Here is a 56,656-nt window from a genome sequence, read left to right as displayed (position 1 = left end):
ATCTTCTCCGAAAACCGGCTCCCACTTTTCGGGATCATGCTTAGGTTTCGTCGTCGTCTGTGGCCGGCTCGATCGGAACCTCGGCCTCCACCGCATCGGCTTCCGGTGCGTCGGGAATGCGCACGTCGATGATCTTGGCGCCGGGAAAACGCGCCAGGATGGCGGCGACGGTCGGGTCGCTCCTGGCATCGAGGAGCGCGTTTTCGCGTTTGGTCGATTCCATCTCGGCCAGCGTCTGGCCGCCCTCTTCCTTTGACAGCGAGACCAGCCAGCTGCGGCCGGTCCAGGCGCGCAATTTGGCGGTCAGATCGTTGAGCAGCATCTTCGGCGCGTCATCGGTCAAGCTGACGTCGATGCGGCCCGGCTCGATGCGCACCAGGCGCACGCAGCGCTTCACCAGCACCTTGAAGGCCATGTCGCGCTGGGCGTCGGCAAGGGCGACGATGTCAGCCAGCGACTTCACCGGCACCGGCACCGGCGCATCCGCGACCGGCTCCGGCGCCGGAACGAAAGCCGCAGGCATCGGCTCGGGTTCGACCAGCCGCATCGTCTGCGCGCCGCCATTGGCCGTTGACATCCGCGTCTGCGCCACGGCGCTGGCGCCGCCGTTGCTGGGATTTGCGGGGCCAGAATTTGCTGGGCCGGGACTTGCCGGTCCAGAGCTTGCCGGCGCACCATTCAAGCGTGGCGCTCCACCCGGCATCGACGCTCCGCCCTCCAGCGATTTCAGCGCCTCGTCCAGTGTCGGCAGGCCGGCGGCATGCGCCAGCCGGATCAGCACCATTTCGGCGGCACTGACCGGCCGGTTGGAGGACTGCACCTCGGGAATGCCTTTCAACAGCATCTGCCAGGTCCGCGACAGCACCCTGACCGACAGCGCCTTGGCGAAATCGGCGCCGCGTCGTCGCTCGTCCTCGGACAGCGAGGCGTCCTCGAGCGCGGTCGGCACGAAGCGCAACCGGGTGACGAGGTGGTTGAACTCGGCAAGGTCGGTCAGCACCGCGGCCGGATCGGCGCCGGTGTCGTACTGGTTGCGGAATTCGGCCAGTGCGGCCGCCACGTCGCCCTTCATCACATATTCGAACAGGTCGACGATGCGGGCGCGGTCGGCGAGCCCGAGCATGGCGCGCACCGCTTCGGCGCTGACCGCGCCGCTGCCATGGGCGATCACCTGGTCGAGAATGGACAGCGAATCGCGCGCCGAGCCTTCGGCCGCGCGGGCGATCATGGCCAGCGCGTCGTCGTCGACGGCAATGCCTTCCCTAGCGGCGATCGAGGAGAGATGCGCGACCAGCGTGCCGGCATCGATACGCCTGAGGTCGAAGCGCTGGCAGCGCGACAAAACGGTGATCGGAACTTTGCGGATTTCGGTGGTGGCGAAGATGAATTTGACGTGTGGCGGCGGCTCCTCCAGCGTCTTCAGCAGGCCGTTGAAGGCCTGGGTCGAGAGCATGTGCACTTCGTCGATGATGTAGACCTTGTAGCGCGCAGATACCGGCGCGTAACGCACGCGCTCGATGATGTCTCTGATGTCGTCGATGCCAGTGTGCGAGGCGGCGTCCATCTCAATGACATCGACATGGCGGCCTTCCATGATCGCCTGGCAATGCTCGCCCAGCACCGCAAGATCGACCGAAGGCTGGTCGACGGCAGCGGTCCTGTAGTTGAGCGCCCGCGCCAGGATGCGCGCCGTCGTCGTCTTGCCGACACCGCGCACGCCGGTCAGCATCCAGGCCTGGGCTATCCGGCCGGTGGCGAAGGCGTTGGTGAGGGTGCGGACCATCGGCTCCTGGCCGATCAGTTCGGAGAAATTTGCAGGACGGTATTTGCGCGCCAGAACGCGATAGGCGGCGGTCTTTTCCGTTCCCGAATTTCCGGCTTCGCTCATTCGCCCGTAAAGCTCCAAGGGCCGCGCCTGCAGGCGGCCGATTCCTGCGCATAGTTTCGCCCGCAGGGCTTAGCGCCGTCAATGTCGCGGGAGAAAGGCGAAGAGGTGGGAGGCTGGAACAATGACCCGTTCCGGGCTCGTTAGGGCTGCTTCCTTCCGGACCTGACCCGGTTGGCGAGTGGACCGTCCACCACCAACCTCCCGCTTTCCATATCGGCAATTCGGCGATGAAATGCAAGGGCGCAGGATCAATCAGCCGGGAGTGGCGTCGAAAGCTGAAACAAAAAAACCCGCCTCGGGGCGGGTTATTGGCGCAAATCAGCACCATGCCCAAACCAGTAGCATAACTGCCGTCACAAAGCAACGATTCGCTTGCCGCCTCTTGCGGGCCACCGGCAGCCGCTCTAGCGTTCAAAAGTCTAAAAAACACGACAAAAGTGAAGGAAACGCCGATGTCGCCGGGCCTCGAGGCCGGATTCACGCTGGATGCTCGTCTGGAGGCGGACAGCGAGCAGTTGATGTGGCTCGGCTTGTGCGAGTTGCGGGTGATGAACGACCGCCGCTGGCCGTGGCTGCTCCTGGTGCCGCAGCGGCCGGGCGCGGAGGAAATCCATGATTTGACGCCGCTCGACCAGGCGATGCTGACCTTCGAGACCAACATGGTGGCGCAGGCGCTGAAAAGCGTGACCGGCTGCACCAAGATAAACAGCGGCGCACTTGGCAACATCGTCCGCCAGTTGCATGTCCATGTCATCGCGCGCTCGGAGGGGGATCCCGGCTGGCCGGGCCCGGTGTGGGGGCACGGCATGCGCGAGCCCTACCAGCGGTCGGACCTTCGCCGGTTTGCGCAACAGATAAAGGCGGCGCTATAAGCCTGTCCCGTGTCCATCCTGAAGTTGAGTCCCCATGAGCTTCCGCCTGTTTGACGCGCCCTTGCGTGAGCCGAGCCAATTCGTCGGCTTCGCCGGCAACATGATCGACCGGCAATCGGAAAACCGCGCCGACGATTCCGTCGAAAAGGCCCTCGCCGATCCCTCGGCCAGGCTTTTGCTGATGCATTGCGGGCGGCTCTACCTGAAGCTCAGGGATGGTGACTTCGACCCCTGGTTCGGCGCCGAGGAAAGCCGGCCGCTCCGGGCGTCGCTCGACCATGGCGTCCTGCTCGGTTTTTCCGACAGCGGCCCGGTGCTCGCGGTGCCGGCCGGGCTCGATCCCGAACAACTGCCGGAGACGATCAAGGCCATCGACTATCGCTCGGTCTATATACAGGGGCTGATCGACGAGGCGGCCGCCGGCGCGATGGCGCAAGGCGCTGCATTGCTCGCCTGGCATGCCAGCCACCGCTTCTGCAGCAAATGCGGCGCTGAAGCCGAGATGCGGGCCGGCGGCTATAAGCGGCTGTGCCCGGCCTGCGCCACCGAGCATTTTCCGCGCACCGACCCGGTGGCGATCATGCTGACCGCAACGCGTGAAAAATGCCTGCTTGGCCGCGGCCGGCATTTCGCGCCGGGCATGTATTCGGCACTTGCCGGCTTCATCGAACCCGGCGAGACGATCGAGGCGGCGGTGCGCCGTGAAACGCTGGAGGAAGCCGGCATCCGGCTTGGCCGCGTTGTCTACCATGCCAGCCAGCCCTGGCCGTTTCCCTATTCGCTGATGATCGGCTGCTTCGGCGAACCGCTCAATGACGACATCCAGGCCGACCTCAACGAGCTGGAGGACTGCCGCTGGTTCTTTCGCGACGAGGTGCTGTCGATGCTGGCCCGCGAGCATCCGGGCGGCCTGGTCACGCCGCCGAAGGGGGCGATCGCCTACAACCTCATCCGCGCCTGGGCAGACAGCGCATAGCCTTGCAGAGGGAAGCAAAATGATCCGTCATACAGTGGTGTTCAGGCTGAAGCACAAGGACAGCTCAGTCGAGGAGAAGAAATTCCTTGCCGACGCGAAAATATTGGCGGCGATACCGGGCGTCGAAAAGTTCGAGCAGCTGCGTCAGGTCAGCCCGAAGAACGATTTTCGTTTCGGCTTCTCGATGGAGTTCGCCGACCAGGCCGCCTATGCAGGCTATAACGACCATTCCGACCATGTCGCCTTCGTCCGCGACCGCTGGATCCCAGAGGTCGAGGCGTTTTTGGAGATCGACTACGCGCCGCTGAGCTAGCATCAATCATTCGAGCAAGTTCGACCGAGAGCAGCCCTCATCAGCCGGTCGGTGACTTGCCAGTGAAAATCGCCAGTTGAGCGGCGAAAGCACGCTTGTAGGCGGACCGGGCTTCGCCGCGGGCGACATAGGCGGAGAGGTTCGGATATTCGTCGAGTGTACCCGACACGCTCAACCTTAGCAGCACGTGCACCATCATCAGGTCCCCGGCGCTGAACGCACCATCGAGCCAGTCGGCATCGCCAAGGCGACCGGAAAGCTCGCCCAGCCGGTCACGGATGCGATCCTCGACGACAGGCAGGCGCTGTTCGTGCCAGGTCTCGCCGCGCTCCAAGAGCACGGCGGTTTGGCGTTCAAGGATCGGCGGCTCGACGGTGTTTAGCGCGGCAAACATCCATGAGATTGCGCGCGCCCGGGCATTCGCATCGTCTGGCAGCAGGCCACCATGGCGCTCGGCGATATGGAACACGATCGCCCCCGACTCGAACAGGGCGAGATCGCCTTCGTCATAGGTCGGAATCTGCCCGAAAGGATGAAGCGCGAGATGCGCGGGTTCCTTCATCTCGCTGAACGAAACAAGACGAACCTGGTAAGGCTGGCCCACTTCTTCAAGCGCCCAGCGAACACGCATGTCGCGCGCCAGTCCCCTGCCGCGATCGGGCGACTGCTCAAAGGCGGTGATGGTGGGGATCATTGGAAGGCTCCGGATGATTGCATGACGCCATCGTGCGTCACATCGTCGATTGAGATCAGTTTCCTCATCTCGTCGTCTCCCTTCGTCGATTGTGGCAACCAAAGGACGAATGTCGAGCCGGAATTCCGACATCTGGATGATAAAATCGAGGCCTGACGTCTGCCTGAACTACTGCTCGTCAATCGCGCGTGACCGCCGCAACGGAGGCGCGTAGCGCTCCGGCGAAGTCGGGATGGCCATAGAGGTCGTTGTGGCCAGCCGCTATGGCGATGTGGCTGCGCAGGTCACGGGCGGCCGCGCGCAGAGGTGCCGAACGTGCCGCAGGAACGATGGTGTCGTTCTCGGCGACGATGACGGCCGTGGGCACATCGAGGTCGCGCAGCGTTTCTGCCGTCTCCATGCGGTGCCGCAGCAAGAGGCGCACCGGCAGCCAGGGATAGTGGTGAGCGGCGAGTTCTTTCAGCGAATCGAAGGGAGTAACTATGACGATGCCGCGCAGAGGCCGGGCCGTCGCCAGATCGACCGCGACCGCAGCGCCGACGCTAAGGCCGATGGCGGCGATGCCGGCTTTGGCACCGGTGGCCAAGTGGTCATGGGCGCGTCGGGCGTCCTCGAACAGGGCGGCGGCCGACGGGCTTCCGCTGCTCGGCGCGTAGCCGCGGTAGTGCAGCGCAGCGATCTCGTGTTCGGGAAATAGCTGGTGCAGCAACAAGGCAAGTGCGTCGGCATTCCAGGCATTTCCGGCGAATCCCAGCAGGAGCGGGCGTGGCTCGACCGGCGCCTGCCTCGCCGCCAGCCGTACCAGAACGACGCGCTCGCCATCCTCCGTCGCCAGCTCGACATGGCGGGCCCCGGCCGGCAGATCGGGTCCGAACGCCGCAAGGCCGGCCGGAAAGATCAGCCAGGACTGAAGCACATACACGACGGCGACAAAAACCGCATACAATCCAGCGACTGCGAGCGTCAGTTTCAGGAGCCACATTGCAGCAATGTCGCCCGGCGCCCGTCACCTGGCAAGGCGCTGAGTTAGTCCGCCACCTTCCATTGCTCGCGCGACTGGCTGGCCGGATAGACGCCCAGAATCCGCATTTCGCGCGAGAAGAAGGCAAGCTCGTCGAGCGCCAGTTTTACCAGCGGATCGTCGGGATGGCCCTCGATATCGGCGTAGAACAGGGTCGCCGTGAATGCGCCGAGCTGATAGCTCTCCAGCTTGGTCATGTTGATGCCGTTGGTGGCAAAACCGCCCATCGCCTTGTAGAGCGCGGCCGGCACGTTGCGGACGCGGAAGATGAACGTCGTCATCATCCTGGCGTCGGCGGAAGGGCGTTCTGCCCACTGCCTGTTCCTGGTCAGCACGACGAAGCGGGTGACGTTGCTGTCGGTATCCTCGACATTCTCCTCGATGATGTCGAGCCCGTAGAGCGTCGAGGCCAGCGCCGGCGCCAGCGCCGCCATGGTGCGGTCCTTCAGCTCGGCGACTAGCTTGGCGGCGCCCGCCGTGTCGCCGGCGACCACCGGCTTCCAGCCGTTCTTGCGGATATATTTGCGGCACTGGCCGAGCGCATGGATGTGACTGTGCACGGTCCTGACCTCGTCGCGCCTGACGCCGGGCAGAACCATCAGCTGGAAATGGATCGGCAGGAAATATTCGCCGACGATGTGCAGCTTCGATTCCGGCAGGAGGTGGTGGATGTCGGCGACGCGCCCGGCAATCGTGTTCTCGATCGGGATCATGGCGAGGTCGGCCTTGCCGGTCTCGACCGCATTGAAAGCATCCTCGAAGGTCGGGCACGGCAACGGCTCCATATCAGGGAACATGTTGCGGCAGGCGGTGTCGGAATTGGCGCCCGGCTCGCCCTGGAAGGCTATTCTGTTGGTTTTTTCAGGCATGCCAAATGTCTCAGGTTGACCAGATGTCTCAGGTTGAAAGGATGGTTCTGGCGCGTTCGAGATCGTCCGGCGTGTCGACGCCGAACGGCGCCGACTGCACGATCTCGGCATCGATGCGCATGCCGGCCTCCAGCGCCCGCAACTGCTCGAGCTTCTCGCGCCGTTCCAGCGGCGACGGCTTCAGCGCGACGAAGCGCTCGAGCGCTGAGCGGCGATAGGCATAGAGGCCGATGTGATGATAGAGCGGCCCCTCGCCCCAGGGCGCGGTGGCGCGGGTGAAGTAGAGCGCCCGCAGCCGTGTCTCAGACAGCGGCGAGCCGACGATCTTGACGACATTCGGATTGGTTTTTTCCTCGTCGCGGACGATCTCGATGCCGAGCGTGGCGATGTCGACTGTCGCATCCTCAAAAGGCCTCAGCGCGGCATTGATGATGGCCGGATCGATGGTGGGCAGGTCGCCTTGCACGTTGACGATCGTTTCGACCTTGCGCCCGGGATCCAGCGTGGCCAGCGCCTCGAAGATGCGGTCTGAGCCCGATTCGTGGCCCACCCGCGTCATCACCGCCTCGAACCCGTGCGCGCGCACCGCCTCCGCCACGCTTTCAGTATCGGTGGCGACCACCACCCGGCCGAGCCCGGCTTCGGCGGCGCGGCGGGCGACATGGACAATCATCGGGACGCCGGCGATGTCGGCCAGCGGCTTGCCCGGCAGGCGGGTCGAGGCCATGCGGGCCGGGATGAGAATGAGCGTGGACATCGGGTGATGAAGCGTCCGAAAAAGAGGAAGGGAAAAGTGGCAAAAGGTCTCACTGGCAGCGCCCTTATAGGTGTTGCAACGCCAGAGCAAAAGACCTAGTTTCCGCCCGATTTGACCGCCCCGCGGGGTGGTTCACGATTACCGACGGACAGAGTGGACAGATCGGTCCGCCGGAAAAGGGAGCCTGGGGCGTATGGACTCTTTCGAAATCAACAAGCTGATCGGCGGCCTGCTCGGAACCGTGTTCGTCGTCTTCTCGATCGGCATCATATCCGATGCGCTGTTCGCCTCCCCCACACCGGAAAAACCCGGCTTTGCCATCGAGGCGACCGAGGAGCCTGCCGAGGGCGGCCCGGCAGCCCCCGCTGCAGAAGCCAAGCCGATCGCCGACCTTCTGGCCAACGCCAATGTCGAGGCGGGCGCCGCCGTGTTCAAGAAGTGCCAGGCCTGCCACACCGGCGAAAAGGGCGGACCGAACAAGGTCGGCCCCGACCTCTGGGATCTCATCGACCGTCCCGTCGCCGAGCATGCGGGCTTCGCCTATTCGGCCGGCATGAAGGAGTTTTCCAAGGGCGGCGCCGAGAAGTGGACCTACGACAACATCAATCACTTCCTCCTCTCGCCGAAGAAGTTCGTGAAGGGCACGGCGATGGGCTTCGCCGGCCTGCCGAAGGACGAGGACCGCGCCAACGTCATCGCCTATCTGCGCACGCTGTCGGACAGTCCGAAGCCGCTGCCGACGGCTGGCGCTTCAGCAGCCGCACCGGCCGAAGGCGCGGCGCCGGCCAAGCCGGCAGAGGGTGAAGCACCGGCCGCCCCTGCGGCGCCTGCTGCTCCCGCACCAGCTCCGGCGCAATAACGCAATTGTAATCGAAACATTCCTTGAAAAAGCCGGGTTCAGCCCGGCTTTTTCAAGGGGAAAATCGCATGCGCGGCGACAAAGCCGGGCTGTCGCGGTTTTCATGAGCGTCAAATGAACTAGATTGTCCGCTAACAGCTATCGCGCAGAGGAGAAGGCATGACGGTTGGCCGAACGTTTCTCAGATCGATGCTGGTTGTGGCGGCTTTTGCCGGCGGCCTGCAAGCAGCCTTCGCGGACGAATGGCGCACCACCTCGTCGCTGATCGGCGAATCCAAATATGGCAATAACTTCCAGCACTACGACTACGTCAATCCGAACGCGCCGAAGGGCGGCACGCTGAATTCGGTGGTGCTCGGCACGTTCGACAGCTTCAATCCCTATATCGTCCAGGGTTCGCCGGCAGCCGGTTTTGCCCAATTCGGCGGCGGCTTGCTCTACGACACGCTGATGGAGCAGGCGACCGACGAAGGCAGCGTCAGCCATCCGCTGATCGCCGACGCCTACAAACATCCGGACGACTATTCCTCTGCGACCTACCGTCTTGATCCGCGGGCCAAATGGCATGACGGCAAGCCGATCGCCACCGACGACGTGATCTGGTCGTTTCAGGTGCTGAAGGCCAACAGCCCGATGTACAGCCGCTATTTCGAGAATGTCACCGAGGCGATTGCGGTTTCCGACCGCGAGGTGGAATTCCATTTCGACCAGAAGGGCAACCGGGAGTTGCCGAAAATTCTCGGCGATCTCGTCGTGCTGCCGAAGCACTGGTGGGAAGGCACCGACGCCACCGGCAAGAAGCGCGACATCACCAGACCGACCTTGGAGCCGCCGCTCGGCTCGGCCGCCCACAAGATCGCCAGCTTCAAGCCTGGCTCTGAAATCATCTGGCAGAGGGTTCCGGACTACTGGGCTGCCAAACTGCCGGTGAAGATCGGCCGCGAGAATTTCGACAGGCAGCGTTTCAGCTATTTTCTCGACGACAATGCGGCCTGGCAAGCCTTCACCAAGGGCGGACTGCATGACATCAGGCCGGAAAACAGTTCGAGGCGCTGGAACACGGCCTATAATTTCCCGGCAGTCCAGGCCGGCGACGTCATCAAGCAGGAATTCAAGACCGCCTCACCCGAGCCGATGCAGGCCTTCATGCTCAACACGAGGCGTCCGCTGTTTGGGGATCGCCTGGTGCGCGCCGCGCTGACTTACCCGCTCGACTTCGAGACCATGAATCGTACCCTGTTCTTCGGTTCCAACACCCGTACCAGCAGTTACTTCCAAGGCACCGAACTGGCATCGAGCGGCCTGCCGCAAGGCAAGGAGCTGGAGATCCTCGAGCAATATCGCGACAAGCTGCCGCCCGAAGTCTTCACCCAGGAATTCAAGCTGCCGGTCTACGATTCGCCACAGGCGGAGCGCAAGTATCTCAAGACTGCGGTCGATCTCTTCGCCAAGGCGGGCTGGGTGATCAAGGGCGGCAAGATGGTCAATGCCAAGACGGGCGAGCCCTTCAAGTTCGAAATCCTCGGCTGGAACGACACCGACCAGGTCCTTTCCAGTCCCTACATCGCCAATCTGCGCAAGATCGGCGTCGACGCCACGCTGCGGCTGATCGACCAGACCCAATACATCAACCGCATCAACAATTTCGACTTCGACGTCACCATATCGCAGTTGGGACAGTCGGATTCGCCGGGCAACGAGCAGCGTGATTTCTGGAGCTCCAAGGCCGCTGACACGCCTGGATCGCGCAACTACGCCGGCATCAAGAATCCGGTCGTCGATGCGCTGGTCGACCGCGTCATCTTTGCCACCGACCGCGACGATCTGGTTGCTGCCACCCATGCGCTCGACCGGGTGCTGCTGTGGAATTACTATGTCGTGCCGCAACACCATCGGTCGGCGGTCTGGATAGCCTACTGGAACAAGTTCGGCATCCCCGAGAAGCAACCGGCCTATAGCGGCGTCGACCAGAATTCCTGGTGGATCGATCCGGATAAGGAAAAGGCGCTGGCGGCAAAATACAAGACCGGCAATTGATGGCGGCGCTCCCCCGCCGCGCCGCTCTGGCCCGCCGCGACTTTCTGGCCCTGGGCGCCGCTGCCACGGCGGCAGCTTTGCTGCCCGGCCGGGCCTTCGCCGCCGTCGCGACCGGCGTAAAGCTGCACGGCCTGTCGGCCTTCGGCGACCTCAAATATTCCCCAGGTTTCAGGCATTTCGCCTATGTCAATCCGGACGCGGCCAAGGGCGGCCAGATGAATTTCGCACCGCCGAACTCCACCTTCAATCAGAGCTTCCTGACGTTCAACACGTTGAATTCGCTTGTGTTGAGGGGGGAATCGCCGCCGCGCACCGAACTCTGCTTCGATTCGCTGATGGCAAGCGCTCTCGATGAGCCGGATGCGGTCTATGGCCGGCTTGCCGAGTCCGTTACCTTGTCGCCGGACCGCAATGGCTTCCGCTTCAGCCTGCGACCGCAGGCGCGCTTCCACGACGGCTCGCCACTGACAGCGGAGGACGTCGCCTTCGCATTGAAGCTTTACAAGGACAAGGGCCATCCGAACCTCTCCCAGGCGTTGCGTCATATGACGGAGGCGGTCGCAGTCGATCCGGCAACCGTCGACCTCACCTTCAACGGCAAACAGTCGGCGCAGAATATCCTTGCGGTCGTCGCCATGCCGATCGTGTCCAAAGCCTTTTATACGGTCAATGATTTCGATGCCTCGACGATGAAACCGCCGCTCGGCTCCGGACCTTACAAAATAGGGCGCGTGGCCGCGGGACAGACCGTCGAATATGAGCGTGTCGCCGACTATTGGGGCAGGGATTTGGCCGTGAACCGCGGCCTCTACAATTTCGACCGCATCCGCATCGATTTTTACATCAATCGCCAGGCTGCGTTTGAAGCCCTGAAAAAGGGGGACACGCATTTTCGCGAGGAATTTACCTCGCGGGTGTGGGCGACCGGTTACGACTTTCCGGCGCTGAAGGACGGCAGGGTCGTCAAACGCGAATTTCCCGGAGAGAAAACGCCATCCATGCAGGCTGTCGCGCTGAACCAGCGTCGTCCGCAATTCCGCGATGTGCGCGTCAGACGAGCGATCGCCAATTGCTTCGATTTCGAATGGACCAAGCGGGTTCTGTTTTACGGCGCCTACGAGCGCTCGCAATCGAACTTCGAGCGGTCGGATTACAAGGCCGAGGGCCTGCCCTCGCCCGAGGAATTGGCCCTGCTGGAGCCGTTCCGAGCCGAGTTGCCGCCGGAAACCTTCGGCGAAGCGGTGATGCAGCCTGTCTCCGACGGTTCGGGCCACGACCGCAAGCTGCTGCGCGCGGCTTCGAGACTGCTTGCCGAAGCCGGCTGGAAGCGAGCCGGCAATTTCGTCGTCAATGAAAAGGGTGAGCGGCTGCGGGTGGAAATGCTGGCTGAGGACGATGGCATCGTTCGGCTTTTCACCCCGTGGTCCGAGAACATGAAAACGATCGGAATCGACGCTTCGATCCGGCAGGTCGATTCGACGCAATATGAACAGCGGCAGAGCAATTTCGACTTCGATTTCAACCTGCTCGCATGGTCGATCGGGGCGACGCCGACTGCCGACGGCCTGGAAATCCTCTATGATTCGCGGATGGCGAAAACGCCGGGAATGCGCAATTATCCCGGTACGGAAAGCAAAGCCGTCGACGCGCTGATCGAGGCAGCCGGCAGGGCGCAGAGCCGGATAGAACTGGTCACGGCGCTCAAAGCGCTCGATCGGGTCTTGCGCGCGCGGCTAGACTGGATTCCAACATATTATCTCGCGAATCACCGAGTGGCCTATTGGGACATGTTCGGCTTTCCCGAGCAGAAGCCCGATTTCGGCTTTCCGGTCGAGGCGCTGTGGTGGTTCGACAAGGACAAGGCGGCAAAGATTGGCAAAGCCTGAGATTTTCGCTCAAGCAAGGCAGAGAGCCTGATGGGCGCCTATATCCTGCGCCGCATCCTGCTGATGATCCCGACCCTGTTCGGCATCATGGCGGTGTCCTTCGCCGTCATCCAGTTTGCACCGGGCGGGCCGGTCGAGCAGGTCATCGCCAGGCTGACCAACCAGGGCGGCAGCGATCGGCTTGGCGGCGGCGGTGGTGACGCCGGCGCCACCAATGTCGACGTGGCCGGCGACGTCGGTTCGAAATATCGCGGCGCGCAAGGGCTCGACCCCGAATTCATCGCCAAGCTGGAAAAGCAGTTCGGCTTCGACAAGCCACCGCTCGAGCGCTTCGGCATGATGCTGTGGAATTATTTCCGGTTCGATTTCGGCGACAGCTATTTCCGTGACATCTCGGTGATCGAGCTGATCCTGGAGAAGATGCCGGTGTCGATCTCGATCGGACTGTGGATCACGCTGCTGTCCTACCTGATCTCGATCCCGCTCGGCATCCGCAAGGCAGTCAAGGACGGCTCGGCATTCGACGTATGGACCAGCGGCGTCGTCATCGTCGGCTACGCCATTCCGGGCTTCCTGTTCGGCATCCTGCTGATGGTGCTGTTTGCCGGCGGATCCTTCTACGACTGGTTCCCGCTGCGCGGCATCACCTCCGACAATTGGGACCAGCTGTCCTGGCCGGCGCGGATCGTCGACTATCTCTGGCACATGACCTTGCCGCTGACGGCGCTGGTGCTGTCGGCCTTCGCCACCACGACGCTGCTGACCAAGAATTCGTTCCTCGAGGAAATCCGCAAACAGTATGTGGTGACCGCGCGCGCCAAGGGCCTGTCGGAACGGCAGGTTCTCTACGGGCATGTCTTCCGCAACGCCATGCTGATCGTCGTCGCCGGCTTTCCGGGCGCCTTCATCTCGGCCTTCTTCACCGGCTCGCTGCTGATCGAGAACATCTTTTCGCTCGACGGCCTCGGCCTGCTCGGTTTCAGGTCGGTGGTCGAGCGCGACTACCCGGTGGTCTTCGCCAATCTTTACATCTTCTCGCTGCTTGGGCTGATTGTCGGGCTCCTGTCGGACCTGATCTATACATGGGTCGACCCGCGCATAGACTTCGAGCGGAGAGACATCTGATGGCCGGGGCCGCAGCCGAAACGGCGCCGGGCCGGATTGCCCGACCCTGGCTGTCGCCGCTCAACCAGCGGCGCCTGCAGAATTTTAGGGCCAACCGGCGCGGCTATTGGTCGTTGTGGATCTTCCTCGTGCTTTTCGTGTTGTCGCTGTTTTCCGAATGGATCGCCAACGACAAGCCGGTGCTCGTCTCCTACAAGGGCGAGATCCTTTTTCCGGTCGTGGTCGCTTATCCCGAGGAGAAGTTCGGCGGCTTTTATGCGGTCACCGACTATCGCGACCCGGTCATCCAGGACGAGATCAATGCCCATGGCTGGATGATCTGGCCGCCGGTTCGCTACTCCTACCGGACCGTCAACAACGCCATCCCCGAGGCGGCGCCCACCAAGCCGTCCTGGCTCTATGACGCCAAGACACGTTGCAACCAGTATCCGCAAGGTGCGGCCGACCCCAATTGCGTCGTCGGCAACTGGAATTGGCTGGGCACCGACGACCAGGCGCGCGACGTGCTGGCGCGCGTTATTTACGGATTCAGGGTCTCGGTGCTGTTCGGCCTGATCCTCACCGCCGGCTCGGCGGTGATCGGCGTGACGGCCGGTGCATTGCAGGGCTATTTCGGCGGCTGGACCGACCTTCTGTTCCAGCGCTTCATAGAAATCTGGTCGGCGATCCCGGTGCTTTATCTCTTGCTGATCGTCGCCGCCATCCTGCCGCCCGGCTTCTTCATCCTGCTCGGGCTGATGCTGCTGTTCTCCTGGGTGGCGCTGGTCGGCGTGGTGCGAGCCGAGTTCCTGCGCGCCCGCAACTTCGAATATGTCAACGCCGCGCGCGCGCTCGGCGTGCCCAACGGCACCATCATGTTCCGGCATCTGTTGCCAAACGCCATGGTGGCGACGCTGACCTTCCTGCCGTTTCTGCTCAGCGGCTCGATCTCGACGCTGACCTCGCTCGACTACCTTGGCTTCGGCCTGCCGCCCGGCTCGGCCTCGCTGGGCGAGCTCCTCAAGCAGGCGCAGCGCAACCTCAACGCGCCATGGCTGGGTATTTCCGGCTTCGTCGTCATCTCGCTGATGCTGTCGCTGCTGGTCTTCGTCGGCGAGGCGACCCGCGACGCCTTCGATCCGCGCAAGACGTTCAGATGAGCGAAGCCCCTCTCCTCTCCGTGCGCAACCTCAGCGTCGCCTTCGCGCAGGAAGGCCGCCAGTCGATGGCCGTCGACCACATCTCCTTCGACATCGCCAAGGGCGAGACGGTGGCGCTGGTCGGCGAATCCGGCTCCGGCAAGTCGGTCACGGCGCTGTCGGTGCTGAAGCTGCTGCCCTATCCGGCCGCCAGCCATCCGTCGGGAAAGATCCTGTTCCAGGGCGCCGACCTGCTCGCCACCGACGAGAAGGCATTGCGCCGCGTGCGCGGCAACAAGATCACCATGATCTTCCAGGAGCCGATGACCTCGCTCAACCCGCTGCACACGATCGAGCAGCAGATCGTCGAGGTGCTGACATTGCACCAGGGGCTGGGGGACCGCCAAGCCAAGGCGCGCACCCTGGAGCTGCTCAACGAGGTCGGCATCCGCGAGCCGGAGAAGCGGCTCGACGCCTACCCGCACCAGCTTTCCGGCGGCCAGCGCCAGCGCGTCATGATCGCCATGGCGCTGGCCAACGAGCCGGAACTGCTGATCGCCGACGAGCCGACGACGGCACTCGATGTCACCGTGCAGGCGCAGATCCTCGAACTGCTTGCGGAGCTGAAGAGCCGCAAGGGCATGTCGATGCTGTTCATCACCCATGATCTCGGCATCGTCAGAAAGATCGCCGACCGGGTCTGCGTGATGACCAAGGGCAAGATCGTCGAGACCGGGCCGACGAAAGAAATCTTCGCCAAGCCGCAGCACAGCTATACGCGGCATCTGCTTGCTGCCGAACCGAAGGGCAAGCCGCCCGCCGCCAACGCTGCCGCCAAGCCGGTCATGACCGGCCAGGACGTCAAAGTCTGGTTTCCGATCAAGAAAGGCTTTTTCCGGCGCACCGTCGACAATGTAAAGGCGGTCGACGGCATCGACGTCACCGTGCGCGCCGGCCAGACGCTCGGCGTCGTCGGCGAATCCGGCTCTGGCAAGACGACGCTCGGCCTGGCGCTGGCCAGGATGATCTCGTCGACCGGGACCATTCAGTTCAACGGGCGTGATATCAACGAGCTGAGTTTCAATGCCATGCGGCCGCTGCGGCGCGAGCTGCAGATCGTCTTCCAGGATCCGTTCGGATCCTTGAGCCCGCGCATGTCGGTCTCCGAGATCATCGAGGAAGGATTGAAGATCCACGAGCCGAAACTGTCGCCCGATGAACGCGACAAGCGCATCGTCGAGGTGCTCGGGGAAGTCGGGCTCGAACCCGCCACGCGCAATCGCTATCCGCACGAGTTTTCCGGTGGCCAGCGCCAGCGCATCGCCATCGCCCGCGCCATGGTGCTCAACCCGCGCTTCGTCATGCTGGACGAGCCGACCTCGGCGCTCGACATGAGCGTGCAGGCGCAGGTGGTCGACCTTCTGCGCAGCCTGCAGGCGAAGCACGACCTCGCCTATCTGTTCATCAGCCACGATCTGAAGGTCATCCGTGCGCTTGCCAACGACGTCATCGTCATGCGCAATGGCAGGATCGTCGAAGCCGGCCCGTCCGAACAGATTTTCGAACGGCCGCAGACCGACTATACCAAGGCACTGATCTCGGCCGCGTTCAGGATCGAGACGGCGCCGGTCGGCATCGTCAGCGAGTAAGGCCGTACCGCATAGAGGAAAAAAGAATCCGCAATGGAAAAAGGCCGTGTCCTGCTTGCCCTCACCGGTATCCATCCACGCCGTTGGCGCGAACTCTTGTCGGCCGAACGCGAGGTGGTGCTCGAGCCGGACGGCGCCAGCGATCCTTCGATCACCTATGCGGTGGTTTGGAAGCAGCGGCCGAACCTTCTGTCGTCGCTGCCCAATCTGCGCGCTGTCTTTTCGATCGGCGCCGGCGTCGACCACATCTTCGCCGATCCCACTTTGCCCGACGTTCCGATCGTCAAGGTCGTGGCCGACAACCTGACCCAATACATGACCGAATATGTCGTCTGGCGGGTGCTCGATCACCATCGCCAGGGCATGCTCTACCGGTCGCAGCAGCAAAAGAAGATCTGGCACGAGCCGCCGCAGCGGCCGGCCGGCGACATCTCCGTCGGCATCATGGGGCTCGGCACGCTTGGCCGCGCAGCGGCGTCGGTGCTTTTGTCGCTCGGCTTTGCGGTCAATGGCTGGTCGCGCAGCGAGCGGCCGATGGAAGGCGTTTCGACCTATGCCGGCGAGGCAGGGTTGATCCCCTTCCTCAACGCCACCGACATTCTGGTGGTGCTTTTGCCGCTCACGCCGCAGACGCAAGGCATCATCAATTACGGCGTGCTGAAGGAGTTGAGGAAACGCAACGGCCTCGGCGGCTCGGTGCTGATCAATGCCGGACGCGGCAAGTTGCAGAAAGACGCCGACATTCTGCGTGCGCTGGAGGGCGGCACGCTCAAGGAAGCGAGCCTCGACGTGTTCGAGGTCGAGCCGCTGCCGAAGACCAGCCGGCTGTGGAGCCACCCGAAAGTGTTCGTGACGCCGCATGCGGCGGCGACCTCCGATCCCGTGCATCTGGTGCCGATCATGCTGCGCCAGATGGCCGCCTTCGAGCGCGGCGAGAAGCTTGAGAATGTCGTGGATCGCAACGCGGGATATTAACCCGGCTTGCCACATTCGCGGCGGGCGATCGACCGGTTCATGGCGTCGATCCGGCCGCTGGCCTGTTCGAGATCGCGCTGGGCCTTGGAACGGGCGTCCGGCGTGAACGGGCCGAGGCCCACCCCGGGATCGGAGAAAGACGGCTTGGCATCCTGCGGAAGGCGGTATTGCTGCGCCAGCCGGTTGCGTTGCGCCAGCAATTGATTGCAAGGCACGCTATCATATTGCAGCGAGGACTGGACATTCGCGTCCTGCCGCTCGGCAATCGAGGTGCCAACGCAGCCGGCCAGTGCCAGGCAAGGTGCCAAGACCACCAAGTTCCAGCGCATGCAAGGTCCTCCGTGTTGGTGTCCTGCCCTTTCGGGCATGTGAATCCAGGCTTTTTCGCAGCCGCCGCCAGGTGTGGCGCAGATGAACGAAAAGCGTCGCCGGACGAGGCCTGATGCGGTTTCGTGATGGAGATCCCGCCGGCAGTTGCCTGTATGCCGAGTCAGCAGTCACTTGCAACAGGCTTCCCGCGCCGGAATTAGCAACTATCTTGGAGCCATGCGCGCCAGCGACCTGCTTCACCCCCGGCCCGAGGGCCTCTATTGCCCACCCGGCGATTTCTTCATCGATCCGGTGCGGCCGGTCAACCGGGCACTGATCACGCACGGCCATTCCGACCATGCCCGTTCCGGCCACCGTTCGGTATTGGCCACACAACAGACGCTTGACATTATGGGGCTGCGCTACGGCGAGGGCTTTGCCGGGACCACGCAAGCGGCAGCACTTGGCGAGACGATTGCGCTGAACGGCGTCGCCGTAACCTTCCATCCGGCCGGCCATGTGCTCGGCTCGGCACAGATCGAGGTTGTGCATCAGGGCTCATGCATCGTCGCTTCGGGCGACTACAAGCGCCAGAGGGACGCGACTTGCGAGCCGTTCGAACCGGTCAAGTGCGACGTGTTCATCACCGAGGCGACCTTCGGCCTGCCGGTGTTCCGCCATCCGCCCGATACCGAAGAGATTGCCCGCCTGCTGAAATCGACGGCGCAGTTTCCCGAACGCGCGCATCTGGTCGGCGCCTATGCGCTCGGCAAGGCGCAGCGCGTCATGCGGTTGCTGCGCGATGCCGGCTACGACAGGCCGATCTACATCCATGGCGCGCTGGCCAGGCTCAGCGACTATTACCAGAGCCAGGGCATCGACCTCGGGACGTTGGAGCCGGCGACCGTCGAAAGCGGTGGCAAGGACGATTTCTCCGGCGCCATCGTCGTCGGCCCGCCACAGGCCTTCGCCGACCGCTGGGCACGACGCTTTCCCGATCCGATCTCGTGTTTTGCGTCCGGCTGGATGCGCATCCGCCAGCGCGCCAAGCAGGGCGGCGTCGAGCTGCCACTGATCATTTCCGACCATGCCGACTGGGACGAGCTGACCGCCACGATCAGGGAAACTGGCGCCGGGGAAATCTGGGTGACGCATGGTCGCGAGGAAGCGCTGGTGCGCTGGTGCGAACTCGAAGGCATCGCCGCCAGGCCGCTGCATCTCGTCGGCTACGAGGATGAGGGCGATTGATGGTGCTCACGGCCGACGTAGCGCTCTTTGGCACCCCCCTCTGGCCTGCCGGCCATCTCCCCCACTTGGGGGGAGATCGGATGTTGCGCCGGCTTTCGCCAATCGCTGACGTTGTAAGACGGGCGGCAAGAACGAAACTGCCAATCTCCCCCCTTGTGGGGGAGATGTCCGGCAGGACAGAGGGGGGCGCGACAGAACGCGACGCTCGGCCATGGTTCTCCTCATGAACCGCTTCGCCGAACTCCTCGATCGCCTCGTGCTGACGCCGTCGCGCAACGGCAAGCTGACGCTGCTGAGCGATTATTTCCGCAGCGTCGAGGATCCGGATCGCGGCCTGGCGCTGGCCGCTATTACTGGCGACCTGACCATCGCGGCGGTCAAGCCGGCGATGCTGCGCATGCTGGTCATGGAACGCATGGACCCGGTGCTGTTCGGCTATTCCTACGACTATGTCGGCGACCTGGCGGAGACGGTGTCGCTGGTCTGGCCGCAATCGCCCGCGGATATCGCCAACCGTGAGCCGACGCTCGCCGAGGTCGTCGCGAAATTACAGGCGGCGAGCCGTTCCGACGGGCCGAAGGTGCTGGCCCGGCTGCTCGACAGCGCCAGCATCTCGGCTCGCTTCGCCATCATAAAGCTGGTCACCGGCGGCCTGCGCATCGGCGTCTCGGCGCGGCTGGCCAAGCAGGCGCTGGCCGATCTCGGCAAGGTCGACGTCGCCGAGATCGAAGAACTCTGGCATGGGCTGACGCCGCCCTATGCCGAGCTCTTCGCCTGGCTGGAAGGCAAGGCAGAAAAACCCAAAAAGACAGCGCTGGCGCTGTTCCGGCCGGTGATGCTATCGAACCCGATCGGTGACGGCGACCTCGAAAAGCTCGACCCGGCCGACTATGCCGCCGAGTGGAAATGGGACGGCATCCGCGTCCAGGCCGTATCGGAAGGCGGCATTCGCCGGCTCTATTCGCGCACGGGCGACGACGTCTCCGGGGCTTTTCCGGATCTCGCAGAGGCGATGGATTTTTCCGCCACCCTCGACGGCGAGCTTCTGGTCGGCGATCCCTTGCAGGCGACCGGCACGTTCTCGGACCTGCAGCAGCGGCTGAATCGCAAGAGCGTGACACCGAAGATCCAGCAGCAATACCCGGCCTTCATGCGCTGCTACGACGTGCTTCAGATCGGCGACGAGGACTTGCGCGCGCGCTCTTTCCGCGAGCGGCGCGGCCGCCTCGAAGCCTTCGTGCAGACGCTCGATCCGAGCCGCTTCGATCTGTCGCCCCTGGTCGAATTCACCGACTGGCAGGCGCTGGAGGAATTGCGCCGCAAGCCGCTGCATCCGGTCATTGAAGGCGTAATGCTGAAGCGCTGGGATTCGCCCTATCTCACCGGCCGGCCGAGAGGCCCATGGTTCAAATGGAAGCGCGATCCGCACACGGTCGACGCCGTGCTGATGTATGCCCAGCGCGGCCACGGCAAGCGTTCGAGTTTTTATTCCGACTACACGTTTGGCGTGTGGTCCGGCCGGGAAGGATCGGAGGAACTGGTGCCGGTGGGGAAAGCCTATTTCGGCTTCACCGACGAGGAACTGAGGCAGATCGACAGATATGTCCGCGACAATACGATCGAGCGCTTTGGCCCGGTCCGCTCGGTACGAGCCGACCGCAAGAACGGTCTCGTGCTGGAGGTGGCGTTCGAAGGGCTCAACCGCTCGACACGGCACAAATCCGGCGTCGCCATGCGCTTTCCGCGCATTTCACGGCTGCGCTGGGACAAGCCGGCGGCCGAAGCCGACCGCATCGAGACGTTGCAGGCGCTGCTCGATTAGGACGGATGAGGGAAGGCAAAAGGGTGCGGGGTCAACGTGCTGCTCTGCCATTCATCACTGCGAGGCTCGAAGACCACGGCATGGATGATCCATGCCGTAACAGTGGTTACGGAGTGCAGCGGTCCAGCGGTTTCGCTCCAGAAATCAAGGGACAATCGAGACGCGGATCTCGTAGATGTCGACCGACTTGCCCTGTTTGTCGAAGTCGGAATTGATGGCGATGGTGCCGGCAGCACCCGGACGCTTGTCGGGAAACCGCACGTCGAACAGATATTCGTTGCGCTCGTGGCCGACCGCGTAGCGCTTGCGGCCGCAGTCGCCGAGTTCGCCGAAATTGCAGTCGACGGAGATCTGCGTCTCCTGGCCCTCCTCGGAGCGGGCGATGATGTCGAACGTGGCATGCTTGCCGGCGAGTTTTTCCAAGACGCCTTGCCCGACGTCGAAGCTGATCGCCGAACCGGATGCGCCCGACCGGATGCGCAGGAAGGAACCGCTGTCGTCCTGCATGACTTCGGCCTTGGCATCCGAAGGCGCGCTGACAAGCGCCGGGTCGCTCGGCGAAAACACATTGATCCAGTCGCGCTCCGCCTCGCCGGCGTTCAGCGGCGAGGCGGTGTCGCTTGGCGGCGTAAAATCATCGTCCTCCACCGTCGGTTCCGTCTGCGGCGGGGCGGTGTCGAGTTCGGCCGCCGACTTGAAGACGCCGGTCTGCGCAGCGAAATAGAGGCCGATACCGACAGCTGCGAGCAGCGTCACGCCGAGGAAGATCGCGGTGAGAGGCAGGCGGGGGCCTCTCACCCGCCTGTCGTCGCGGTCGGGCATCACCTCTGCGTCGTCGTCTCCGGTCGATGGGCGGGACGACAATTCGATCTCCGGCGCACCGGGAAAACCCGCTTCCGGCATGATATCGGGAACGACGGGCAAGACGCGCGAGCGCGGCGCGTCGGATGCAGGGGGCTTCACCGGACCGTCGACAACGACGTCAGGCGGCGGCGCGGGTTCGGCGACGGGTTCGGCATCGGCTTCGGCTTCGGCGGCGCTGTCAGCCGGCTGCTCCACCGCCGGTGCTGCAGCGTCATCATCGGTCTGTGGGCCGACGCCGGGAACCGCCGGCAGGAATTCGGATTCGATTTCGGTGATCTTGGCCTGCACCGCCTTGCGGCGCTTGATGGCGAGTTCCACCGTCACGCCCGGGTTGGCCTGCAGTGCACGGTCAAGTGCGGCGAAGGCCGATCGATAGACCCGCTCGCGAAACGCGCGGTCTTCGGCATTGCCTTTCTCGAAGGCATTCCGGATCGCTTTTTCGATCGCGTCCAAGCTGGATCCCTCTGCACCTACGGTCACATGTCATGATCGTTAGCCGCAGGCGATCAATCAATCAACGGGCCAGCGGCCGCATTCTGTCTTCGTGACGCATCCAAAGCTCATTTCGGCGGTTTTCGGTAAAGGAATCAACATTTTTCGCCGATTTCCCGATGCAGCGCCAACGCGACGTCGCGCAACCTGCCGGAGTGGTTTTCGCACAGCCGCATGGCCGATCGGTGCGGCGGTCGCTAATAGGCCCGGCACGGGCCCCACACGAAATGCCAAGTCCCATCTTGAATTTGTGGCGGGTTGCGTCTATCACCCAGCGCATCTTGGAGGCCCCGGCTTCCCGGGCCGCTTTAGCTCAGTTGGTAGAGCACATCATTCGTAATGATGGGGTCGCGTGTTCGAGTCACGCAAGCGGCACCAATCTTTCCAAGGGTTGCGGGCCCAAAGCGCTCCTCACCACACCGCAAATTCGAGATCAGGACACATTTCGGGACACAAAACCGAGCGTCGGTGGTGCGTGGGGCGGCCAATGGGAGGTCTCGAACGTTCGCAACTGCCTTACATCGAAAAGTAGAACGGGCCTGCCACTCTAGCTTCGCGTCCCCCCAGTTCCGCACTGCAGTCGGACTTGATGTTCGAATTGCCGCTCATCTTGATCGTGTCGGCAACGATGCGCAGGCAGGTGCTGCTAGTTCCGTTGTTACCATTGTAGGTCAGGTCGCCATAGGGGAAGTATAGGACGCCGTTCAGATCAGTGGCGCCATTCCCATTGAACAGGTGGGACGATGTGTTCGCTCGTGCCGACATCATCAGCATGCCGGCATAGTCGCCTGTCTGCGGCGCGCTCAATGACAACGAGCCGTTGCCGTTCACTGTTATGCCGCCATCAGCCATGAAGATGGTCACGCCGGCGCCGGTCACTGTGCCTTTGACGGAAAGAGAACCTTCGACATAATAGAGGCCCGGCTCCAGGGTTTTGTCGCCGCTCAGATCGAGATTTCGATACCGCCCTGGACTGACTGTCAAGTCGCCAGCTTTCGGATTAGGATACAAGATTGGTGGTACCGGTTCCACCAGGTTACCCCATGGGTCAGGCAGTCGCCACGCATTGACGCGATTTTGCTCACAATCGGTGATCAGTCCGCTGGTCGCCACTATTCCGCCAGATGATTGAATGCAGTCCGCCTCAAGGGACGCGTCGCCGCCAACATAGATGGAATCCGGAGCCGACGAATTGGAAGCGATAACGCAGCCATCCATGATGACTGTGGTGCTCCCGGCCGCCTCGAAGGCGCGCGGCGCGGCCCGGTTGAGGGCATAGACGCACGCAGTATCACCATTGTTGGACGTTATGCGGGACCGGACGAGAATGTTGGTCGATGACGGTCCATCGCCGCCGATTGAGCGCGGAATAAGATAGGTGTAGTTGAGGCTGGATTCAGTCCTGAGGCTCTGGCTTCCGTCGTTTTCCGTCGCCAGACCGTGATAGACGAGCGAGGGTATGTTATCCGCGCTTGCATCGACCGATGCCAAGTTGGCTTTGAGTAGCTTGTCGCCAAGCGCCTGTAGCTCACCGTCGCTCAGGCCCGAGTTGACCTTAACGGCGATCTCCATGCTTGCTGCATCCAGAGCCGATTGAAGCCTGCTCCGCTCGCGGTTCATGTTCGCGAGATCCACCGCGGCGCCGACTGCTGCAATCATAGGAAGCAGCATGACAACGAGACCGGTCGCAAAGTTACCGCGGCTGTCTCGAAAGAACCGTTTCAAAAGCAGAATTTGGTGCATCATGCCGGCAAAATGCATCCCTGCGGCAAAGAAGTTGTTTCATTGATCACTAAACTCTTAAGTAGGACGGAATTCGTCCTCACAGAAAAGCTGCCGGACGGTCAAACCGCTGTCCGGATGGAGGATGCCGCCGTTCCGTGGCCGCGAATGCAGAGCGCTCTCAGCGAGCGGATGCAGGTATCGCTCGACTGTACACAGCGCGGAACGGTTACCCGTCGCTAATTCTATTGAAAAATAAACATTCGAAATGGGTGATCGCCAGCACCACTCGTGACCAATTCCAGTTTAGAAGGGTAAGTTCTGGCGCTGAACAACATGCCAGATCCGTTCTACGCCACCATTTCGCTCCAGAACCGATCTAGCCAGGCTTCTACAATTATTCACGGTGGACCCCGCGGCGGTCTGTAAGCCAACTGCAATTCGTTGGATCCGGCGACGGTTCGAACGCTGCTACGGCTTGTTCATCAGTGCGAGGTTGGCATCGACCAACGAGGTATCGGTCATTCCTGCCTTGGCCTCCAGAAGCAATTCGCGGGCTTTTTTCTTGTTGCCGCGCAACAATTGCGAATACCCCATATTGTTGACGATATGGGCCCGGCGGCCGGCAACCACAACAAGCTGATCGTAAGCGCGGTCGGCAAAATCGAAGCGGCCGAGCTGGTCGTAGGAGGCGGCAAGTCCCAGCCATGCCTCGGCATTGTCGGACCGAAGTTCCACCGCCTTGCGGAAGTGCTTTTCCGCCAACCCATAATTGGCTTCGCGGAACTGCGTCTTGCCAGATACGAGATCAGCCCTGCTGATGTCGGTCGTCGCCGGAGCGATCGACGTGGTCTCGGTGACGTCGACGCTGCTCGTCGTGCATCCCGTCACAATCGTCACGACTGCGACCGCAGCCAACGCGGCGAATTTCGATTGCCCCATAATCTGCCCCATCCGGCCGCTTGGCGGGCCGTCTCATCAAGCATAATAGCGGGCTCGGCTTAAGCTTCGGTGGCGGGTTTCGAGCAAATATTAGGAAAGCCGAACATATTGGATTAACTATCGACTGGAGCGGATCAGTCGCCTGCCGTCATTTTCACGATGATCGGGATGATGGCGATCATCAGCACGACTGGCAGGATGCAGACCGTAACCGGCACCGACATCTTTGCCGGCAGCGCGTGCGCCTTTTCCTCAGCTATCGACATGCGCTTGTGACGCATTTCGTCCGAATAAACCCGAAGCGCGCCCGAAAGGCTGGTGCCAAGCTCCTTCGATTGCTGAAGCAGCGTGGCGAAGGAGCGTACCTCGTCGAGGCTCAGGCGATCAGCCAACGATTTCAGCGCATCGTCAAGGCTGCGCCCCGCCCTGAGTTCGAGCGAGACAAGCTGAAGGTTCTGGCTGAGCGAGGGATAAGTGATAAAGAGCTCTTTCGACACCCGCTCGATCCCGGCCTCCATGCTCATGCCGGCGTCCGCGCAGACGATCATCAGGTCCATGAAATCGGGAAAGCCATTGCGGTATTCCCGCATTTTCGTACGGACCTGCGAGGTCAATACAAGACCCGGCAGAAAATAACCGGCGCCACCGGACATGATGATAAAAGTCCAGCGGCTCGGAACTGCCGATTCACCGCCAAACCAGCGGACGACCAGAAACGCAACAACGGCTCCAGCCAGGAAGCCGACAAAGCGGATGACAAAAAAACTGCCGACCGCGCCTGGATCCATGTGACCAGCCTGGATGAGTTTCATCCGCAGCCGCGCAACGTTTTCCGGATCGCTTTTGGCGTAGAATTCATGGGCGGTTTTCATCGCCTTGTCGCGGACGGCGCTGGCGTTCCGTTTCGGCGCGGCGGTCGGCTTGGGTGCCTCCGCAACCTCTGAGACTTCGACCTTGAGCCGGCGCTTCAAGTCGCCGCGTCCTCCACGCGCGGTACTCCATTGCCAGAGGATCGCTCCTCCTCCCACGGCGAGCAGCAAAAGCGCCAGCGACGTCGGGCGAAGGGAGGCAAGGAGACCGATCAGGGTTTCCATGTCAGAATTTGAAGTTCGACATCTTGAACATCATGGCGTTGCCCAGCATTAGCCATGAGATCGAGCCGCCCAACAGATACCAAGTCATCGGCTCGCCCCAGACGCTCTCGTAGAATTGCGGCATCATGATCATGATGCCGACCATCAGCAGCGCCGGTACGGCGGTCAGGATGTAGGCCGACATGCGGCCCTCGGTCGAGATTGCTCGCACTTTGCGCCGCAGCTTTCCGCGCTCGCGGATGATCGACGACAGACCATCCAGGATTTCGCGCAGATTGCCGCCTGAGCTGCTCTGGATCGACACAGCGGTGACGAACAGCGGCAGGTCCTCGTGTCCGACGCGCTCGAACAGCGAATGCAGCGCGGAAACCAGGTCGGAGCCATAGGTCACTTCGTCGGCGATCACGCCGAATTCGGTGCCGATCGGATCGGCCATTTCACGCGCCACCATCGAGATCGCCACCGGAACCGGATGCCCTGCCTTGAGGCTTCGCGTGATGAGTTCCAGAGCTTCTGGAAGCTGCATTCCGAAGATCTTGTGCCGCCGCTTGCGCAGGAACCGCAGGGTCATGATCGGAAAGACCAAACACATGACCGGAAGCACTGCCAGTGCAATGATCAGCGGCAGGCCGTAGGAAACGGCAAACAGGCAGAGGCCAAGCGCCAGACCCGACGTGATCAGCAGAAATTTCGGCAGTGGTAGGACCATGCCGGACTGGATCCGCAGCTCCCGAATCCGGTCGAGCGAAAGCATCGAAGCACCTCCTTCCATCCCACGCTCTTTGCGCAGTTGGATCAGCACCTGCTCTTGGCTGAGCTTTTTCTCCTGCAGCTTCATTCGCCGATTGATCGCCATGCGGCGATCCCGGTGCCCGGCGTAAAGCAGGTAAAACGCTTCGGCGATCATGATGCCGGTCAGACCGGCGCCGGCATAAATCACATAGATGGCGCTGAATCCCTCGAGCATTGATTATTCCTGCTGTCTGCCAGGCTCGAAATATCGCCCAGGAAATTCGATGCCCATCGCCTTCAGGTCTTCGAGGAAGCGCGGGCGCAGGCCCGTCGCCTCGAAGTGGCCAAGGATCGTCCCGTCCGCTTCCATGCCGGTGCGCACGAAGCGAAATATCTCCTGCATCTGGATCACGTCGCCTTCCATGCCGGTCACTTCGGCGACGCTCGTGACCTTGCGCTTGCCGTCGGAAAGCCGGGTAAGCTGCACGATGATGTCGAGCGCGCTTGCGATCTGGCTGCGGATCGACTGCACGGTCATCGGCATTCCGGTCATGCCGAGCATCTGTTCGAGACGGGAAATCGCGTCGCGCGGCGTGTTGGCATGAATGGTCGCCATCGAGCCTTCGTGGCCGGTGTTCATCGCCTGAAGCATGTCGAAGGCTTCCTCGCCGCGGCACTCGCCGAGGATGACGCGGTCCGGCCGCATGCGCAGCGCGTTTTTGACCAGATCGCGCTGCTTGAGTTCGCCGTGACCTTCGATATTGGCCGGCCTCGTCTCCATGCGCGCCACATGCGGCTGCTGCAATTGCAGTTCGGCCGCGTCTTCGATGGTGATCAGGCGCTCGTCTTCGGGGATGAAGGCCGACAGGGCGTTCAGCATCGTCGTCTTGCCGGTGCCGGTGCCGCCGGAAATAATCGTCGTCTTGCGGGCATGGACTGCGGCGGCAAGGACTTCGGCCATGTTCTGCGTGACCGCACCGAATTCAACGAGCTTATGCAGACCGAGCTTATTCTTGGAGAATTTGCGGATGGATACCAGCGGCCCGTCGACACCGACCGGTCGGATGGCGGCATTGAAGCGTGAGCCGTCGAGCATGCGCGCGTCGACCATCGGCTGGGATTCATCGACGCGGCGGCCGACGGCCGCAACGATCTTGTTGATGATGCGTATGAGGTGAGCTTCGTCCTTGAACGGAATATGCACCTGCTCGAGCTTGCCATGCCGCTCGACGAAGCAACTGCGATGGCCGTTGATCAGGATGTCGTTGATGGTTGGGTCTTTCAGCAACGGCTCGAGCGGGCCGAGGCCGACCATTTCGTCGACAATGTCATCCACCAGCGCGTCGAGTTCGGCGACATTGACCGCAAGCCGTTCGCCGCGCGCCTTCTCGGAGACGAAATCATGCACCTGCCGCCGCATCTCGTCGCGCGGCAGGCGCTCGAGCGCTACGAGGTTGATCTCTTCGATCAGCATGCGGTGAATGCGCATTCTGGCGTCGAGGACCTTCGTGGGCTTTGCCGGTCCCACCTCGGGTTTCGGCGGGGCCGGCTTGCGTGTCGTCGGGATGACGACCGGCCGATGCTGGATTGGCGCCTGCTCCTGCCGGCTTTCCGGCGTGGCATCGCGTTTCTGGAGCGTCGAAAATCGGCTGATCACCCGGCTCTCCTCAAAAGACTTTTGCCGAGCCCGAACAGTGAACGCTTTTTCCGCGTTTCCGCCACGACTTCATCAGGCAGGACTATTCGCCTGAGATCGTTGACGACATTCGCGTTGGGGTCGATCTCGTGCAGCGGAACGCCGCGATCGACGGCCTCGCGCACCAGCTTGTAATTGTTCGAGATGCCGCCGACGAAATGCTCGCCGAGGAATGCCTGGGCGTCGGCCCGCTTGATCCCGCTTTCGAACAGGCGTTGTTCGAAGCGGTTGACGATGACGTTTGGCTTCACCTCCTTGCCCACCGTCTCATAAACGGCCTGGATCAGCCGCTGCGTATGGCGCAGGCACGGCACGGTCATTTCGGCGACGATGTAGAGCTTGTTTGAGCCCAACAGCACGGTCTCCGTCCAGGGAAACCACGTGCGCGGCATGTCGATGACGACATTGTCGAAATAGGCGGAGACGAGGTCCAGCATGCGGACAACCACGTCGGCGTTGAACGTGCGCATCTCCGCTGGCCGCGCAGGCGCAGCCAGCACGCAGAGACCGCTCGCATGTTTCGAGAGCATCACGTCAAGAAGCTGGCGGTCAAGGCGTTCCGGCTGATTCTCGATTTCGTTGATGTCGAAGCGTGGCTCGAGGTCGAGATATTCGGCGCATGAGCCTTGCTGGAAATTGAGATCGACTACGCAGGTCGACGATCCGCGCGTTACCGAATGGTGGAGCTGGAACGCGGTTTGCAGCGTCAGCGTGGTGGTGCCTACCCCCCCGGCGGCGGGCATGAACGTGTAGATTTGCGACTCGGTGTTCTCTTCGCGCCCCGGTCCCTCAAGTGCGCGAACGCAGGAGCGAACAAGATCGGCGGTGGTCAGCGGCTTGACCAGAAAATCGGCGACCTGAAGCTGAACCAGGATGCGCGCGGCGGACGCATTGAATTCCTGAGTCACAACGATGATTGCAGCGCGCCTCTCGAGCCGCCGCGTAATGCGCTGCAACGCCTCGATCTCGTTGAGCTTGGCCGCATCCATGTCGACGATCACCGCGCTGCAATCAGCCTCCTGGATTTCGCCGCGTAACTCGGTGACGTTCTTCTCGACCGTAACAAGCGCAATCCCCTCCGACGAGGCGAACGCCGTCCTCGTTTTCTGCACAAAGCTCTTGTCGGTGGAAACAAGCACGATCCGCTTGGTTTTTCCGGGATTTGCCATTCTTCTCGCCCGCGCGTTTGGTGGCCTGATCAGTAACCGGCCGTGGGTTGCGATGCTTTTTCCTCGGCCGCTTTCGCGGTCGCGCTTGGCTGGGCGCCGCGGTTTGCTGGCACCCGAAGCCGGGTGCGTTCGACGCCCTCAGGCCACGGATCGACCATCTGCATCACGGTGTTGGCCGCCATCGCATTGCCCGCGCCTTGGGTCAGCCCGTCGAGACGCATCGTCTCCTCGGTGGCACAACCGCTGGCAGAGGCAATCATTGCGACGGCGCCGATCATTGAAAGCGTTCGCATGCTCATTCCCTTGGGAGATCGAGGAAGTGGCCGACTTTTGTGGCTGGAGCGGCAGCGTCGGTTGCGGTCCCGCCATTGTGGGCGACGTCGGCGGTTTTCACCTCCTCCACATTGCCCAGAAAATAATCGACATTGCTTGCCGGCAAGGTGCCGTCAGCCGGCGTCAGCGGCTTCTTCGATGGGTCCATCGGCTTAACGAGGTACGGCGTGACGATGATGACCAGGTCCGTTTCGCGCCGCTGATACGCTCTGGAACTGAACAGCGGGCCGAGCACCGGCAACTTGCCCAGACCTGGAACGCGCTGCTGAACCATGTCGTTCTCGCTTTGCAGCAAGCCCGCCATCATGAAACTCTGACCGCTTTTCAGATCGATCGACGTGTGCGCGCGCCGCACCACGAAACCCGGGATGGAGATGTTGCCGATATTGTAGGAAGCCGATCTATCGATCGAGGAGACCTCCGGCTCGATGTCGAGAGCGATCAGGCCGTCGCTGAGCACGGTCGGTGTGAAGTCCAGACTGACGCCGAACTTTTTGTATTCGACTGAGATATTGCCGTCCTCTTCCGAGACTGGGATCGGAAACTCGCCGCCCGCCAGGAAGCTCGCTTTTTCACCCGAGCGCGCAATCAGGTTCGGTTCGGCAAGACGTCGCGCGACACCGCGGTCTTCCAGAGCCTTGATGGCGACATCGATTGACACGCCGTTGGAGAGAAGGCCGCCGATGAGCTGTGCCGCGGGAGCCGCCTTAGAAACCGAAGGAGTGGAGTTGAATGAGACGCCGCCATTGCTGCCGATGTATGTCACGCCGATTTTGGTGCCGAGTTCCTGTCCCACCTGCCGATTGATTTCGACGAAGCGCACATTCAGCTGAACCTGCTGCGACGAGGAAATATTGACCGAGTTGATGACCGTTTCTTCGCCCGAAAAATTGGTGGCGATCCGAGTCGCCTTATCAACCGCCAACGCATCTTCGGCTGAGCCAGACAGAACAAGCCGGCCATTCGCCGAGCTAACCTTTATGTTGGCCCCCGGCACGCTGTCGCGGATGGTGCTGGCCAAACGGTCGGTGTCGAGCGTCACCTCGATGTCCATCGTACCGACCAGTTTCTTGTTTTCGTCGAAGAGAGCGATGCCCGTGGTGCCGAGATTACTGCCGAGCAGGTAGAAGGAGCGGTCCGTCAGCGGCTTGACGTTGGCGATCTCTGGATCGCCGATGACGATCTCGTAGAACGGCACATCGGTCTTGATCGTTTTGGGCTTTCCCCTGGCGAGCTTGATCGACATGTTTTTGGTCGAAGTAATGTAAACCACGCCGTTGCCGGCCTCAGCGTTTCCAACGCCAACCAGAACGGGTCCCGCCGCAAACGAGATCGCCAGCAAGGCTATTCCGGCAGCATGCGCGCCGCTCCGACACAAATTGCCCACCCACCCAAACATTGCCTGTCCCCAAAAATCCGGCACCCCTGCCGGTGTCGTGTCACTTGTCCGGCGCAACAACCTGATAGGATTGCGGGTTGGTGCCGCGCGTCACGATCACGGTCTTGAATTTTTGCGCTTCCGGCCCCTCTGCGGCGATCGCCTCGATGACTGCGCCCGCAGCATCCGACGCGCCGGCCGCCACCGAGCCGCCGAATGAAGAGATGGTCGTCAAACCGTCTGTCGAACCACCGCCTTCGCTTGAGGCGCGCAGCGACAGCGACAGCGTGCCCACCGTGCGGGCCAGCGCCACCTTCTGCGCGCCCTCGGCATTGACCTCGATGGTCACAGAATTAGCGATCTGCGGAGTGATCTGCCGCTCGTCGGCGCCCTGTCCGACGGTCAGCACCTTGGCGCTCTCGACCACGATCTCGCTGGTCAGCGTCGAACCGGCCGCGCCTTCGGCATTTTTCGCGACTTCGGTGATGGCGCCGGCGTCGCGCGTCAGCACCACGTCGACATGGTCGCCGGGCATAACGAAGCCGCCGACGCCGGCTATTTCGTCGGTGCGGATTGTCACTGCCCGCATGCCGGGCGAAAGCAGGTTCGACAGCGTCGCGCGCCCATTGGGACCCGACAGTTTTGCAAGCAAAAGCGGCTCGTTGATCTCTAGGGGTGAAAGCACGACACGACTTCCCTCGGCCAAAGCTTCGTTGATCGTCGTGAAGGCGCCCTGCGGAAGCGAATCCTGCGGCCACGGAATTTCCGCCAGTTGCGTCCGCTCTAGCGCCATGCCGAAGCGCAGCGGCGCCCTGGCGACGACGATCGTCTGAAACTGCATCGCCGGCGGCGCGGGCGTCGGAACTGCGAGCGAAATCTCTCCGGCACGAGCCTTTGCTTCGCTCTTAATCCAGAGATCGGCGGCAAAGATCGAGGCCGCGCCGAACACCGCGGCGATGCCGATCATTGTAATGGCTTTGCCCTTCACGCCCGATACCCCAAAATGCACCCTTCTTGTCTTTTGTCTTTGGCCGGACGCTACCGGGCGATTCTGAACAATTAGAAACTTCGCTTATTCGAATTTGTGCTATCGTTGCGTCTGGTTACCGAACCCTTGGACCTTTTTCCGCAATTTGAGTGAGCGCCATTTGCTTTTGGGTCGAACTTCACTTGGCTTCGACGTTTCCGGCACGCCGTCACGTTGTTGGTTACCCCACACGGTCAATGCGGCCAGAAGCAATCGACAGTTCTCATCAGGCCTCTGTGAAATGGTTCGCCATCTAATCTCCGATGGCGTCGCTACCGTGAGCGCCCTGGTCCCCGTTCGGTGATCGGCCTCGTCAAGACCCAGCGCGCCGGCACCGGTGTCTACATCACGGCCGGTGGCAGGACTTTCTGGCGTTTTATCTCGGCGTGCAGGCTGTTTCGACTACACGGAACATGCAGTTGGATATCCGGGCTGACCCATGGCGAAACCGATCTTGTACAGTGACGGTGATAAATTAGAGCGCACGCTTTCCGTCGCCATTTTCTTAATTGTATTTACGTGCGCGATCGTCATCTTATTTTTTAACTTGGACTCTATTAGAACGAAAATATCGTATTCAAAATTGTTTTCGGACGAGACAAGACTGACGATAGCATCGGACCCTTTTCTAGCTGTACTAGGATTCTTTTCGCTATTCTCTGTTTCCGTGCTCTCGATGGTAATGATTTTGCTTTTAATTTGGCGCTGCTCTACGAAAGTTGCCCGCGTCGTGTCTGAAGTATTCCGTGACGACCGTCCTTAACTCGATCACTTAGATAGAGCCGGCCTCCAAGACTTTGGATGTCACAGCGCGATCAGCCCCAACGTTTCAGAAAATCACGTCTGTCGCGCGGCATGGGGTCACTGCGACGCTGCCGGTGACAGTCGCAATATTCTTCCGGCTGGCTCGTCGGTCAACGCCATCACCGCGCCGTCGGGAGCCTGCACCACGTCTCGGATACGCCTGCCGAGAGCGAGGACTTCCTCGCCGGCGACCTGCTTTCCGTCAATCCTGACGCGAACGATGCCTTCCGCCGACAGTCCTCCAATCAGCAGGTCGCCTTGCCAATCGGCAAACATGTCGCCGGTGTAGAAGGTCATGCCGGAAGGCGAGATGACGGGCGTCCAGCTATGGATGGAGTCGGCAAACTCCGGCCTCGTCGACGGATCGGGGATGCGTTCGCCCGAATAGTGCCGGCCCCAGCTGACCACGGGCCAGCCGTAATTCCTGCCCGCTTCCGGAATGTTCAGCTCGTCGCCGCCGAGCGGTCCCATTTCCGCCGTCCAGAGCACGCCGGTTTCGGGATGGAGCGCAGCACTTTGCACATTGCGGTGGCCGTAGGACCAGATCTCGTCGGCGCCGTCCTTGCCGACGAAGGGATTGTCGTCAGGCACAGAACCATCGGGATTGATGCGGACGATCGTCCCGAGATGATTGTTCGGGTCCTGCGCCTGCCGCATCTTGAAGCGCTCGCCGAGCGTGACGAAGAGCTTGCCGTCCGGCGCGAATACCAGGCGGGAGCCGTAGTGGTTCCGGCCGGAGACGGCCGGTTCCTGCCGGAAGATCACTTCGAAGTTCGAGAGAGCGCTGCCGTTCTCGTCCAGGCGTCCACGGCCGACGGACGTGGCCGCGCCGCCGCCGCGTTCCTCCGAGTAGGAGAGATAAACCGTCCGGTTGTTGGCAAAGTCCGGATCGAGCGCCACATCCAGCAGGCCGCCTTGTCCGCCGGCGAGGACGTCCGGCACACCGTCGATCGGATCGGAAACGGCCCCGTCGGTCGAGACGAGCCGCAGGCGCCCCGGACGCTCGGTGACCAGCAACGCGCCGTCGGGCAGGTAGGTCGCGCCCCAGGGATGTTCGAGCCCTTCGGCAAAGGTCTCGACCGCAATGCGGCCTGTTTCGCTCTCGACGCTGCTGTCCTGCGCGAGCGAGGGCGCACCGAAGGCAAGAAGAACAGACGAAGCAATGAGTATCCGCAGCATGATTTCTCCATCCGAAGGGAGGTATAGGGAGGAGCCGCCGGCTCCCCGATATAATGACCAACTGCCGATGCGGTTCCAAGCTGGCGAGGCGCGCCCATGTTTTCAGCTATGACCATGTCCTTGCCGACGAGATGAGCCCGGCGCATGTGACACCCTCAGCACGCATCTACAGAATAAGAAGCCAAATGAACGCGAACTGAAACTAATTGAGACACAACTGAAACACATCTACGCGCAGGCGACATGCACGCGAAACGCTTTGGGGCGATGGTTCACCCCAAGCCAGGAACGCAGGAGCGTCGCCGATGACACCCGACCAGATCAGACTTGTCCAGGACAGTTTTCGCGAGGTCGTCCCGATCCGCGTGGCCGCCGCGGCGTTGTTCTATGAACGCCTGTTCGCGATCGACGCAGACCTTCGCGCGCTGTTTCCGGTGAGAGACATGAGCAAGCAGGGCGCCAAGCTGATGGCGAGCCTGGGCTTCGTCGTGCACGGGCTGGACCGTGCCGACACCATCCTCCCGACGGTGCGCGTGCTCGCCAAGCGTCACGTGACCTACGGCGTCGAGGAGCGTCATTACCCGATCGTCGGGCAAGCGCTCATCGAGACGCTGGCGGCCGGCCTCGGCACGGCATTTACGCCAGCTGTCCGCGAGGCTTGGGAGGCAGCCTACGGGTTGCTCGCAAGTGTGATGATCGCGGCTGCTCGTGAGGATCAGCTTGCCGCGTGATTTTTTGGGATGCAGCCGCAGGCGACCATCCACCCGAACGACAATTCCAAATGGAGAGAAGCACCATGTTCAGATACACAGCTCTTGCAGCGCTTTGCGTCGTGGCAAGTTCCGCTTCCGCCGGCGAACTCACCGCCCGTCAGGGTGGGACCGTCGATCTCGGCAACTTTCACGGGGTCGTCTACTACACGGAGGCGGATGACGGCTACCGGGTGGTCACCACGATGGCGGCGGGCGAAGAAAGTTTGCCCGTACGCTTCGTCGCGACGCTCACCGAGGGCCAGGCGATGGTGATCTCGGTCCCGGGCGCGTTGGCAGGGGCCGGCCAGGCACTCGAAATCTCGCGCGCTAAAGGCAAGCTGGTTGTCGCGGAGGTGGAGTCCACCCAGTAAACGGGTTGAAAGTTGACGTTGCGACGCAACCGGATAGTCTGCGCCTGCTTCCGCGCCTTCCACAGCGCGATGAGACAAATCGGCACCGTCATTGGGATGGCTATCGTCCCAACCTCGGAGAAACGAGATGCTCAAGGTGCAAAGTGCGGAAGTTCGATTTCGACTTTTTGAGTGTGGACAATTTTTCCTGATCCTGATGGGCGCTGGTCTACTTGCGTCGGCCGCTTTTGCCGATGTCGTCGAGCCAGCGACCCTCGCCGTCGCGGATTTCGAGTTCAGGGATACGTCAGGCGAAGTCAGGGACCAGACCGCCGAACACGAAGCGCGACTGAAGGCATTTGGGGTAGCGTTGCAGGATGGCCTTTCGGAGAAGATCAAGCTCGTCGCGCTACCCTGTCAGGCAGAACAGTGCACCATCAAGGACCCCGGCCTTGTCGATCTTTCGAAACAGGCAAGAACAGCCAGCGCGAAATATCTCCTGATCGGTCAGATGCACAAGATGAGCACGCTGGTCGGCTGGGTGAAGTTTGCAGTGCTGGATTTGAGCAACAACAAACCTGTCTGCGATCGATACCTGACTTACCGGGGAGATACCGACGAAGCGTGGCGACGAGCAGCAGAGTTCACGGCACGTGACGTCGAGAAGCACTGCATTCCGTAGGTATCGCGAAAAGCCCGGCGACCGAAACGGATAGCCGACAGCAACGCAATGCAAATGGCTTCGGTGATCAGACCGGCAGGAATGCGACGCCGTCGCGTGTTCGAGTCACGCAAGCGGCACCAATATTTTCAGCGCGTGCCGTCGAGCATGTCGCCCCCTCTCGTGTTCAACGCCGCTACGCGCACGCGCCTGATCCAGTCGGCGGCATCCTCCCGGCCCTTGCGGCCCTTGAGCAGATCGAGCGCCGACAGCACGCGAAGGAACTTGGATTGGGCGCGGGCATGGATGTCGCTGTAGCCTTTGATCAGCCGGCGCCCTGAACCCAGCATGGACTGGGTACCGCAATTGCGGCGTCAGGCGGCCTTCTTCTTCGCCAGCCTCGCCTTGATGCTGGCGACGTCGGCGCGCGGCGTCGCCGCAAACAGCGTCTTGGTGTAGCTGTGCTTGGGGTCGGCAAATACCTCGTCGCGCGAACCATATTCGACGGCCTCGCCGTAATACATAACCATCACGTCGTCGGCGATGTAGCGCACCACCGACAGGTCGTGGCTGATGAAGACATAGGTCAGCTTGAACTCGTCCTGCAGGTCGGCAAGCAGGTTGAGCACCTGCGCCTGCACCGACAGATCGAGCGCAGAGACCGGCTCGTCGAGCACCAAAAGGCTCGGATTGAGCATCAGAGCCCTGGCAATGGCGATGCGCTGGCGCTGGCCGCCCGAGAACATGTGCGGGTAACGGTTGTAATGCTCCGGTCCAAGGCCGACCTTCTTCAGCATCTTCATGGCGAGATCGCGCCGTTCGTCGGCCGGTGTGTCGGTGTTGATGAGCAGCGGCTCGCCCAGCACATCGCCGATCTTCTGGCGCGGATTGAGCGAACCATAGGGGTTCTGGAAGACGATCTGCACCTTGCGGCGCATCTCCTTCGTCAGCCCATCCCTGGCGATGTCGACCTTGTTGCCGTCGATGAAGAGCTCGCCTGCTGTCGCGGGATCGATCAGGGTGATGATACGTGCGAGCGTTGACTTGCCGCAGCCGCTTTCGCCGACGATGGCCAGCGTCTTGCCCTTGTCGACGCTGAAGGAAACGCCCTTGACCGCGTGCACCGTGCGTGAGGGACGAAACAGACCGCCGCCGACATGGTAGTCGCGCACGATGTTCTTGCCTTCGAGAACCGTGGCACTCATGGCGCGGCTCCCGTTGCCGGCTGGGTTGCCGCGGCGGGCCCGTCTCCCGCAGCAGAGGGGGCCGGTTCGAACAGCATGTCGGAAATGGTCGGCAGCCGATCGCCGACGGCGTTTTCCGGCAGCGCCGACAGAAGCGCGCGCGTGTAGTTGCTCTTCGGCTGCTCGAACAGCGACAGAACGTCGGCCTCCTCCATCTTGCGGCCCTTGTACTGGACGATGACGCGGTCGGCGGTCTCGGCCACGACGCCCATATTGTGGGTGATCATGATCAGGCCCATGCCGTATTTGGCCTGCAGGCCGACCAAAAGATCGAGGATCTGCTTCTGGATGGTGACGTCGAGCGCGGTGGTCGGCTCGTCGGCGATCAGCAGCTTCGGATTGCAGGCGATGGCGATGGCGATCATGACGCGCTGGCACTGGCCGCCCGACATCTGGTGCGGGAACGAGTTCAGCCGCTCTTCCGGATCGGCAATGCCGACCAGCTTCATCAGCTCGATGGCACGGGCCCGACGCTGGGCGCGGTCCATGCCCATATGGAAGCGCAGCACCTCCTCGATCTGGAAGCCGGCGGTGAAGCACGGATTGAGGCTGGCGATCGGTTCCTGGAAGATCATTGAGATGTCCTTGCCGACGATCTTGCGGCGCTCGGACGGACTGAGCTCGAGCAGATCGACGCCGTCGAAGGCCATGCGGTCGGCCTTCACCGTCGCCGTGTTCGGCAAAAGCCCCATCACCGCCAGCATCGCCACCGATTTGCCGGAGCCGGATTCGCCGACGATCGCCAGCACCTGGCGCGGCTCGATCGACAGGTCGATGCCTTGCACCGCCATGAACGGTCCGGCGGCGGTATCGAAGGACACGGTAAGGTTCTTGATTTCGAGAAGAGGCATGGTCACGACCTCTTCAGCTTGGGATCGAAGGCATCGCGCAGCCCATCGCCGATCAGGTTGATCGCAAGCACAGTGATCAGGATGGCAAGGCCGGGGAAGGTCACCACCCATGGCGCGCGCAGGATGAACTCGCGTGCCGTGGCCAGCATCGTGCCCCATTCCGGCGTTGGCGGCTGCGCGCCGACGCCGAGGAAGCCGAGAGCCGCGGCCTCGAGAATGGCGTTGGAGAAGGACAGCGTCGCCTGCACGATCAGCGGCGCCATGCAGTTCGGCAAGATCGTCTTCACCATCAGCCTGAGATGACTGGCACCGGCCACCTTGGCGGAGATCACATATTCGCGGTTCTTTTCGGCCATCACTGCCGCGCGTGTGAGCCGCGCGAAATGCGGCTGCAGCACCAGTGCAATCGCCAGCATGGCGTTGAACAGGCCGGGTCCGAGGATCGCCACCAGAACCAGGGCAAGGAGCAGCGACGGGAAGGCCAGGATGACGTCCATGATACGCATGATCAGCGTATCGACCCAGCCGCGGAAATAGCCGGCGAGCACGCCGAGGATGATGCCGCTGGTCAGCGAGAAAACGACGACGACCAGACCGATGAACAGCGAGAACCGCGCCCCGAAAATCAGCCGCGAAAGCATGTCGCGGCCGACCGCATCGGTGCCGAGCAGGAACATCGACCTGCCGCCCTCCTGCCAGGCCGGCGGCGTCAGCAGCGCATCGCGAAACTGTTCGTCAGGCGAATGCGGCGCGACCAGTGGCGCGAGAATCGCCACCAGCACCAGGGCCGAGAACACGACCAGGCCGATGACGGCGCCGGTGTTCATCGAGTAGTAATGCCAGAACTCGGTGAAGGCGCGTTGCCGGCCGCCGGGCGGAATGGAGGCGGCGGTGGCTTCTGCCGTGGTTTGGTCGGTCATCTCACTGCACCCGGATACGTGGGTTGATAACGGCGTAGAGCACGTCGACGATCAGGTTCACCGCCATGACGATCAGCGCGATGATCAGCAAGCCGCTCTGGACGACGACATAGTCGCGCTTGGCGATCGCGTCGATCATCCACTTGCCGATACCGGGCCAGGAAAAGATCGTTTCGGTCAGGATGGCGCCCGCCATCAGCGTGCCGACCTGGAGGCCGATGGTGGTGACGACGGGGATCAGCGCATTGCGAAAAGCGTGAAGCCCGATGACACGGCGCGGCGCCAGGCCCTTGGCGCGGGCGGTGCGGACGTAGTCCTCGCCCAGCACCTCCAACATCGCCGACCGCGTCTGGCGCGCTATGACGGCAAGCGGAATCGTCGCCAGCACGATCGCCGGCAGGACCAGATGACTGGCGGCGGACCTGAAAGCGCCGCTCTTGCCGGAGATCAGGCTGTCGATCAGCATGAACCCCGTCGTCGGCTTGAAGAAATACTGAAGGCCGATGCGGCCGGAAACCGGCGTCCAACCGAGATAGCCGGAGAAGAAGATGATGAGCAGCAGCCCCCACCAGAAGATCGGCATCGAATAGCCGGTCAGCGCCACACCCATCGTCGCCTGGTCAAACCATGATCCGCGCTTGACCGCGGCGAAGATGCCGGCGGGAATGCCGATGAGTACGGCGATGATCAGCGCGATCGTCGCCAGTTCCAGCGTGGCCGGAAACAGCGCCTGGAATTCACCGAGCACAGGCCGCTTGGTGGCGATCGATATGCCGAAGTCGCCGGTCAGGACTCTGCCGATATACTCGAGATACTGGACGACATAAGGCCGGTTGTAGCCAAACCGCTCGATAAGCTCCGCGTAGCGTTCGGGGCTGACGCCGCGCTCGCCGGCCAGGGCCAGGATCGGGTCGCCCGGCAGAAGCCGGACGAAAGCGAACGCCGCCAGCGATATGCCGAACACGGTCGGGATGATCAAGGCGAGCTTGTGGAGGAGATAGCGGAGCATCTTACTTCATAGAACGGCGGCGCCGGAAGTCCAGCGCCGCCGTCCAATTTCTCAGGAGTTATTCGGTGACGTCGACGCCGTCAAACCGATGAATGCCGAGCGGATCCATGACGAAGCCCGAAACCTTCTTGTTCATCGGCATGAAGACCTTGGAATGGGCGATGGTCAGCCACGGGGCCTCACGCTTGAACACGACCTGAGCTTCCTCGTAGATCTTGGTGCGCTCAGCGACATCAGTGGTCGCCTTGCCCTTCTGCAACAAGGCTTCGAACTCCTGGTTGCACCAGATCGCATAGTTGGACTGGCCAATGGCATCGCAGCCGAGCAGGAACAGGAAGTTGTCTGGATCGCCATTGTCGCCGGTCCAGCCGAGCTGGAAGGCGCCGTCACGATCCTTCTGCTTGCCGCGTTCGCGATACTCGGTCCATTCGTAGCTGACGATCTCGGCCTTCACGCCGATCTTGGCATAGTCGGCCTGGATCAGTTCCGCGACTCTTTTGGCGTTCGGATTGTACGGGCGGCTGACCGGCATTGCCCAGATCTTCATCGACAGGTCCTTGACGCCGGCGTCGGCCAGCATCTTTTTGGCCGCGTCCGGATCGTATGGATCGTCCTTGATGTCCTTGTTGTAGGACCACATCGTCGGCGGGATCGGGTTTATGGCCGCCTGGCCAGCGCCCTGATAGACCGCATCGAGAATGGCCTGCTTGTTGACGGCCATGTTGAGCGCCTTGCGGACCTCGACCTTGTCGAAGGGCGGTTGCGTCGTGTTGTAGGCCATGTAGCCGATGTTCAGGCCTTCCTGCTCGTCGACCTTGAGGTTTGGGTCAGCCTGCAGGCCGGCGATGTCGGCCGGCGCCGGGTACGACATGATATCGCACTCGCCTGCCTTCAGCTTCTGCGCGCGCACGGCCGGATCGGTCGTGATGGCGAAGATCAGATCGTCGATCTTCTGGCGGCCGCCATAGTAGCCGTCCCATGCCGCATAGCGGATGACCGCATCGACCTGGTAGTCGACGAACTGGAACGGACCGGTGCCGATCGGCTTCTGGGTGAATTGCTGCCTGGTGCCGGCCTTGTCGAGCTGATCGGCATATTCCTTGGAGACGATCGAAGCGAAATCCATCCCGAGGTCCGGCAGAAAAGCGACTTCAGGCTTGTTCAGCACGAATTTCACCGTCAGGTCGTCGACCTTGACGATTTCCTTGAGAAGATCCGGGAAGCCCATGCCGGCAAAATATTCCCAGCCGGTGCCTGCCAGATAATCGAACCACGGGTTTTCCTTCTTCCACTGGCGTTCGAAGGAGAAGATCACGTCGTCGGCGTTGAGATCGCGCGTCGGCGTGAAGTAGTCCGTGGTCTGGAACTTCACACCCGGCCGAAGCTTGAACGTGTATTCGAGACCGTCGTCGGAAACCGTCCAGCTCTCGGCGAGGCCAGGCGTGATGGTGGTCTTGCCGTGTTCGAACTCGACCAGGCGCGAATAGATGGTGCGCGACGACGCGTCGAAGTCGTTGCCACCGCTCCACGGCGATGGGTCGAAGCCGGCCGGCGACGCCTCCGAGCAGTAGACCAGCTGTTTCGCATTGGCCATGCCGCCGAGGACGCTTGCGGCCAGCAACGCGGCCGCAAAAGTCAGTTTCTTTTTCATGGAGGACTCCCTGATGTTCTTCCAAGCCCCTCTATCAGGCTCGCGAAGCGCGCATATAAGCACCGTTTTTCCGGCTTTGGAACACCCCGTTTGCCTACCCCATGGGAAGCAGAATTTATTTCTGTGCACACGCCAAAAAGGAGAAGGAAATGTCAATTACTGCCTATCACGGTATTGTTAACGACTGCATTTTTTTATTGATCTTCAACCCGGCGTTGGTGAGGAACTGCGACCTTCGGCTGGTCGTTGGCGCGGAAGGTTTTGTTCCCGTCTTGCCGCAGGGCGAGACTTGCACGGCTGCCGATAGTCGCAATACATAGTTGGCACGCTGGTTTTCCTGGGTGCCCGGCAGCAGCGGAGGACGTCTCTGGCATTCGGAGGCAACGCGGCGGGCAAGCAGAGACAATAAGAACAACCGAGGAGGGACAGGTGGCAAAAGCACCAAGGACGACGGCCCCAGCGAAAGCGAAGGCCAAAACTGCCGCAAAACCGGCCAGCTCCGACAAGCCAAAGGCGCCGACGGCCAACGCCGTTGCCAAGCCGAAAGCGGCCCCGACAACGGCTTCATCGGCGTCGAAGCCGGGCCCGGCCACGAGATTGCCGAAAGCGGTTGCGCCGGAAAAGCCTTGGCTCAAGAGCTATCCGAAGGTCGTTCCGGCCGAGATCGGCGCCCTGCCCTTCGGCTCCATCGGCGATCTGCTCGCCGACGCCTGCAAGCAGTATGCCAGCCGGCCTGCCTTCACCTGCATGGGCAAGACCATCACCTATGCGGAAGTCGAGCGGCAATCGGCCGCCTTCGGCGCCTATCTGCAGTCGACGGGACTGCAGAAGGGCGCACGCGTGGCGCTGATGATGCCGAACGTGCTGCAATATCCGGTGGCGATGATGGCAGTGCTGCGCGCCGGCTATATCGTGGTCAACATCAACCCGCTCTACACGCCGCGCGAGTTGGAACATCAGCTCAAGGATTCAGGTGCGCAAGCCATCGTCATTCTCGAGAATTTCGCCAACACCTTGCAGGCGGTGATCGCCAAGACGGCGATCAAGCATATCGTGGTCGCGGCGATGGGCGACATGCTTGGCAGCCTGAAAGGGACGATCGTCAATCTCGTCGTGCGCCGCGTGAAGAAGATGGTGCCGGCCTGGTCGCTGCCGGGCCATGTCAAGTTCAACGCCGCGTTGATGGCAGGCGCCGGCATGAATTTCAAGCCAGTGCATGTCGCTGCCGACGACGTCGCCTTCCTGCAATATACCGGCGGCACCACCGGCATCTCGAAGGGCGCGGTGCTGCTGCACAGCAACGTGCTGGCCAACGTGGCGCAGAACGCGCTCTGGATCGAGGACGCCTTCACGGTCAAGCCGAAGCCGGCGCATCTCAACTTCATCTGTGCGCTGCCGCTCTATCATATCTTCGCGCTGACGGTGAACGCACTGATGGGCATGCAGTTGGGTGGCCAGAACATACTCATTCCCAATCCGCGCGACATTCCCGGCTTCGTCAAACAACTCGGCAAATACCCGATCCACATCTTTCCGGGCCTCAACACGCTGTTCAACGCGCTGCTCAACAATGAGGATTTCCGCAAGCTCGACTTCAAGCCGCTGATCCTGACGCTGGGTGGCGGCATGGCGGTGCAGAGGGGTGTCGCCGAACGCTGGAAGGCGTTGACCGGCTGCCCGGTCACCGAGGGCTACGGGCTTTCGGAAACCTCGCCGGTGGCCACCGCCAACACATTCAGCAATGGCAACTTCACCGGCACGATCGGCCTGCCGCTGCCCTCGACCGCGATCGCCATCCGCGACGACGACGGCAATGATTTGCCGCCCGGCGAAGTCGGCGAGATCTGCATCCGCGGACCGCAGGTGATGGCCGGTTACTGGAGCCGGCCGGACGAGACCGCCAAGGTGATGACCAAGGACGGTTTCTTCAAGTCGGGCGACATGGGCTTCATGGACGAGCGCGGCTACACCAAGATCGTTGACCGCAAGAAGGACATGATCCTTGTGTCCGGCTTCAACGTCTATCCGAACGAACTCGAGGAAGTGGTGGCCCTGCATCCGGGCGTGCTCGAAGTGGCGGCGATCGGCGTGCCGGACGAGCATTCAGGCGAAGTGCCGAAGCTGTTCGTCGTCAAGAAGGACCCGTTGCTGACCGCTGAGGTGCTGACTGTCTATTGCCGCGAGAACCTGACCGGCTACAAGCGGCCAAAATACATCGAGTTTCGGACCGAACTGCCGAAGACGCCGGTGGGCAAGATCCTGCGGCGGGCGTTACGGGGATAGTATAATTTTGGGCGATTGCCTTACTGTCGACAACGCGGCGGATACGCTTTCCCGTCCCGATCCACTGACATTCATCAAGGCGAACATGCGGATCGCCCCTGTTCCCGCGCTGCCCGAAATCCGGCTTTACGCAGCCCATCCAGCGAGCGGTCTGTGGCGGCTCACGCATCAAGATGGACAAGCAGCCGAGCCGGAAGAAGAAGGAACCGAAGCCGACGAGTACGGGCCCGACCCGCAGCCACCTTACTGGGCCTATGCCTGGGCCGGCGGCGCGGTGCTTGCCCGCTACATTCTCGATCGGCCGGAGACCGTGGCCGGGCTTCGCGTGCTCGACCTCGGCGCCGGGTCGGGCCTCGTCGGCATCGCCGCGGCAAAGGCCGGCGCCAGCCAAGTGATCGCGTCCGAGATCGACCGCAACGGGGTCGCCACGCTCGGTCTCAATGCGGTGGCGAACGGTGTTACGATCACGGTGGTCGGCGAGGATATCACCGCTGGTCCGCCGCCATCGGTGGATGTCGTGGCGGCCGGCGACTTGTTTTACCGGCAAGATCTCGCCGACCGGGTCGTACCCTTCCTCGACCGCTGCCTGGCCGCCGGCATCAATGTGCTGATCGGCGACCCGGGCCGCGCCTACTTGCCCCGCTCGCGGCTTCGCCTGCTGGCCGAATACCAGGTACCGGATGTCGGCGAGGCAAAAGATGCGGCAACGAAGCCGAGCGGCGTGTTCTCGTTCGAGCCGGAGCAGCCCTGCGAGTTCAGGTCGTCTCCTTGACTCTTGCCGAAAGAAAGTCGGGCAGGTCGGCAACCGAATCCAGAATGACGTCGGCGATCTGCGACAGCGATTCCCGCGTGCCGGTGCCGGAGAGCACGCCGATCGCCAGACCGCAGCCGCCGGCCCGCGCCATCTCCAGATCGTGGCGATTGTCGCCGACCATGGCGATCGCGGCCGGCCTCAGGCCGGTCAGGTCCGAGAAGGCGAGGATCGTATCGGGCGCCGGTTTCGGATTGGCCACCGCGTCGTAACCAAAGGCGGCGTCGAACAGCTGCGCGACACCCAGCGTCAGCAATGTCTTTTCCGCGCCAGTGGTCGAATCGTTGGTGGCGACGCCGAGCCGGTAGGATTTCCTGTGAAGAACGCCAAGCGTCTCGACAATGCCCGGCAGCGCCACCGCCATCGACGAGCCCTGCACCGACGTGATCTCGTTGAAGCGAGCGACGGCAAGCATCTGGTCTTCGTCGGACAGTCGCGGAAACCAAAGCTCGACGACATCCATGTTGGTGCCGGAGGCAAAGATGGAATCGGGCTTGAAGCGTTTGGTGGCGAAATCGTAGCCCGCCGCCGCTAGCAGCCTGTCGGCCTTCCAGCGGTCGCCCTCCGACGCATCCATCGCCATGAAATCGGCAACGCCGAGCCATGTCGCATTGAAGTCGACAAGCGTGCCGTCCTTGTCGAACAATATTCCCTTGATCTCGGCCAAGCCGCTTACTCCGATCCGCGCAATCGGTGGATGTGTCCCACCAGTCCGGCGGTCGAAGCGTCCCGCTTTGCGGCATTCTCCTTGCCCTCCACGACAGGCAGCAGGCCGGTCGCCAGTTCCTTGCCGAGCTCGACGCCCCACTGGTCGAAGGAATTGATGTTGAAGAGCGTGCCTTCGACGAAGACGCGGTGCTCATAGAGCGCGATCAGCCGTCCGAACGTATGCGGATCGAGTTGTCTGTAGAGGATCGTCACTGAGGGCCGGTTGCCGGAGAAGACGCGGTGCGGGGCGATCCTGTCGACTTCGGCGGGCGCCATGCCCTTTGCCAGCATCTGCGCGCGCGCTTCCTCCAGCGTGCGGCCCTTCATGAAGGCCTCCGACTGCGCCAGGCAGTTGGCGAGCAGCAGATCGTGGTGATGCTTGAGATCCGGCTCATGGCCGATGGCCGCGGCGAGGAATTCGACTGGAATGAAATCGGTGCCCTGGTGGAGCAGCTGGAAGAAGGCGTGCTGGCCATTGGTGCCGGGCTCGCCCCAGACCAGTGGGCCGGTCGGCGTGGTCACAGTGCCGCCGTCGAGGGTTACGCTCTTGCCGTTCGATTCCATGTCGAGCTGCTGCAGATAGGCCGGCAGCCTGGACAGGCGCTGATCATAGGGAATGACGGCGCGGGCGGGGTATTGGCAGATCACCCGATGCCACCAGCCGATCAATCCCATCAGCGCCGGCAGGTTCCTGGCCAGCGGCGCCGTCTGGAAATGTTCGTCCATCGCGTGCGCGCCATCGAGAAAGGCGCGAAAATTCTTCGGGCCGACGGCGATCATCACCGGCAGGCCGATCGCGCCCCAGACTGAGTAGCGTCCACCGACCCAGTCCCAGAAGCCGAAGACGCGGTCGGACGCGATGCCGAATTTGGCCACCAGGTCCAGCGCCGTCGAGACGGCGGCGAAATGCTTACCGACCGCTTCCTTGCCCAGCGCCTTCCGCACCCATTCGCGCGCCGTCTCGGCATTGGTCATCGTCTCGATGGTGGTGAAGGTCTTCGAGGCGACGATGAACAGTGTGGTTTCGGCGGAAAGGCCCTTCAGCGTGTCGTGGATATGGGCGCCGTCGATGTTGGACACGTAATGCGTGCGCGGCCCGTCGTGATAGGGCGCCAGCGCCAGCGTCGCCATGGCCGGGCCAAGGTCGGATCCGCCGATGCCGATGTTGACGATGTCGGTGATCTTCTTGCCGGTGGCGCCGGCGGCCTTGCCAGAGCGCACGGCATCGGCGAAGGCGCCCATCGCATCGAGCACGGCGACAACCTCCGCCTTCACGTCCTGGCCGTCGAGCACGATGCCCTTGCCGTTCAGGTTGCGCAGCGCGGTGTGCAGCACGGCGCGGCCTTCGGTGACGTTGATCCTCTTGCCCGAGAACATCGCGGCGCGCCGGCCTTCGAGATCGGCGGCTCCCGCCAGCTTCTCCAGCAGATCCATCGTCTGCGCATCGACCGCGCATTTCGACCAGTCGAGCAGCAGGTCGCCGTCGGCGGCTGAGAATTTTTCGAAGCGCTGCGGATCAGCAGCAAAAGCCTCGCGCATGCTGCCCGATTTTGCCGCACGGTGATCGCGCAGGGCGTCGAGCTGTTTTTGAAAGGACGATTGATCCACTGCCTCACTCCGAGCTTGAGATGCCAACATAACAGACCGGATGTTTCCGGCGCGTGTCGTCGCGTCCAAACTATCTAGCCGAAATCCACTGGTTTCAATGCGCAGCGATGACGCACTGCGTCAGGCAGCGATGACGCGTTGCGTCACGCTGGGATGATGCACGGCGTCAGGCAGCGATGACGCGTTGCGTCACGCGGGGGAAGGATCACTGGCGTAAATCCCAGCGATCAGAAAAATTGATTGGCGCAACAGCTTGTGCCACCGGTACATTCGACTGGTCCAGCCAAGTGAAAAAAGCTGGCCATCGAGGAACACCTTCCATGCCACAGCGAAACGACACGGCCATATGGTCCGGCCTGTTCCGGATTTCGGCGGAATCCGGCCAGACCCTGCAGGCGCAGATCCGTCAAGCGATCGTCGCCGCCATCCTCGACCGGCAGATCGCCGCCTCGATGCCGCTTCCGTCCTGCCGGATCCTGGCCGAGAAACTCGGCGTGGCGCGCGGCACCGTGGTGCTGGCCTTCCAGCAGCTCGTCGACCAGGGTTTCCTGGTGGCGCGCGAACGGCGCGGCCATTTCGTCAATCCCGACGTGCTGGCGACGCCGGCCAAACCGCATCAGAAGGCGCCCGACCAGGCCAACGAGATCGACTGGAAGGCGCGTCGGCAGATCGCGGCCAGTGACATGCCGCCGCCGGCCAAGCACGACAACTGGATCAAGTCGTCCTACCCCTTCGTCTATGGTCAGTTCGATCCGGCGCTGTTCCCGACCGCCGAGTGGCGCGAGTGCAACCGCATGGCCCTCGCCGTGCTCGAGATCCGCAACTGGGCGTCCGACATGGTCGACCGCGACGACCCGCTGCTGATCGAGCAGATCCAGGCGCGGCTGTTGCCGCGGCGCGGCATCTTCGCCAATCCCGATGAAATCATCGTCACGCTCGGCGCGCAGAACGCGCTCTACATGCTGGCGACGCTGCTGATGACCAAGGGCTCCAAGGTGGCCATGGAAGACCCCGGCTATCCCGACGCACGCTCGATCTTCCGGTTGGCGGGTGCCGACGTCACGCCGGTTCCGGTCGACCATTCCGGCATTGTAACCGCTTCTATTCCCAACGATTCCGGCTTCGTCTTCGTGACGCCCAGCCACCATTGCCCGACCATGGTGCCGCTATCGGCGGAGCGCCGGCAGGATTTGCTGGCGCGCGCCAATCGCCACAACCAGATCATCATCGAGGACGGCTATGACAGCCAGCTTCTGGACGAGGCGCCGCAGCAGGCGCTGAAGAGCCTCGACCGTTCCGGCCGCGTCATCTATGTCGGCTCGATGTCGAAGACGCTGGCTCCGGGTCTGCGGCTCGGCTACATCGTCGCCTCGGCCGGGCTGATCTCCGAGCTTCGCGCGCTGCGCCGCTTCATGCTGCGTCATCCGCCGGCCAACAACCAGCGCGCAGTCGCGCTGTTCCTGTCGCTTGGCCATCACGAGGCGCTGGTGCGGCGGCTGTCGAGCGCCTTCGACGAACGGCGCAAGCGTCTGATCCATGCCATTTCCGCCTTCCTGCCTGAGTGGCGCTCGACCGATTCCGCCGGTGGCGCGTCGCTCTGGCTCGAAGGGCCTCGCGGCACCGATTCGCGCGGGCTGGCCGAGGCCGCCGCCTCGCGCAGCGTCATCATCGAGCCCGGCGACCGCTTCTTCGACCGCACCGAAAAGCCGTCACGCTTTATGCGGCTGGGCATCTCCTCGATCGCGCTGCAGCACATCGAGCCCGGCATCCGAGAACTGGCGACGGCGGCCGGGCGCAGACCGGCGGCGGCTTGATGCCTGGACCGGACCGGGACCGGCCACCGTTCTTTAGCGCCCTGGCATATGCGACGGGACCGTCTGGCTCATAGGCTGTGCCAATGCCGACGGCATAGTTCGAAGCATAGCGCATGACCCCGGAACCAGTCTTCGGTTTCCGGAAAGGATCATGCGCAAGCAGGAAAGTCTTAGAGCGTCCTTTGCGCGTCCAAGTGGACGCGCGGCGCTCTAACGGGGACGAAGCGGGCCGATGGTGGACCAACCACCGCCGCCCGCTTCGCAGCTAAAGGTGGAGTGCCTCCCATGTCAGTGGCTGTTGAGAAGCCGGATACGCCCTCGGACCAACGTTCGCGGCGTTCCGGCGGGCGCGAAGCGCGTCGCGCCATGCGGGCGGCGCCCCTTGCCGACGATATCAAGCCGGTGCGCGCCGGCCTCGAAGGCGGAAGCTACGGGCCGCTCAGCGAAAACGACCGCGAGCGCATTCACGAAGCGGTGCTGACGCTGCTTGAAACGGTCGGCTTCGCCAACGCCATCCCATCCTGCATCGAGGCGCTGACCAAGGCCGGCGCCACCCTCGGCGAGGACGGCCGCATTCGTTTTCCGCGCGCGCTCGTCCTCGATACCATCAAGAAGGCCGCACGCCGTTTCACGCTGCATGGCCAGGATCCCAAGCACGACATGCTGATCCAGGGCAAGCGCGTGCATTACGGCACGGCGGGCGCCGCGGTGCATCTGGTCGACGTCGAGAAGCGCTGTTATCGCGAGTCGCTGCTGCAGGACATCTATGACGCGGCCCGCATCGTCGAAGGGCTCGACAACATCCATTTCTTCCAGCGGCCGATGGTGCCGCGCGACATTCCCGATCCGCTCGACATGGACTTCAACACGCTTTACGCCTGCGTGATGGGCACGTCGAAGCATGTCGGCACTTCCTTCACGGTACGCGAGAACGTCAAGCCGGCGCTCGACATGCTCTATGCGATTGCCGGCGGCGAAGAGAATTTTCGCGCCCGGCCTTTCGTCTCCAATTCGAACTGTTTTGTCGTGCCACCGATGAAATTCGCCGAGGACGCCTGCGGCGTACTCGAGGCCTGCGTCGAAGGCGGCATTCCAATCCTATTGCTGTCGGCCGGCCAGGCGGGTGCGACGGCGCCGGCGGCGATCGCCGGTGCGGTGGTGCAAGCGGTGGCCGAGGTGCTCGCCGGCCTCGTCTACGTCAACGCCATCAAACCCGGCCATCCGGCGATCTTCGGCACCTGGCCGTTCGTCTCGGACCTCAGGACCGGCGCCATGTCCGGCGGCTCGGCCGAGCAAGCGGTGCTGACCGCTGCCTGCGCCCAGATGGCGCAATTCTACGACCTGCCGGGCGGTTCGGCCGCCGGCATGACGGATTCGAAACTGCCCGACATTCAGTCCGGTTACGAAAAGGGCATCACTGACGTAATGGCCGGCCTTGCCGGTCTCAACCTTGTCTACGAATCGGCCGGCATGCACGCCTCGCTGCTCGGCTTCTGCCTGGAAAGCCTGATCATCGACAACGACATGCTCGGCCATTGCCTGCGCTGCGTGCGCGGCATCGAGGTGACCGATGAGTCGCTGTCGATAGACACCATCGCCGACGTCTGCCTGAAGGGGCCTGGTCACTATCTCGGCAACGAGCAGACGCTGCGGCTGATGCAGACGGAATATTTCTATCCGGCGGTCGGCGACCGCTTTTCGCCGAAGGAGTGGAACGAGAAGGGCAGGCCCGACATCTTGCAGCGGGCGATCATCGAGAAGAAACGCATCCTCGCCGAGCGCTTCCCGCGCCATGTGCCGAAGCCGGTCGACGACAAGTTGCGCGCCCGCTTCGGCAATCTTATCCATCTGCCGCGCAGCGGCATGGGCGGCTGAAGACGCTACTCGTCAAAACGGTCAGTCGACGCCCAACCCGTAGCGCTCGACGACCTCGCCACTGATCAGCTTGGCATGCAGCGTCATCAGTATGATTTGCGCATCGAAGCTGTCGCCGGCCTCAAGTGCCGCCTCGAGCCGGCGCTCCGCGTCCAGCCTATGTTGAAGGCCGTTGGATTGCTCGAATGCTTCCGGCCCGGCAACGCAATAGCCAAGCAGCAGCGCCACCGGTGGATAGGCTTGTGGTGGCGGCTCGTCGGGCCAGTGATCCTTCATCAGATTGACGATGGTGAGCTTTGCTCCTTCCGGCACAAGGGCGGGATGAAGGTCGACGCCGCGTAACGCGGCGTCGAGTTGCCTGAGGTCGCCTGAACGGCCGAACATTCCGAGGAAGCCTAGGGAGGAGCGCCGTTTCGCCATGATGTTCCTAACCGAATGCCCGAAACCGCGGCGAAGCGCCGGCCGCACGCAACCGCTAAAGCGCGTCGCGTTTGACCGGGCGCATGCGACGCGCTTTAGGTTGTTGTTTATGCATGTCGTTATCGCAAAACCGCTGCACACTTTTGCGCGACATGCATTAACCGCTCGCTGCCAGCAACAAAACACCAGCGAGGGCCGATCCCGCCAGCGTCGGCAGCATGCCGATCTTCAGCTTCAGAATGGCGATCATGGCAGCACACGACAGCAGCGCCGCACCCCAGTCGATCGATGAAAACACCGGCACGTCCATCCCAAGACCGACGTTGCGCACCTCGCCGAAGATGACGTGCAAGCCGAACCACAGAGCGAGATTCATGATGACGCCGACGACGGCGGCGGTGATCGCGCCCAGCGCCGCCGACAGCGCCTTGTTGCCGCGCAGGGATTCGATGTAGGGCGCACCGAGGAAGATCCAGAAGAAGCAAGGCGTGAACGTGGCCCACAGCGTGAGCATCGCCCCAAGCGATCCGGCAAGCAGCGGGCTCAACGATCCGGATTGGCGGAACGCGGCAAGAAAGCCGACGAACTGCAGGACGAGAATGAGCGGACCCGGCGTGGTTTCAGCAAGCCCGAGGCCATCGACCATTTCACCGGGTGCGAGCCAGCCGAAGGACTCGACCGCTGCCTGCGCGACATAGGCAAGGACTGCGTAGGCGCCGCCGAAGGTGACGACCGCCATGACGCTGAAGAACCCACCAATCTGCGTCCACACGCTAGCAGACCCGGTAAAAGCCCAGATCAGAAGCACGGGCCCGAGCCAGATCGGCAGCCAGATCGCGATGGTCCGCGGCGCATGCCATCGCGTCGGCCTGGTGTGGGCCAGCTCGCCGCGCTCGAACATCAGGTCGACCGCGCCCTTGATGTCGGGAACCGCGTTTTTGCCGTGCGCCGCGCCGGAAAAAAGCGCCGGCGCAATACGGTTTCCAATCCATCCTGCCAGGCCGGCAAGCAGGATGATGAGCGGAAACGGCACGTTCAAAGCATAGATAGCGATGAAGGCGGCGAGCGCGATCAACACCATGACCCGATTCTTGAGGGCACGTCGTCCGATCCGGATCATCGCCTCGATCACGATGGCGAGCACGGCTGCTTTCACCCCGAAAAACAGCGCCTCGACCAGGGGAGCGTCGCCATACAGCGCATAGAGGATGCTCAACGTGAGCATCACAAGCGCGCCCGGCGCGACGAACAGGACACCGGCGACCAGGCCGCCGATCGTCCGGTGCAGCAGCCAGCCGATATAGATGGCGAGTTGCTGGGCTTCAGGGCCGGGCAGCAGCATGCAGTAGTTCAACGCATGCAGGAAACGTTGCTCGCCGATCCAACGCCGTTCCTCGACCAATTCCTTGTGCATGAGTGCGATCTGCCCGGCCGGCCCGCCGAAGCTGAACAGGCCGATTTTCGCCCAGAGTTTTACGCCTTCACGGAAGGATGGCGCAGCCGGCGCTTCGACGGTCTCGCCCGTTTTTCCCGAAGTCGCCATTTTGTCAGAAGCCCCCGTTTTGTCAGAAGGCCCCTTTTCTTCCGAAGCTTGGGCGCTCATGATGGCTTGCTTGGCCAGTTGTGCGTCTCCTCGGTGGCGTCGCGGCACCATCGGTAAAACGCATCGTAGAGCAGCATGCCCGCCTCCATCTGTTCCAGATCGTCGCGAAACATCCGCGACAGGCCAAGCGAGGCGGCCAAGAATCCGGCTGCCTGGGGAACCAGATCGAGGCTTGCGGTATCGGCTGCGCGCACGATCATGGCCAGGCGGTCGAGCGCCTCGGATTCGAGCCCGAACTCTTCGATCATCGTGTCGAAGGTGCAGCGTTCGCCCCGGTGAGTCCAGAACACATTGTCGATGTCAAAAGGCACGGCCTGAAAGCGATCCGCAGTGGCCGACACTTCGGCCGCCTCGACGAAGAGGAAGACCGCGCTCGGATCGATGAAGCGCCTGATCAGCCAGGGGCAGGCGATGCGATCGACCTTCGGGCGGGTCCGCGTCACCCACATGGTGCGGCCCTTTTCATCGCGGGGCGGCATCTTGCCGGCGTGGATCAAAGGTCCCTTGGCATCACGCCAGGCTTCGAACCCGCCTTCGAGGGATTCGGCACCGACGCCCTCATGCCGCAGCCATGCGGCCACGCCTTGCGAGAGCTTTTGTCCTCTTTGGCAGACGACCGCCACTCGGCTGCCGGCGAATTCGGATGCCCAGGTCGAGACGGTTTTGAAATCACGCCGGTTTGAGGCCGGCAGCAGGCGCGGATCGGCGTTGTAGTCCTCTTCGATGCGAACATCGATGATCGCGGGCGCACCCGGCAGACCAATCAGACGCGAAAGTTGCGATACGGTGATAGCGGTTGTCGACGGCATGGCGTCCACCTCCTTGAGAGAGAAGCTTGGACGCGAACGTTGGGCTGACGCCTCACGGGGTCGTCGCGATGCACCCCTTGCCATGATCGTGGATTTGTCGCGCCCGCTTGTCAAGCGTCATGCCTGGAGCAAAGGATGCTCTGGCTCCGGCGGCCGGCTTGGCGGAGCCAGAACACGTCTGGGAGGAAACCATGAAAAAGACCTATCACGGCAGCTGCCATTGCGGTGCGGTGCGTTTCGAAGCCGAAATCGACCTCGCCGAAGGCATCCGCAAATGCAATTGCAGCTTCTGCTGGAAACTCGGCTACCGGAAATCCTTCGCAGCCTATGAAGCCGTGCGGGTGACGGACGGCCGCGACCGGATGCGGGAATACCAGGCGACGCCGTCGAACTGGCCGGAAGGCGACATCAATCACTATATGTGCCCGAACTGCGGCGCGAATTTTCTCTCGCGCGGCTATCTCGACTTCATGGGCGGGAATTTCTGGGCGGTGAACGTCGCCTGCCTCGACGACGTCACCGAAGAGGAACTCGCCGCAGCACCGATCGTCTACGAGGACGGCAAGCGCGACAGGCAGGATCAGGCGCCGGAGATCACCAGCTATCTCTGAGCGGCGGGTCAGCAAACATCTGACGGCGGCTTGATCGTATCAAGCCGCCGCGAGCGGAAAGCGCCGCAGACCGACGTCTAAAGCGCGTCGTCTGAAGCACGCGACGCCCTTTAGACCTTATTTATGCATGTCGTTGTCCCAAAACCGCTGCACACTTTTGGGCGACATGCATTAGTGATTGTCCCGCGGCACGCCCCTGGTGTGCGCCACATCCTGGTATTTCACCGCCGGTTTCAGCACCATTCCTTCGGAAAACTGGTCGACCATGCCGCGCTGGATCTCCTGCCATGGCGTCTGGTGCTTGGGGTAGTGATAGCCGCCGCTGTTCTGCAGCTCGGCGCGCCGGCGCGTGATCTCGTCGTCGGTGACGAGAATGTCGGCGGTGCCCTTGCGCAGGTCGATGCGGACGCGGTCACCGGTCTTCAACAGCGCCAGCCCGCCGCCTATGGCGGCTTCGGGCGAGGCGTTGAGGATCGACGGCGAGCCCGACGTGCCCGACTGGCGGCCGTCGCCGATGCAGGCCAGCGCATGAATGCCCTTCTTGATGAGATGGGCCGGCGGCTGCATGTTGACGACTTCGGCGCCGCCGGGATAGCCGATCGGACCGGCGCCGCGCATGAACAGGATCGTGTGCTCGTCGATGCCTTGCGCCGGATCGTCGATGCGGGCGTGGTAGTCTTCGGGCCCGTCGAAGACCATGGCGTTGCCTTCGAAGGCCTCGGGGTCCTTCGGGTTCGACAGATAGCGTTTGCGGAATTCGGGCGAGATGCCGCTGGTCTTCATGATCGCCGAATCGAACAGATTACCCCTAAGATTGATGAAGCCGGCATTAGCTTTCAGCGGCTCGGCGACGGTGCGGATGACGTCGAGATTCTCGTTGACGGCCCCACTGCAATTGTCGCCCATCGTCTTGCCGTTGACGGTCATGGCGTCGGGATGGGGCAACAGCCCGGCCTTCATCAGTTCGGCCACCACCGCCGGCACGCCACCGGCATGGTGATAATCCTCGCCGAGATATTCGCCCGACGGCTGCAGGTTGACGATAAGCGGTATCTTGAGGCCGACCTTCTGCCAGTCGTCATTGTCGAGCGGCACGCCGAGATGGCGGGCGATGGCATTGAGATGGATCGGCGCGTTGGTCGAGCCGCCGATGGCCGAATTGACGACGATCGCATTCTCGAAGGCCTGCCGCGTCATGATGTCGGAGGGCTTCAGATCCTCATGCACCATGTCGACGATGCGTTTTCCTGTCTCATAGGCGATCTGGCCGCGCTCGCGATAGGGCGCGGGGATCGCGGCCGAGCCCGGCAGTTGCATGCCGAGCGCCTCGGCCAGCGAGTTCATGGTGGTGGCGGTGCCCATTGTGTTGCAATAGCCGGTGGACGGCGCCGAGGAAGCGACGATGTCCATGAACTCGTCATAGCCGATCTCGCCGGCCGATAGGCGCTGACGCGATTCCCAGACGATGGTGCCGGAGCCGGTGCGCTTGCCCTTGTGCCAGCCGTTGAGCATCGGGCCGACCGACAGCGCGATGGCCGGAATGTTGACGGTGGCGGCGGCCATCAGCAGGGCCGGCGTCGTCTTGTCGCAGCCGATGGTGAGCACGACGCCGTCGAGCGGGTAGCCGTAGAGCACCTCGACCAGGCCGAGATAGGCAAGATTGCGGTCGAGTGCGGCGGTCGGGCGCTTGCCCGTCTCCTGGATCGGGTGGCACGGGAATTCGAAAGGGATGCCGCCCATCGACACGATGCCCTCGCGCACGCGCTTGGCCAGTTCGAGATGATGGCGGTTGCAGGGCGACAGATCCGAACCGGTCTGGGCGATGCCGATCAGCGGCTTGCCCGACATCAGTTCGGCACGCGTCAGTCCGTAATTCAGGTAGCGCTCGAGATAAAGCGCCGTCATCCCCGGATTGTCGGGATTGTCGAACCACTCCTGCGAGCGAAATTTCTTCTTCGTTGTGGGGGCGCCGGCCATCATGGTCTCCGTATTTGTATGACAAATCGATATGACAACGCGCGAGAGCAGGCAAGAGGCACGCGCCATCCGAATCCGGACTTTGGTGCGATAGACATACATCGGGCCCCACGCTAGACGGGATCGGGGTTTGTCAATTTTGTATCCGGGAGATTTTGATGGCTTTGGTGATCGAAGGCGAGGAACGCATCGCCGCACCCCTGCAAAAAGTGTGGGAAGCGCTGAACGACCCGGACGTTCTGAGGCAGACCATTCCAGGCTGCCAAAGCCTCGAAAAGAAGTCAGACACCGAGATGGGGGCGACCGTGGTGCTCAAGATCGGCCCGATCAAGGCGACGTTCAACGGCGAGGTGACGCTCAGGAATCTCAACCCGCCGCATTCCTACACCATCCAGGGCGAGGGCAAGGGCGGCATCGCCGGCTTTGCCAAAGGCGGCGCCGATGTGACGCTGACCGCCGACGGGCCGGAGGCGACGATCCTCAGATATGCGGCCAAGGCCGATGTCGGCGGAAAGATCGCCCAGCTCGGCAGCCGACTGATCGAATCGACGTCGAAGAAACTTGCCGGGCAGTTTTTTTCGAGTTTTGGCGAGAAGGTGGGCGGCTGAGCATTCCCCTCCCCCTTGAGGGGAGGGTGGCCCGAAGGGCCGGGTGGGGTCGGTGGCGACGCGCTCCGACATTTCTTTCGTAAGAGGTCGAGGCAGCTGAGGCGGGGCCGCCCCCCCGGGGGGGGGGGGGGGGGGGCCGCCCCCGCCCCGCCCGGGGGGGGGGGGGGGGGTTTTGGTGGGGGGGGGTGTTTGGGGGGGGGTGGTGTGGTGGGGGGGGGGGGGGTGTGGGTAGGGATGAAGA

50 protein-coding genes, 1 tRNA gene, 1 other RNA gene and 1 pseudogene are annotated in these 56,656 nt (G+C 62.5%); 23 read left to right on the top strand and 30 right to left on the bottom strand.

Going from position 1 to position 56,656, the window contains the following annotated elements; translation table 11 throughout:
• Positions 1-40 precede the first annotated feature (40 nt).
• Together AC0L3L_RS00630 and ffs are read right to left on the bottom strand one after the other, a co-directional pair.
• Positions 41-1,888 (bottom strand): DNA polymerase III subunit gamma/tau, encoded by a 1,848-nt coding sequence (locus AC0L3L_RS00630; protein ID WP_473636181.1) that lies wholly within the window; start codon positions 1,886-1,888, stop codon positions 41-43.
• A 105-nt stretch (positions 1,889-1,993) separates the two neighbouring features.
• An RNA gene (gene ffs, locus AC0L3L_RS00625) (signal recognition particle sRNA small type) lies at positions 1,994-2,090 on the bottom strand.
• Between the two features lie 250 nt (positions 2,091-2,340).
• On the opposite strand from ffs, the gene AC0L3L_RS00620 reads away from it, so the two are divergent.
• The 3 genes from AC0L3L_RS00620 to AC0L3L_RS00610 are packed head-to-tail and all read left to right on the top strand — an operon-like array spanning position 2,341 to position 4,049.
• The gene (locus AC0L3L_RS00620) at positions 2,341-2,760 is read left to right on the top strand and encodes an HIT domain-containing protein (protein ID WP_123146493.1); all 420 of its coding nucleotides are present in this window, start codon (positions 2,341-2,343) and stop codon (positions 2,758-2,760) included.
• Between the two features lie 34 nt (positions 2,761-2,794).
• Positions 2,795-3,736, top strand: a complete 942-nt coding sequence (nudC, locus tag AC0L3L_RS00615) for an NAD(+) diphosphatase (protein ID WP_473483930.1) — start codon at positions 2,795-2,797, stop codon at positions 3,734-3,736.
• A gap of 19 nt (positions 3,737-3,755) precedes the next feature.
• Positions 3,756-4,049 carry a Dabb family protein gene (locus AC0L3L_RS00610; protein ID WP_473636180.1) on the top strand — a complete coding sequence of 98 codons (294 nt, stop codon included), beginning with the start codon at positions 3,756-3,758 and terminating at the stop codon, positions 4,047-4,049.
• A 40-nt stretch (positions 4,050-4,089) separates the two neighbouring features.
• On the opposite strand, the gene AC0L3L_RS00605 is transcribed toward AC0L3L_RS00610, so the two are convergent.
• The 4 genes from AC0L3L_RS00605 to AC0L3L_RS00590 form a co-directional block, all read right to left on the bottom strand.
• Positions 4,090-4,743, bottom strand: coding sequence for a glutathione S-transferase family protein (locus AC0L3L_RS00605; RefSeq protein WP_473636179.1), 654 nt, complete (start codon positions 4,741-4,743; stop codon positions 4,090-4,092).
• Positions 4,744-4,921: 178 nt separating this feature from the next.
• Positions 4,922-5,725 (bottom strand): alpha/beta hydrolase, encoded by an 804-nt coding sequence (locus AC0L3L_RS00600; protein WP_473636178.1) that lies wholly within the window; start codon positions 5,723-5,725, stop codon positions 4,922-4,924.
• Positions 5,726-5,769: 44 nt separating this feature from the next.
• Entirely contained in the window at positions 5,770-6,633 is an 864-nt protein-coding gene (locus AC0L3L_RS00595; RefSeq protein ID WP_473483939.1) for a prephenate dehydratase, read from the bottom strand.
• A gap of 28 nt (positions 6,634-6,661) precedes the next feature.
• Complete coding sequence (locus AC0L3L_RS00590) at positions 6,662-7,390, bottom strand: 3-deoxy-manno-octulosonate cytidylyltransferase (protein WP_473636177.1); 729 nt, start codon at positions 7,388-7,390, stop codon at positions 6,662-6,664.
• Positions 7,391-7,583: 193 nt separating this feature from the next.
• Here AC0L3L_RS00590 and AC0L3L_RS00585 point away from each other — a divergent pair, with 193 nt between their 5' ends.
• From AC0L3L_RS00585 to AC0L3L_RS00555, 7 genes are all read left to right on the top strand, one after another.
• Positions 7,584-8,249, top strand: coding sequence for a c-type cytochrome (locus AC0L3L_RS00585; RefSeq protein WP_473483945.1), 666 nt, complete (start codon positions 7,584-7,586; stop codon positions 8,247-8,249).
• Between the two features lie 159 nt (positions 8,250-8,408).
• Positions 8,409-10,286, top strand: a complete 1,878-nt coding sequence (locus AC0L3L_RS00580) for an extracellular solute-binding protein (protein ID WP_473636176.1) — start codon at positions 8,409-8,411, stop codon at positions 10,284-10,286.
• The gene (locus AC0L3L_RS00575; protein WP_473636175.1) at positions 10,286-12,172 is read left to right on the top strand and encodes an extracellular solute-binding protein; all 1,887 of its coding nucleotides are present in this window, start codon (positions 10,286-10,288) and stop codon (positions 12,170-12,172) included. The genes AC0L3L_RS00580 and AC0L3L_RS00575 overlap by 1 nt, the downstream gene beginning before the upstream one ends.
• 30 nt (positions 12,173-12,202) lie before the next feature.
• On the top strand, positions 12,203-13,297 hold the full coding sequence (locus AC0L3L_RS00570; protein WP_473636174.1) for a microcin C ABC transporter permease YejB: 1,095 nt from the start codon (positions 12,203-12,205) through the stop codon (positions 13,295-13,297).
• Positions 13,297-14,436 carry an ABC transporter permease gene (locus tag AC0L3L_RS00565; RefSeq protein WP_473524826.1) on the top strand — a complete coding sequence of 380 codons (1,140 nt, stop codon included), beginning with the start codon at positions 13,297-13,299 and terminating at the stop codon, positions 14,434-14,436. Before AC0L3L_RS00570 ends, AC0L3L_RS00565 begins: the two co-directional genes overlap by 1 nt.
• Positions 14,433-16,064, top strand: a complete 1,632-nt coding sequence (locus AC0L3L_RS00560) for an ABC transporter ATP-binding protein (RefSeq protein WP_473483960.1) — start codon at positions 14,433-14,435, stop codon at positions 16,062-16,064. The genes AC0L3L_RS00565 and AC0L3L_RS00560 overlap by 4 nt, the downstream gene beginning before the upstream one ends.
• A gap of 33 nt (positions 16,065-16,097) precedes the next feature.
• Positions 16,098-17,039 (top strand): 2-hydroxyacid dehydrogenase, encoded by a 942-nt coding sequence (locus AC0L3L_RS00555; protein ID WP_473483963.1) that lies wholly within the window; start codon positions 16,098-16,100, stop codon positions 17,037-17,039.
• On the opposite strand, the gene AC0L3L_RS00550 is transcribed toward AC0L3L_RS00555, so the two are convergent.
• A complete protein-coding gene (locus AC0L3L_RS00550; RefSeq protein WP_473483966.1) occupies positions 17,036-17,368 on the bottom strand; it encodes a hypothetical protein in 333 nt (110 codons plus the stop codon). The genes AC0L3L_RS00555 and AC0L3L_RS00550 overlap by 4 nt on opposite strands.
• A gap of 217 nt (positions 17,369-17,585) precedes the next feature.
• Here AC0L3L_RS00550 and AC0L3L_RS00545 point away from each other — a divergent pair, with 217 nt between their 5' ends.
• Both AC0L3L_RS00545 and AC0L3L_RS00540 read left to right on the top strand, forming a co-directional pair.
• Positions 17,586-18,596, top strand: a complete 1,011-nt coding sequence (locus AC0L3L_RS00545) for a ligase-associated DNA damage response exonuclease (protein ID WP_473636173.1) — start codon at positions 17,586-17,588, stop codon at positions 18,594-18,596.
• A gap of 223 nt (positions 18,597-18,819) precedes the next feature.
• Positions 18,820-20,418 carry a cisplatin damage response ATP-dependent DNA ligase gene (locus AC0L3L_RS00540; RefSeq protein WP_473636326.1) on the top strand — a complete coding sequence of 533 codons (1,599 nt, stop codon included), beginning with the start codon at positions 18,820-18,822 and terminating at the stop codon, positions 20,416-20,418.
• A 144-nt stretch (positions 20,419-20,562) separates the two neighbouring features.
• On the opposite strand, the gene AC0L3L_RS00535 is transcribed toward AC0L3L_RS00540, so the two are convergent.
• On the bottom strand, positions 20,563-21,735 hold the full coding sequence (locus AC0L3L_RS00535; RefSeq protein WP_473636172.1) for a hypothetical protein: 1,173 nt from the start codon (positions 21,733-21,735) through the stop codon (positions 20,563-20,565).
• A gap of 341 nt (positions 21,736-22,076) precedes the next feature.
• On the opposite strand from AC0L3L_RS00535, the gene AC0L3L_RS00530 reads away from it, so the two are divergent.
• A tRNA-Thr gene (locus AC0L3L_RS00530) sits at positions 22,077-22,152 on the top strand.
• A 138-nt stretch (positions 22,153-22,290) separates the two neighbouring features.
• Here the strand turns inward: AC0L3L_RS00530 and AC0L3L_RS00525 are convergent.
• The 10 genes from AC0L3L_RS00525 to AC0L3L_RS00480 form a co-directional block, all read right to left on the bottom strand.
• Entirely contained in the window at positions 22,291-23,520 is a 1,230-nt protein-coding gene (locus tag AC0L3L_RS00525) for a TadE/TadG family type IV pilus assembly protein (protein WP_473636171.1), read from the bottom strand.
• 447 nt (positions 23,521-23,967) lie between these two features.
• Positions 23,968-24,438 (bottom strand): tetratricopeptide repeat protein, encoded by a 471-nt coding sequence (locus AC0L3L_RS00520; RefSeq protein ID WP_473483977.1) that lies wholly within the window; start codon positions 24,436-24,438, stop codon positions 23,968-23,970.
• A 134-nt stretch (positions 24,439-24,572) separates the two neighbouring features.
• On the bottom strand, positions 24,573-25,532 hold the full coding sequence (locus AC0L3L_RS00515) for a type II secretion system F family protein (protein WP_473483980.1): 960 nt from the start codon (positions 25,530-25,532) through the stop codon (positions 24,573-24,575).
• 1 nt (position 25,533) lies between these two features.
• Positions 25,534-26,499, bottom strand: coding sequence for a type II secretion system F family protein (locus AC0L3L_RS00510; protein WP_473636170.1), 966 nt, complete (start codon positions 26,497-26,499; stop codon positions 25,534-25,536).
• Between the two features lie 3 nt (positions 26,500-26,502).
• Positions 26,503-27,921: a CpaF family protein gene (locus tag AC0L3L_RS00505; protein WP_473636169.1), complete on the bottom strand. Its 1,419-nt coding sequence runs from the start codon at positions 27,919-27,921 to the stop codon at positions 26,503-26,505.
• Positions 27,918-29,129 (bottom strand): CpaE/TadZ family protein, encoded by a 1,212-nt coding sequence (locus AC0L3L_RS00500; RefSeq protein WP_473636168.1) that lies wholly within the window; start codon positions 29,127-29,129, stop codon positions 27,918-27,920. The genes AC0L3L_RS00505 and AC0L3L_RS00500 overlap by 4 nt, the downstream gene beginning before the upstream one ends.
• A gap of 29 nt (positions 29,130-29,158) precedes the next feature.
• Entirely contained in the window at positions 29,159-29,407 is a 249-nt protein-coding gene (locus AC0L3L_RS00495) for a hypothetical protein (RefSeq protein WP_473636167.1), read from the bottom strand.
• A gap of 17 nt (positions 29,408-29,424) precedes the next feature.
• A complete protein-coding gene (locus AC0L3L_RS00490) occupies positions 29,425-30,861 on the bottom strand; it encodes a type II and III secretion system protein family protein (protein WP_473636166.1) in 1,437 nt (478 codons plus the stop codon).
• A 40-nt stretch (positions 30,862-30,901) separates the two neighbouring features.
• Positions 30,902-31,828, bottom strand: a complete 927-nt coding sequence (gene cpaB, locus AC0L3L_RS00485; RefSeq protein WP_473636165.1) for a Flp pilus assembly protein CpaB — start codon at positions 31,826-31,828, stop codon at positions 30,902-30,904.
• A gap of 900 nt (positions 31,829-32,728) precedes the next feature.
• Complete coding sequence (locus tag AC0L3L_RS00480; protein ID WP_473636164.1) at positions 32,729-33,850, bottom strand: PQQ-dependent sugar dehydrogenase; 1,122 nt, start codon at positions 33,848-33,850, stop codon at positions 32,729-32,731.
• 305 nt (positions 33,851-34,155) lie between these two features.
• Here AC0L3L_RS00480 and AC0L3L_RS00475 point away from each other — a divergent pair, with 305 nt between their 5' ends.
• The 3 genes from AC0L3L_RS00475 (at position 34,156) to AC0L3L_RS00465 (ending at position 35,634) form a co-directional block, all read left to right on the top strand.
• Positions 34,156-34,581, top strand: coding sequence for a globin family protein (locus tag AC0L3L_RS00475; RefSeq protein WP_473636163.1), 426 nt, complete (start codon positions 34,156-34,158; stop codon positions 34,579-34,581).
• Positions 34,582-34,646: 65 nt separating this feature from the next.
• Positions 34,647-34,973, top strand: a complete 327-nt coding sequence (locus tag AC0L3L_RS00470) for a hypothetical protein (protein ID WP_473636162.1) — start codon at positions 34,647-34,649, stop codon at positions 34,971-34,973.
• A gap of 127 nt (positions 34,974-35,100) precedes the next feature.
• Positions 35,101-35,634, top strand: a complete 534-nt coding sequence (locus tag AC0L3L_RS00465; RefSeq protein ID WP_473484001.1) for a DUF2380 domain-containing protein — start codon at positions 35,101-35,103, stop codon at positions 35,632-35,634.
• Positions 35,635-35,762: 128 nt separating this feature from the next.
• Here the strand turns inward: AC0L3L_RS00465 and AC0L3L_RS00460 are convergent.
• The 6 genes and pseudogenes from AC0L3L_RS00460 to AC0L3L_RS00435 all read right to left on the bottom strand — a co-directional run.
• Positions 35,763-35,948 (bottom strand): annotated as a pseudogene (locus AC0L3L_RS00460) (indolepyruvate oxidoreductase subunit beta family protein); the annotation flags it as partial.
• A 39-nt stretch (positions 35,949-35,987) separates the two neighbouring features.
• The gene (locus AC0L3L_RS00455) at positions 35,988-36,818 is read right to left on the bottom strand and encodes a dipeptide ABC transporter ATP-binding protein (protein ID WP_473484003.1); all 831 of its coding nucleotides are present in this window, start codon (positions 36,816-36,818) and stop codon (positions 35,988-35,990) included.
• Positions 36,815-37,708, bottom strand: a complete 894-nt coding sequence (locus AC0L3L_RS00450; RefSeq protein ID WP_473636161.1) for an ABC transporter ATP-binding protein — start codon at positions 37,706-37,708, stop codon at positions 36,815-36,817. Before AC0L3L_RS00450 ends, AC0L3L_RS00455 begins: the two co-directional genes overlap by 4 nt.
• 2 nt (positions 37,709-37,710) lie before the next feature.
• Entirely contained in the window at positions 37,711-38,628 is a 918-nt protein-coding gene (locus tag AC0L3L_RS00445; RefSeq protein ID WP_473636160.1) for an ABC transporter permease subunit, read from the bottom strand.
• A 1-nt stretch (position 38,629) separates the two neighbouring features.
• Entirely contained in the window at positions 38,630-39,637 is a 1,008-nt protein-coding gene (locus tag AC0L3L_RS00440; protein WP_192357740.1) for an ABC transporter permease subunit, read from the bottom strand.
• 58 nt (positions 39,638-39,695) lie between these two features.
• A complete protein-coding gene (locus tag AC0L3L_RS00435) occupies positions 39,696-41,288 on the bottom strand; it encodes an ABC transporter substrate-binding protein (RefSeq protein ID WP_473636159.1) in 1,593 nt (530 codons plus the stop codon).
• Positions 41,289-41,437: 149 nt separating this feature from the next.
• On the opposite strand from AC0L3L_RS00435, the gene AC0L3L_RS00430 reads away from it, so the two are divergent.
• The 3 genes from AC0L3L_RS00430 (at position 41,438) to AC0L3L_RS00420 (ending at position 44,343) form a co-directional block, all read left to right on the top strand.
• Positions 41,438-41,608: a hypothetical protein gene (locus AC0L3L_RS00430; protein WP_473636158.1), complete on the top strand. Its 171-nt coding sequence runs from the start codon at positions 41,438-41,440 to the stop codon at positions 41,606-41,608.
• 109 nt (positions 41,609-41,717) lie between these two features.
• Positions 41,718-43,571, top strand: coding sequence for a long-chain-fatty-acid--CoA ligase (locus tag AC0L3L_RS00425; RefSeq protein ID WP_473636157.1), 1,854 nt, complete (start codon positions 41,718-41,720; stop codon positions 43,569-43,571).
• Positions 43,572-43,578: 7 nt separating this feature from the next.
• Positions 43,579-44,343 (top strand): class I SAM-dependent methyltransferase, encoded by a 765-nt coding sequence (locus AC0L3L_RS00420; protein ID WP_473636156.1) that lies wholly within the window; start codon positions 43,579-43,581, stop codon positions 44,341-44,343.
• Here AC0L3L_RS00420 and AC0L3L_RS00415 read toward each other — a convergent pair.
• Entirely contained in the window at positions 44,327-45,049 is a 723-nt protein-coding gene (locus tag AC0L3L_RS00415; RefSeq protein WP_473636155.1) for an HAD family hydrolase, read from the bottom strand. The genes AC0L3L_RS00420 and AC0L3L_RS00415 overlap by 17 nt on opposite strands.
• Before the next feature lie 5 nt (positions 45,050-45,054).
• Entirely contained in the window at positions 45,055-46,698 is a 1,644-nt protein-coding gene (gene pgi / locus AC0L3L_RS00410; RefSeq protein WP_473636154.1) for a glucose-6-phosphate isomerase, read from the bottom strand.
• A gap of 320 nt (positions 46,699-47,018) precedes the next feature.
• Here pgi and pdxR point away from each other — a divergent pair, with 320 nt between their 5' ends.
• Positions 47,019-48,512 carry a MocR-like pyridoxine biosynthesis transcription factor PdxR gene (gene pdxR, locus AC0L3L_RS00405; protein WP_352958566.1) on the top strand — a complete coding sequence of 498 codons (1,494 nt, stop codon included), beginning with the start codon at positions 47,019-47,021 and terminating at the stop codon, positions 48,510-48,512.
• A gap of 285 nt (positions 48,513-48,797) precedes the next feature.
• A complete protein-coding gene (locus AC0L3L_RS00400) occupies positions 48,798-50,387 on the top strand; it encodes a trimethylamine methyltransferase family protein (RefSeq protein ID WP_473636153.1) in 1,590 nt (529 codons plus the stop codon).
• A gap of 21 nt (positions 50,388-50,408) precedes the next feature.
• On the opposite strand, the gene AC0L3L_RS00395 is transcribed toward AC0L3L_RS00400, so the two are convergent.
• The 3 genes from AC0L3L_RS00395 to AC0L3L_RS00385 form a co-directional block, all read right to left on the bottom strand.
• Entirely contained in the window at positions 50,409-50,807 is a 399-nt protein-coding gene (locus tag AC0L3L_RS00395) for a hypothetical protein (RefSeq protein WP_473636152.1), read from the bottom strand.
• Between the two features lie 157 nt (positions 50,808-50,964).
• Positions 50,965-52,350, bottom strand: a complete 1,386-nt coding sequence (gene chrA / locus AC0L3L_RS00390; RefSeq protein WP_473636151.1) for a chromate efflux transporter — start codon at positions 52,348-52,350, stop codon at positions 50,965-50,967.
• A gap of 56 nt (positions 52,351-52,406) precedes the next feature.
• Positions 52,407-53,219 (bottom strand): chromate resistance protein ChrB domain-containing protein, encoded by an 813-nt coding sequence (locus tag AC0L3L_RS00385; protein ID WP_473636150.1) that lies wholly within the window; start codon positions 53,217-53,219, stop codon positions 52,407-52,409.
• A 191-nt stretch (positions 53,220-53,410) separates the two neighbouring features.
• Between AC0L3L_RS00385 and AC0L3L_RS00380 the strand changes: the two genes are divergently transcribed.
• Complete coding sequence (locus tag AC0L3L_RS00380; RefSeq protein WP_473636149.1) at positions 53,411-53,830, top strand: GFA family protein; 420 nt, start codon at positions 53,411-53,413, stop codon at positions 53,828-53,830.
• Between the two features lie 171 nt (positions 53,831-54,001).
• On the opposite strand, the gene AC0L3L_RS00375 is transcribed toward AC0L3L_RS00380, so the two are convergent.
• Positions 54,002-55,807, bottom strand: coding sequence for an IlvD/Edd family dehydratase (locus AC0L3L_RS00375; RefSeq protein ID WP_473636148.1), 1,806 nt, complete (start codon positions 55,805-55,807; stop codon positions 54,002-54,004).
• 158 nt (positions 55,808-55,965) lie between these two features.
• Between AC0L3L_RS00375 and AC0L3L_RS00370 the strand changes: the two genes are divergently transcribed.
• Positions 55,966-56,415 carry an SRPBCC family protein gene (locus AC0L3L_RS00370; protein WP_292647781.1) on the top strand — a complete coding sequence of 150 codons (450 nt, stop codon included), beginning with the start codon at positions 55,966-55,968 and terminating at the stop codon, positions 56,413-56,415.
• Positions 56,416-56,656 lie beyond the last annotated feature (241 nt).

The sequence above is a fragment of the Mesorhizobium sp. WSM4849 genome (genome assembly GCF_055811385.1).
Note: the sequence above shows the minus strand (reverse complement) of the source record. Positions and strands in the feature narration are given on the sequence as shown.

What these genes read in the sequence shown, in the direction of transcription:
- AC0L3L_RS00455 (WP_473484003.1), bottom strand. Translation starts at nt 36,818, where the DNA reads ATGAGTGCCACGGTTCTCGAAGGCAAGAACATCGTGCGCGACTACCAT.
- AC0L3L_RS00440 (WP_192357740.1), bottom strand. Translation starts at nt 39,637, where the DNA reads ATGCTCCGCTATCTCCTCCACAAGCTCGCCTTGATCATCCCGACCGTG.
- AC0L3L_RS00510 (WP_473636170.1), bottom strand. Translation starts at nt 26,499, where the DNA reads ATGCTCGAGGGATTCAGCGCCATCTATGTGATTTATGCCGGCGCCGGT.
- AC0L3L_RS00475 (WP_473636163.1), top strand. Translation starts at nt 34,156, where the DNA reads ATGACACCCGACCAGATCAGACTTGTCCAGGACAGTTTTCGCGAGGTC.
- AC0L3L_RS00430 (WP_473636158.1), top strand. Translation starts at nt 41,438, where the DNA reads ATGTCAATTACTGCCTATCACGGTATTGTTAACGACTGCATTTTTTTA.
- AC0L3L_RS00630 (WP_473636181.1), bottom strand. Translation starts at nt 1,888, where the DNA reads ATGAGCGAAGCCGGAAATTCGGGAACGGAAAAGACCGCCGCCTATCGC.
- chrA (WP_473636151.1), bottom strand. Translation starts at nt 52,350, where the DNA reads ATGGCGACTTCGGGAAAAACGGGCGAGACCGTCGAAGCGCCGGCTGCG.
- AC0L3L_RS00575 (WP_473636175.1), top strand. Translation starts at nt 10,286, where the DNA reads ATGGCGGCGCTCCCCCGCCGCGCCGCTCTGGCCCGCCGCGACTTTCTG.
- AC0L3L_RS00550 (WP_473483966.1), bottom strand. Translation starts at nt 17,368, where the DNA reads ATGCGCTGGAACTTGGTGGTCTTGGCACCTTGCCTGGCACTGGCCGGC.
- AC0L3L_RS00565 (WP_473524826.1), top strand. Translation starts at nt 13,297, where the DNA reads ATGGCCGGGGCCGCAGCCGAAACGGCGCCGGGCCGGATTGCCCGACCC.
- AC0L3L_RS00495 (WP_473636167.1), bottom strand. Translation starts at nt 29,407, where the DNA reads ATGATCGGCGCCGTCGCAATGATTGCCTCTGCCAGCGGTTGTGCCACC.
- AC0L3L_RS00590 (WP_473636177.1), bottom strand. Translation starts at nt 7,390, where the DNA reads ATGTCCACGCTCATTCTCATCCCGGCCCGCATGGCCTCGACCCGCCTG.
- AC0L3L_RS00540 (WP_473636326.1), top strand. Translation starts at nt 18,820, where the DNA reads ATGAACCGCTTCGCCGAACTCCTCGATCGCCTCGTGCTGACGCCGTCG.
- AC0L3L_RS00480 (WP_473636164.1), bottom strand. Translation starts at nt 33,850, where the DNA reads ATGCTGCGGATACTCATTGCTTCGTCTGTTCTTCTTGCCTTCGGTGCG.
- AC0L3L_RS00560 (WP_473483960.1), top strand. Translation starts at nt 14,433, where the DNA reads ATGAGCGAAGCCCCTCTCCTCTCCGTGCGCAACCTCAGCGTCGCCTTC.
- AC0L3L_RS00525 (WP_473636171.1), bottom strand. Translation starts at nt 23,520, where the DNA reads ATGATGCACCAAATTCTGCTTTTGAAACGGTTCTTTCGAGACAGCCGC.
- AC0L3L_RS00395 (WP_473636152.1), bottom strand. Translation starts at nt 50,807, where the DNA reads ATGGCGAAACGGCGCTCCTCCCTAGGCTTCCTCGGAATGTTCGGCCGT.
- AC0L3L_RS00400 (WP_473636153.1), top strand. Translation starts at nt 48,798, where the DNA reads ATGTCAGTGGCTGTTGAGAAGCCGGATACGCCCTCGGACCAACGTTCG.
- AC0L3L_RS00490 (WP_473636166.1), bottom strand. Translation starts at nt 30,861, where the DNA reads ATGTTTGGGTGGGTGGGCAATTTGTGTCGGAGCGGCGCGCATGCTGCC.
- pdxR (WP_352958566.1), top strand. Translation starts at nt 47,019, where the DNA reads ATGCCACAGCGAAACGACACGGCCATATGGTCCGGCCTGTTCCGGATT.
- AC0L3L_RS00610 (WP_473636180.1), top strand. Translation starts at nt 3,756, where the DNA reads ATGATCCGTCATACAGTGGTGTTCAGGCTGAAGCACAAGGACAGCTCA.
- AC0L3L_RS00570 (WP_473636174.1), top strand. Translation starts at nt 12,203, where the DNA reads ATGGGCGCCTATATCCTGCGCCGCATCCTGCTGATGATCCCGACCCTG.
- nudC (WP_473483930.1), top strand. Translation starts at nt 2,795, where the DNA reads ATGAGCTTCCGCCTGTTTGACGCGCCCTTGCGTGAGCCGAGCCAATTC.
- AC0L3L_RS00370 (WP_292647781.1), top strand. Translation starts at nt 55,966, where the DNA reads ATGGCTTTGGTGATCGAAGGCGAGGAACGCATCGCCGCACCCCTGCAA.
- AC0L3L_RS00450 (WP_473636161.1), bottom strand. Translation starts at nt 37,708, where the DNA reads ATGCCTCTTCTCGAAATCAAGAACCTTACCGTGTCCTTCGATACCGCC.
- AC0L3L_RS00595 (WP_473483939.1), bottom strand. Translation starts at nt 6,633, where the DNA reads ATGCCTGAAAAAACCAACAGAATAGCCTTCCAGGGCGAGCCGGGCGCC.
- AC0L3L_RS00465 (WP_473484001.1), top strand. Translation starts at nt 35,101, where the DNA reads ATGCTCAAGGTGCAAAGTGCGGAAGTTCGATTTCGACTTTTTGAGTGT.
- AC0L3L_RS00585 (WP_473483945.1), top strand. Translation starts at nt 7,584, where the DNA reads ATGGACTCTTTCGAAATCAACAAGCTGATCGGCGGCCTGCTCGGAACC.
- AC0L3L_RS00500 (WP_473636168.1), bottom strand. Translation starts at nt 29,129, where the DNA reads ATGGCAAATCCCGGAAAAACCAAGCGGATCGTGCTTGTTTCCACCGAC.
- AC0L3L_RS00435 (WP_473636159.1), bottom strand. Translation starts at nt 41,288, where the DNA reads ATGAAAAAGAAACTGACTTTTGCGGCCGCGTTGCTGGCCGCAAGCGTC.
- AC0L3L_RS00520 (WP_473483977.1), bottom strand. Translation starts at nt 24,438, where the DNA reads ATGGGGCAATCGAAATTCGCCGCGTTGGCTGCGGTCGCAGTCGTGACG.
- AC0L3L_RS00380 (WP_473636149.1), top strand. Translation starts at nt 53,411, where the DNA reads ATGAAAAAGACCTATCACGGCAGCTGCCATTGCGGTGCGGTGCGTTTC.
- AC0L3L_RS00580 (WP_473636176.1), top strand. Translation starts at nt 8,409, where the DNA reads ATGACGGTTGGCCGAACGTTTCTCAGATCGATGCTGGTTGTGGCGGCT.
- AC0L3L_RS00620 (WP_123146493.1), top strand. Translation starts at nt 2,341, where the DNA reads ATGTCGCCGGGCCTCGAGGCCGGATTCACGCTGGATGCTCGTCTGGAG.
- AC0L3L_RS00545 (WP_473636173.1), top strand. Translation starts at nt 17,586, where the DNA reads ATGCGCGCCAGCGACCTGCTTCACCCCCGGCCCGAGGGCCTCTATTGC.
- AC0L3L_RS00605 (WP_473636179.1), bottom strand. Translation starts at nt 4,743, where the DNA reads ATGATCCCCACCATCACCGCCTTTGAGCAGTCGCCCGATCGCGGCAGG.
- AC0L3L_RS00375 (WP_473636148.1), bottom strand. Translation starts at nt 55,807, where the DNA reads ATGGCCGGCGCCCCCACAACGAAGAAGAAATTTCGCTCGCAGGAGTGG.
- AC0L3L_RS00600 (WP_473636178.1), bottom strand. Translation starts at nt 5,725, where the DNA reads ATGTGGCTCCTGAAACTGACGCTCGCAGTCGCTGGATTGTATGCGGTT.
- AC0L3L_RS00385 (WP_473636150.1), bottom strand. Translation starts at nt 53,219, where the DNA reads ATGCCGTCGACAACCGCTATCACCGTATCGCAACTTTCGCGTCTGATT.
- AC0L3L_RS00470 (WP_473636162.1), top strand. Translation starts at nt 34,647, where the DNA reads ATGTTCAGATACACAGCTCTTGCAGCGCTTTGCGTCGTGGCAAGTTCC.
- AC0L3L_RS00515 (WP_473483980.1), bottom strand. Translation starts at nt 25,532, where the DNA reads ATGGAAACCCTGATCGGTCTCCTTGCCTCCCTTCGCCCGACGTCGCTG.
- AC0L3L_RS00555 (WP_473483963.1), top strand. Translation starts at nt 16,098, where the DNA reads ATGGAAAAAGGCCGTGTCCTGCTTGCCCTCACCGGTATCCATCCACGC.
- AC0L3L_RS00445 (WP_473636160.1), bottom strand. Translation starts at nt 38,628, where the DNA reads ATGACCGACCAAACCACGGCAGAAGCCACCGCCGCCTCCATTCCGCCC.